This window comes from Opitutaceae bacterium TAV5, assembly GCA_000242935.3.
GTDB lineage: Bacteria > Verrucomicrobiota > Verrucomicrobiia > Opitutales > Opitutaceae > Geminisphaera.
The window spans coordinates 5,844,276-5,901,946 of sequence record CP007053.1 but is presented as its reverse complement, the minus strand read 5'-3'; the positions used below and the strand labels follow the sequence as shown (position 1 = coordinate 5,901,946).

Below are 57,671 nucleotides of genomic sequence, written 5' to 3'. Positions count from 1 at the left end.
TTTGCATTATTAGTGTCCATTGGTGTGCATGAGTGGTTAACCTGATCGGGAAAACAATTTTCAGGAATGCTCTCAAAAAAGACCGGCGGGTCAGGGCTCCGTTTCCGGCGTAGCCCTTTCCGCGGCAGTGGCCGCAGTTGGTCGCGTCGCTTTCAGTTTTTCCCGCGCCGGTTGCGGCAGCCGCAGGGTCAGCGTCACGCGCCGGTTGGATTCGGCGGACGGATCGGTCTTCGGCAACGGGCGGGTGTCGGCATAGCCGATGACGCGTTCGATCAGCGCCGGGCTCACCACCTGCGAGGTCAGCTCCCGGCGCGCCGCGTTCGCGCGGTCGGCCGACAATTCCCATGCCGAATAACCGTTCGCCGCGCCCTCCGGTTCCTGCCCGCTGCGGGTGTGCCCTTCCAGCGTCACATAAAAACCGTCGCGGTCGATCAGCCATGCGAGGTTTTCCATGACAAAGCGCCCCCACTCGGTGAACCGGGCTCCCTGCGGTTCGAACAGCGGACGCTCGTTGCGATCGTAAAGCGTGATGCGCAGGCCCTCGTCCGTCACCTGGATGGCGATCGGGTTGTCGTCGCGCTTCTCGTCCAGCTTGAGCAGCCGGAAAAGTTCGCGGGCGATCGTGTTGAGGTATTCGAGATCGATGAACTTGCTGTCGGTCCGCCCCGTGCCGGGATCGTCCCGTTCGCCGGTGGCGTCGCGGTTCGGCGGACGCTGCCGGTCAAACGGCATCACGCCGGACGCATCGTTGAGCAGCGGTTTTGTCGGCGACTGGAAATACTTCGCGGTGGAGATGAGGATCTGGTCGTTCTGCGCCGAGATCCACAGCACCATGAACAGCGCCATCATCGCCGTGACAAAATCGGCGTACGCCACCTTCCACGCCCCGCTGCCGCCAAACTTACCGGCCATGACACACCTCCTCCGGAGAATTTTTTTCCAGCCGCGAAAGAGTCCGGGGCGACTGCGCCGCGACAGAAGAAATGGCCACGAAAAACACGAAAAATCTTTGCTCCCGGCGGAATTCTCCCGCGCGCTTGTAAGCGCGATGGAGGGTTTCATGCGCGGCTTGTTTTTTTGTGTTTTTTGTGGCCATTCCGGTTCGGGAATTCGCGATTTTCAGGAAAGGCAGCTCCTCAGTTTTTCCCCGGCATCGGCAGGCTCTTGAGCGCGGCCTCGAGTTCCTCCGCGCCCGGCTGCACCGAGCTGTCGAGCGAGCGCCGCGCCACCTCCACCGCCGTGATCGGCGCCAGCCCTTTCGCAAAACCCACGACCGAAATCATGATGCAGCGCAGGCACTGCTGATCGGTGAGATTGTTGAGCCGGATGCGATTGGCCATCGGGTTGACGAAACCATAGGCGAAAAACACACCGAGCAGCGTGCCCGTCAACGCCGCCGCCACCCGCACGCCCACGATCTCCGGCCCGTCGGCGATGGCCACCATCGTGTTGATGATGCCGAGCACCGCCGCCACGATGCCGATGCCCGGCAGCGAGTCCCCCACCAGTTGCAGCAGATGCACGGGATGATCCGCCTCCTCGGCCTTGGCCCGCAGCTCCGCCCCCATCAGCTCCTCGAGCTGGTCGGGCTTGATGCGGCCGTCGATCACCGGGCGCAGCGCGTTCATCAAAAACTCGCGCCGCTCCGCATCGACGGCAAACGCCGGGTACCGTTGAAAAATCCCGCTCTGCTCCGGCGCCGTCACGTGCTCCTCGAGCGCGATCAGCCCGTTGCGCCGGCCGAGCACGAACAGTTCGTAGAGCAGTTTCAGCAGGTCGAAATACTCCATGCGTTTCATCCGCCGTCCGCGAAACGCCTCGCCCACCTTGCGGACCACGTCGCGCATTACATGCGGCGGGCTGGCGATGATGAGCAGCCCGAGCGCCACGCCGATGATCACCACGTATTCCGACAGGTGCAGCAGCACCAGCGGATTGCCGCCCGCCAGCATGAAACCGCCGATCGCGGCGGCGAGGACAACAAAAACTCCGATCAGGATCGTCATGGCAAGAGGAGGGAAAAACAGTGGCGGCTCCCGGCGGGGTCAGCGGTTGCGCGCCCGCAGGATCCAGGCCCGCAACGTCAGCACGGCCTGGGAATGGATCTGGCAAATGCGCGACTCCGTGAGGTGAAAAACGGTGGCGATTTCCGCCAGCCTCATGTTTTCGAAATAATACATGGCGAGGATGCGCCTCTGTATATCGGGCAGTTCCGTGATTCGTTGAGCGACAAGTTGCCATACCTCCTCCTTTTCCATCCGCTCGTGCGCCAGCGTATGGTTGCGGTCGGGGATGATCTCGTGCAGCGACACGCCGTCGCCCTCCTCGCCCGACACCGGCTGGTCGATCGCCACAAACGTCACCGGGCGCGACTCCTCCAGCCAGTGCTCGTAATCGTGCCGCGAGATGCCGAGATGCGCGCTCACCTCGTCCTCCGTCACCGCCCGGCCGTGGCGCTGCTCCAGCTCGTTGATCGCGTCCCGGATCTTGCGCGCCTTGGCCCGCGCCCGGCGCGGACACCAGTCGAGCCGACGCAACTCGTCGAGCACCGCGCCCCGGATGCGCAGCGTCGCATAGGCCGCGAAGGTGTTGCCCTGCTCCGGATCGTAACGCCGGATCGCCGCGAGCAGCCCCGTGACGCCGACGCTGTACAGGTCCTCGACCTCCACGTGGGCCGGCAGGTTCATCTTGATCCGGTCGACGACATTGCGCACCAGCGGCAGGTAACGGCCGATGAGCGTCGATTCGTCGCGCGGGTCATCACCCGGGGCGGTGGCGGCAGCGTTCTGGTAGGCGCGCCAGGCCGTGGAAACGGCAGCGGCGGCCGGGGCGGCGGACACGGCCAACGGCTCTTCGGTGACAGACGCGGGTTCGGTGAGTGCGAGCGACATGGCAGGATCGGTTTTCGGATTTCAGGCTTCAGCGGGAACGCGCCGCCGGCGCCGGCGGCGCGGACGGACGCGGTGGCAGAGGAGGAAACGGCACGCGCGCCGCGCCGGGCGCGGTTCTGGCCGGGGGAACGGACTTCGACGGAGCGGCCGGCGCCGGGGACTCGGCGCGCGCCTTCGCCGCCTCGCGCTTCGCTTGCAGGGCCTCGCGTATCGCTCCGGTCATGACACCGGAAAACCAGCGGCCCAGGAGCGCGCCGGCCAGGCAGCCGAACGCGGCGTCGCGCAGCACGAGGTCCGGAGCGCGCCCGGCCGAGAAACCGGCCAGCAGCACGATCACGAAGCCGACGAATCCGGAAAAAAGGAAAATGGAGCGCATGTTCGGGAGTTTCATCAGAATCCGGCGGAGGAGCCGGGACGGCGCAGCAGCGTGCCGACCACGTTTTCCTCCATGTCGCCCGACAGCCCCGGCCCGGTGGCGAGGAACAGCGGCGCGAGTTCACTTTCGATCAGACATTCCCACAGGCGTCCGCGATGCGGCACCTCGTCGAGGTGCGTGAGCACCAGATGCGTGGCTCCCGCGGTGCGCCCCGCCGCGCAGGCCGCGCGCAGCGAATCCGTCGCACAGGCGGCATTGAGCACGAGCACGCGGCCGGCGATCCGCTCGCGGTCGAGCCACGCCGCCAGTTTCCGGTTCCCCCCGTTCTCCGGGCCGATCGACAACGGCGGCAGGTCCACCTGCAAAAACCCGTCGCCCGGCTCCGGCATGCCCGGTCGCCATGAAAGCAACGGCACCCGCAGCGCTTCGCAAAACACATCGAGGACCGACGGCCGCACCGGCCGGTCCAGCGTCACCCGCCAGACCGTGCCGCCTTTCCGGCGATCGAGCACCTCGCGGGCGATCCACTTGCACAAGGCCGACGTGCAGCCCGAGCCCGCCAGGCCGAAAAACGCCGTCCGCGCCGGCAACGCCCGCTCCGCGCGCCGCAGCAGTTCGGGAAAAATGCCGCACCCGTCGCTCTCGTCCTCCTTCGCCCCCGCCGCTGCCGCCGCCGGCGGAAGTTCCGGCGCCGGTTCCGGTATCGCCGTCCCGGGCGTTTCCTCCGCGAGCGAAGGCGCGACGGACACCGGCATTTCGTCGATCTCCGGCCGTTTCACCTCGCCGATCACCTCGAGTTGCGGACGTCCGAAAAACCGTCCCCAGCCCGAGCCCGGCAGGCTCCGCACCGAAAGCACGCGGGCATCGGCCCCGATCTCCCGGCGGATCGTCCGCACCGCCTCGTCCGCCGAATGCACGACCAGGCGGAAGGAACCCGGAGCGGCGGCGTCCCCGCCGCCGGACGCGCCCTGGCGCGCCCTTCGCGTTGCCGCCGCGACTGCCGGCGCGCCGTTCATTTCCGCTCACCCTCCCGCGCAGCCGGCCTCGCCGCCGTCGCCGCTCCGGACGGAGCCGGCACCCCCGCCGCCGGCATCCCGACCATGCCCGCGCTCTCGACCTCGGTCGCGCCCGGCAATTCCTGAAACGCCAACACCGCGAGCCGGGGAAACGAGGGCTCGACAAAACGTCGCAACGGCAACCGCAGCTCCGCGCTCACGAGCAGCACCGGCGGCTCGCCGGATTCGACCATCGGCTTCGTCCGCGACGAAAGCTCCGCCAGCAGATGCCGGCCCGTCAGCGGATCGAGCGCGAGGCCGACGTCGCTCGCCGAGCGATGCACTTTCGAGAGGAGCAGTTGCTCCATCCGCGGGTCCATCGTCACCGCCCGGATCACGCCGGGGCGGATCTCGTATTCGGTCGTAAAGTACAGCCCGAGGCGGCGCCGGACCAGCTCCGACAGCTCGTCCGGATTTTTTGTCACCGGCGCGTAATCGCCGATGCCTTCGAGGATGACCGGCAGGTTCAGGATCGGCACGCCCTCGCGCAGCAGGTTTTGCAGCACGCGCTGGATGATGCCGAGGTTGACGAGGTCGGGGAGCAGTTCGGAGACCAACGCCGGGTGGGTCTGCTTCACGTGGTCGATCAGCGTCTGCACGTCCTGCCGGCCGAGCAGGTGGTGGGCGACGCCCTTGAGCACTTCCGACAGGTGCGTGACCATGACCGACGCCGCATCGACCACGGTGTAGCCGTTGACTTCGGCGGTCTTGCGCTCCGCCTCGTCGATCCACACGGCGTCGATGCCGAAGACCGGCTCCTTGCAGGGCGTGCCGCGCAGCGCGACCTTGCTGCCGCCCACGTTCATCGCCATCCAGCGGCCCGCCTGCACGACGCCGCGCGCGAGCGTCTTGCCGCGCAGCAGGAACCGGTAGGCGCTGGATTCGAGTTCCAGGTTGTCGCGCACCGAGATCGGCGGCACGACCACGCCGCGCTCGCGCGCCAGCGTCTTGCGCACGCCGGTGATGCGCGCCAGCAGGTCGCCGTTCTGCTTCTGGTCGGCCAGCGGCAGGAGCCCGAAACCCACCTCGATCGCGAACACGTCGAGGTCGATCAGGTTGCGGATGTCTTCGGGGAGATTTCCCTTCCCGGCCGGCGCGCCGCCCTTGCCCGGCTCCGGGCCGCCCGGCGCGGCCTTGCCCGCAAGACGGCCGCCCTTGCCGCCGGCGACGGGAGCGGCTCCTTCCTCGTGCACAAATTTCGGCAGGGTGCGCGCCACATACCACAACAGCCCGCCCAGACCGGCGAACGGCAGCAGCGGCATGCCGGGGATGAGGCCAAAAACGCCGAGCATCCCGCCCACGACCTGGAGCGCGCGCGGATAACGCAGCAATTGCCCGCCGACCTGCGAACCGAGATCTCCGTCGCCCGAGGCGCGGGTGACGAGCAGGGCGGCCGCCACCGAGACGATCAGCGCCGGGATCTGCGTCACGAGGCCGTCGCCGATGGAGAGCAGGGTGAACTTCGTCAGCGAGTCCGCCAGCGAGAGGTCCATCTGGAAAACGCCGATCGCAAAACCGCCGATCACATTGACCAGCGTGATGAGGATGCCGGCGATGGCGTCGCCGCGCACGAACTTGGAGGCGCCGTCCATCGCCCCGTAAAAATCGGCCTCTTTCTGGACCTTGAGCCGGCGGGCGGTGGCGGCGGCCTCGTCGATGATTCCGGCGTTGAGCTCCGCGTCGATGGCCATCTGCTTGCCGGGCAGCGCGTCGAGCGTGAAACGCGCGCTCACCTCGGCGATGCGGCCCGCGCCCTTGGTGATGACCACGAAGTTGATCACCACGAGGATCACGAAGACGACAAAACCGACGATGTAGTTCCCTTGTATGACAAAATGGCCGAAGGAGTCGATGATCGCGCCGGCATGCGCTTCCGTCAGGATCAGGCGCGTCGTGCAGATGTTGAGCGCCAGGCGATAGAGCGTCAGCCCGAGCAGCACCGTGGGGAATCCGGAAAACTCCGCCGGATCGCGCACGTAGATGATCACGAGCAGCACGAGCAGGGACATCGTGAGGCTGATCGCAATCAGCATGTCGAGCACGAACGGCGGCACCGGCACGATCAGCATCAGCACGGTGCCGAAAAGCGCGGCGATGAAAATCAGGTCGGCGCGGCGCAGCAGGCCATTGCCGGCGGTGGCGGGGGGTTCGAGAGCGGTCGGGAGGGCGGCGGGCGTCATGGCGTGTCGGCGGCGGCCTCAGGCGGTGGTTCCCATCCCGGCCCGGCGGGATTTCAGGCGGAAGAAATAGTAGCGGTGCGTGCGATACACCAGGGCGAGGATGCCGGCGACGGCCTGGTAAAGGTGCGACGGGATCGGCTTGCCCACCTCGCCGGTGGCGAAAAGCAGACGGGCCACCGGCCGGTTCTCGACGACGGGCACCTCGTACCCGGCCGCGATGGCCTTGATGCGCATCGCCAGCCGCCGGTCGCCCTTGGCGAGGACAACGGGCGCCTTGTCGACGCCGCGCTCGTACTTGAGCGCCACGGCGTAGTGGATCGGGTTGGTGACGACCACGTCGGCGGTCGGCACGGCGGCGAGCATCTGGCGTTGCGCGAGGCGGCGGGCCATGCGGCGCATGGCGGATTTCACGAGCGCGTCGCCGTCGGCCTGGCGGCGTTCTTCCTTCACCTCCTGGCGCGTCATCATCAGTTCGCGGTAATTTTTGTAGTGCTCGTAGCCGTAGCTGATCGCCGCGATGATCCCCATCGCCAGCAGCAGCCGGGCGAGCAGGGCCATCGTGCTGCGGTGGATGAATTCGCCGAGGTAGACGGTCTCGACCGGCGCGGTGAACAGCGGGTCGGCCAGCAACGTGCGCGCCGCCAGCCACAGGCTGAAGGCGATGACGAGCACCTTCAGGAAATCGATGCCGCCGTGGACGAGGGTGCGTTTCGAAAACACCCGCGCGAATCCCTTGATCGGGTCGAGCCGTTCCGGCTTGAACCCAAAGGCCTTCGGGGTGAGCCGGAAGCCGGTCTGCAATCCGCCCGAGAGCAGCGAGGCCGCGATGCTGGCTGCCAGCAGGGGGGCGAGCGCGCCGGCCATCGTGAGCGCCCCGGTCATCATCGGCACGGGTACGGAGCCGGCCTCGACACGGGTGGTGTGCAGTTGCTGGAAAACGCCGGCCGTGTATTCGGCCACGCTGCGCGCGCCGTCCTCGACGGCCAGCGAGAGTGCGCCGAACGCGGCCGCGAGCATGAAGACGATCCCGATCTCCGGCGACTTCGCGAACTGCCCGCGCTCATGCGCCTCGGAAATCCGTTTTTCCGACGGGAGCTCGGTCTTCTGGTCCTGGTCGTGTTCTGCCATGCAAGGGAAACGCCTCCCTTTGCAGGGTCGATGCCAGGGAGATCAGCAGAACCGCAAGATGCTGACCTGAAACCACAAAAGATTATTTTTAAAAAATGTATCCGCCCGCGTGCGACAACCGGAATCCGCACCCGGCAATTTTTGCCGACAGTCCCCTGTAGGAAGGAATGGCCACAAAAAACACAAAATGTCTTTTCCCCGACGAGGATCTCCCGCGCGCTTATAAGCGCGATGGGGGGTTCCTATGCGCAGCATGTTTTTTCGTGTTTTTTGTGGCCATTCCTTCCGGACCTCACCGCGCCTGGCGCAATCTCGCCCCGGTTCAATTCCGTCCGACTATTTCCAGCATCCGCCACGGCAGCATTTCCATCGCCCGCCAGAGATAGCGGCCGAACAGGCCGCCGGCGCCGGCGAGGACCGACAGGCCGACCAGCGTGCGCACCGGATAGCTGACGATGAACACATTCATCCGCGGCACCGCCCGGCCGAGAATGGAAAACGCCAGCGAGACCACGAAATTCAGCGCGATAAACGGCGCGGCCATCTTCACCCCGAACTCGATCACCGACGCCGTCGAGATCGCCAGCGTCTCCCCCGCCAGCAGGCTGAACCGCGCCGCGCCCGCCGGCGCGAGATCGAAGCTGCGCACAAACGCCGCCAGCACGCCCTCGTGCCCGCCCATCACAAAAAACAGCAGCGCGGCAAAACCCCCGACAAATGCCGGCAGCGGCTCCTGCGCCGGCGTCGGCACGTCGAAACCCGGCGCGGCCATCAACCCGAGTTCATTGGCGATCAGCCGGCCCGCCAGCTCCGCGCCGGCAAACACCGTCCGCCCCACAAACCCGAGCGCCAGTCCCAGCACCGTCTCCCGCACCGCCGCCTCGGCCAGCGCCGGCCAGCCCGGCAGCACCGGCAACGCCGTGTGCGTCACCACGCCCGCCAGCAGCGTGGCCAGCATCACCGCACAGGCCACCCGCAACATCGGCGGCATCGGCTGCCCGCCGGGCATCGGCAGCATCATGACCACGCCCAGCGCACGCAGCCCGGTCAGCGTCCAGACGAGAAGCCATTCGACGGGCATGACGGGATGCGTCCTCCCGCCTCAGCCGGAGGCCACCGTCGCCATGCGCAGGATACACGTGGCGGCAAACTCGGCCAGCGTCCGCAGCAGCCACGGCGCCAGCAGGATGAAGATCAGCCCCAGCGCGAGCAGCTTGGGCGCGAAGGTCAGCGTCTGCTCCTGGATGCTCGTCACCGATTGCGCCAGGCTCGTCAGCAGGCCGACCAGAAGCATCAGCCCGATGAACGGCGACACGATATAGAGGGCGAAAAGGATCACCTGTTTCAGCAGGTCGATGGCGGCTTCGGAGGACATGACCGGAAAGGCGGCGGGACGGCAGGGCTAGACGTTAAAACTCTCCACGAGGCTGCGCACCACGAGGTACCAGCCATCCACCAGCACGAAGAGCAGGAGCTTGAAAGGCAGCGAAACGATCGCCGGCGGCATCATCATCATGCCGAGCGACATCAAGGTCGACGACACCAGCAGGTCCACCACGAGGAAGGGCAGGAACAACAAAAATCCCATCTGGAACGCCGTCTGCAATTCGCTGATCACGAACGCCGGCACGATCACCCGCAACGGCAGGTCTTGCACGCGTGTCGGCGGGAAGCGCCCCAGTTGCAGGAAAAACTCGAGATCGCGGGTGCGCGTCTGCTTCAGCATGAATTCCTTCGCCGGCTCCGCCGCCGCCTTGAGCGCATCCATCGAACGCATCTCGCCCGCCATGTAGGGCTGGAGCGCCACCTCGTTGGCTTTCCGGAACACCGGGCCCATGATAAAAAACGTCAGGAACAGCGACAGGCCGATGACGATCTGGTTGGCCGGCGCGTTGGCCACGCCGAGCGCCGTGCGCACGAGACCCAGCACGATGACCAGCCGGGTGAAACACGTCATCAGCAACACCAGCGAAGGCGCCACCGTCAGCAGCGTCATGACGATGACGATCTGCAGGCCGACGCCGATCTCGCCCGGCTTTTCGCCGCCTTCGAGATTGATCGCCAGCCGCCACGGTTCCGGCGACGAGGCCGCGGGAGGCGAGGACGGAGCCGCCGCCTGGGCGTGAAGCGCCGGCGCGACGAACAACACCAGGACCAGCACGGCAAACGCCAGCAACGCCCCTCCCCCCCGGGCGCGCATCTCAAAAACCGGACAGGCTCCGGAGTGGCACGGGCTTCCAGCCCGTGAGCGTTGCCCCTGCGCCGTGGCATGGGCTTCCAGCCCATGATTCCGGACACATGGCCAGGATGGCCATGTCACGCAAGCCCACGGGCTGGAAGCCCGTGCCACGGCGTCAGGCATGTCCACTTTTCGAGAGGCGCCTTCCACTCTGGCGCGGAGGAGCTTGCTCCGGGAATCTTTACTCATCGTCATCGGGAACGTCCCCTTCCTTCCGCTTCGCTTCTTCCGGCGCCTCGTCCACCGGAGCGATCAGTTGTATCCGTCCTGGCGCTACTCCGATCAGGAACCGGCGGCGTCCGCAGCCCGCCAGCACCAGGTATTGCCGGTTGCCGAGCGAGCGCGTTTCCTCGATCACGATCCGGCGCTCCGTCGCGCGCGCCGCAGCGAACAGGCCGCCGCGCCGTTTCAGGTAAAACCAGCCCGCGCCGGCCGCGCAGAAAAGCGAGACTGCCAGCCAGCGCCAGCCCGCGCCGCCGCCCTCCGGCCGCAGCAGCCCGCGAGGCGACCCGGCCACCGGAGGCTCCCCCCCCTCCCCCGTCCCAGGCGTCGGCGACGCCTCCTGAGACGGGATGAGCAGCGTGCCGCCGGACCGGTCTTCCGGGACCGGTCCGGCGGACGTCACCGGTTGCGCCGTCCCCAATGCGACGCAGCCGATCGCCACCCTGGGCAGCCAGCGGGTTATGCTGGAAAGTATGCGTGCTCCGCTCACGTCTTGTCGCCCGCGATTTCGGTGATCCGGATGCCGAAGTTTTCCTCCACCACAACCACCTCGCCCCAGGCCACGAGTTTGTCGTTCACGTAGAGGCCGACCGGATCGGTCGCGCGCTGGCCGAGTTGCACGACGGCGCCCGGCGACAGCGCCAGCACCTCGCGCATCGACAACTGGCAGGAGCCGAGTTGCACGGTGACCTTCACCTTCACGTCAAGGACGAGGTCGAGGGCTTTTTCGGATGTTTTTTGTTCGGTGGCGGGAGCGGTGGTCATGTGGCGGGTTCCGATACGGAGAGCTTGCGGTTGATTTTCACGGCGACGCGGTCGCCTTCGACGCCGACGGTGCCGGCAAATTTTTCCGTGCCCGCGAGGAGCACGCGCGTGTCGTCGAGAACGCCGACCGGCAACTCGAGCACGTCGCCCGGGCGCAGGCTGGCGATCTCGCGCAACGACGCCTCGAATACCGGCCACTCGGCGCGCACCGGCAGCGTGATGTGTTCGTAAACCGGCTTCCAGACGGCCACGGCGGGAGCGGCGGGCGAGGCCGTCGCATGCTGCTGACGGCGCGCCTGGAGATCGCGGAGCACCGGCTCGATCATGTACCAGGGCACGCCGACCTGCATCTGTTCGGCGCAGTCCCCGAACTTCACGTCCAGCACGAGCACGAGCATCACGGCGTCGCGCGCCGAGGTTTGCAGGAAACAGCCGTTGCTCTCGTGGCCGACGATCTGCGGATGCGGCTCCTGCGCCGATTTCCACTGGCCGCACCACTCCTCCAGCAGGATCAGGAGCACGTCCTCGATCAACGCGATCTCGATCTCCGTCAGGTGCCGGCCGGCGCGCACCGAGTGGCCCCGGCCGCCGAGCATCCGGTCCACCAGCGTCATCGCCAGGGAGGGGCTGATCGACACCAGGCCCACGCCGGGCAGCGGCTCCGCCCGGAACAGGCAGATATGCACGGGAGCCGTCAGCGCTTCGGCGAATTTCTGGTAGGGCTGCGTCGTCAGCCGTGACATCCGGAATGCGCACTCCATGCGCAGGAACAGGGCGAGGCGGGCGCCGAGCGCGCGGACAAAGTCCTCATGCTGCAACCGCAAACGGCGCAACTCCGCTTCGGAGAGGAAGACGGGGCTGCGGAAATCCCAGGCTTCGATGCGCGTGGCGGCATCGTCATCGCCGGTTCGCCTGCCGTCGGCGCGAAATACCGGCGGGCGCTCCCCGGCCCTTCCGCCGCCGCTGCCGGCGGTGTCGGCGTCGACGGTCTGCGCGAGCAGCCGGTCGATTTCGCTCTGGTCGAGAGCGCCGGAAGGCTCCGGCGTGTTTTCCGGTTCGTCGGACATGGCGGCGGTGCTCACTGCACGACAAAATCGGAAAACCAGATCTGCTCGGCGACGCGTTTGCCGATGGCCCCGTTGATCGCGGTGACCAGTTTCTCGCGCAGGAGATTGCGGGCGCCCGCCTCCTCGAGGTCGGCCAGCGAAAGGGACGAGAGCACGTTGAGCGTCACGTCGAGAAGCTGCGGGCGCTTCGCCTCGCACGTCGCGGCCAGCTCCGGATCGGACCCTGTCACGATGAAGGTCACCTTGAGGTAACGCGTGCCCTGGGTGCCGGCGAGATTCACGATGACATTCTCGAAGGTATAGGAACCCGCCGCCCCGGCCGCACCCGGTTCGCCGAACCGGCCCGCGCCGCCATAGCTGCCCCAGCCGGGCGCTTTCACGCCCTCGCCCGCGACCGGGGCGGAGGACGCCGGGGAGGAATCGGGAAACAGCCCGGCGCGCAGTTGCGGCATGACCACGTACTGGACGACCGCCCACGTGACGGCCGGCGTGAGCACGAGCGCGAAGAGGAGCGGGAGCCAGCTTCGGAAAGAAAGGGAACCGCCGGCCCGGGCCGGTTCCCCGGAGCCTTGCGTGTCGGCGGTGATGTCTGTTTTTGCGGCCATGGCGCGGTGAGTGGGCGGTCGGGAGGAGGGATTTCTGCCGGAGCGACGATGCGGGGCGGAGCGGATCAGGAGCGCTTCATGTTCACGATGTCATCGAGGATCGTATCCGAAATCGTGACGATGCGGGCGTTGGCCTGGAAGCTGCGCTGCATGGTGATCATGTTGGTGAGCTCCGCGGTGAGATCGACGTTGGAGAGTTCGAGCGAATAGGTCTTGAGGGTGCCGGTGCCATTGTCGCCCGGGCTGCCGAGGGTGGCGGTGGTCGCGCTGAAATCGTAAAGATTGTTGCCCTCCTTCATGAGCCGCGTCTCGTCGCCGACCTTGGCGATGCCGATCTTGGCGGCGAGCGTGTTCGACACGCCGGCGGCATCCACATAGGTGATCGTGCCGTCGCTGGCGATGCTGGTCGACCGGGCGGTTTCGTAATCCGGCACCTGGATCACGTTGCCGGCGGAATCGAGCACGTTGTGGCCGCTGGCGTTCACCAGAAAGCCGTCCTCGGTGAAGGTGAAGGAGCCGTCGCGGGTGACATAGTCGTGGGTGCCGTCCGTCACCATAAAATAGCCCTCGCCCGAAATGGCGAGGTCGGTGGACACGCCGGTCGTGGAGATGCTGCCCTGGGTGAAGTTGGTGGAGATGCCGGCGAGTTGCACGCCGGTGCCCGTCTGCCGCGAGGAGTCGACGCTGGTGGCGGCGCGCAGCGTGTTGCTGAACGAGTCGCTGTAGCTGGCGCTGGAACTCTTGTAGCCGGTCGTGTTGACGTTGGCGATGTTGTTGCCGATGACTTCGAGCCCCTCGGTGAAACCGGAGAGGGCGCTGACGCTGGAGGTGAGTGTGCCGATGAGTGCCATGATGATTGGAGTTGGTAGTTTGTAGTTGGTAGTTAGGGATTGGTGACAGAGTGCGGGGATCAGGCGCCGGCGGGGGCGGGTTCGGGTTGGGCGACCTCGACGATCGCGTTGTAGTTGTAGTAGTACTCGCCGATCTTGAGATAGACGGCGTCGGTGTCGGCCGCGATCGCCTCGACCGTGCCGGTGATCAGCTCGCCGTCGCTGGCCACCGTCACCTCCTTGCCGATGAGGCTGGACGCACCCTGCATCTGCAGATCGGCGCGCAGGTAACCCATCTGGCTGACCAGCTCTTCGGTCTGGGCGAGCGCGCTGAACTGGGCCATCTGGGCCAGCATTTGCGTGTCGTCGACCGGGTTGAGCGGGTCCTGGTTCTGCAACTGGACGCTGAGCAGGGCGAAAAAATCGGCCTGGCTGAGCGAACTCGAGGTGTTTCGGGCGGTGGAGGACGAATTCCCGGAGGTCGTCGCTTCCGTGTTGTTGTTGGTGGTGGCGGTGACGGTCATGGTGTTTTCTGGTCAGACGATGGCGGCAAGGCGTCCTGTATCCGGGAGCGTGCTACGGACCCGGGTCACGGGGACGGAGGCAGGAGAGACCGGCTCGGGTTCGAAAGACCCCGGAGCATCGCGGTCCGCAAAACGCGGGTCCGGCTGGTGCTGGCGGTGCCCCCCGCCGGATTGCCCGTCGGCCTGGGCCTGGAGTCCCGGGCCTTGCTGGTAGTGCGGTGGGTGCCCGGCATTGCCGGAACCCGGCGACGGCGCGGCGTGGAGAGGAAGAAAAACGGGCTCGGCCAGGGTCACCGCCGCGTCGGTGGAGCGCGCCGAGTACTGCTGCCAGGCCGTGGTGAGAGCGGCGCGCACGTCGTGTGAATCACTGCGGAAGACCGCATGCACCGCGCCTTCGCGCAGCGAGACCTGCACCGTAAGCGGACCTTCGTCGCCGAAGTCGAGGCTCACGCTGACGGCCTTCCCGCCGGAGTCGGCGAGCGCGGCCGCGGTGTCCGCTACCCGCTGCACGGCCTCCACCGCATGCACCGCCCGCGCCGGATCGATCACCGGAGCGGCGGGTGAGGAAGGAACGGCGGCGGATGACAGCGGCGCATTCGCGGCCGACAGGCCGGCCGGCGCCGCCGGTGTGCTGAAGACGTCGGCAGGCATGGACGCAGCGCTTTTCGCAGTTTCGATGCCAACCGCCGCGGATGTCGGGCGGGAGCGTTTGGCAACAACAGGTTGCGTCATGTTATTTCCCTCGTCGGCCTGGAGGGAAACCGCCTCGCTCTGCGCGGTGAAAGCCGGGGAGGCAAATTGTGCCGGGTCGGGAGTTGCGGAGGCCGGAGCGGCCGTGCTGGCGGAAACGGAAGGAGCAATCCCGCGAACGTGGAACGGGTCCGGAAGCGCCGCCGGGATTTCGCCGGTCTGGCCGACGGAGGGGGGTTGCGGCCCGGTCCAGGCATCCTCCGCCAGCGGGATCACCGGAGCGGCGACTTTTTCTGACGAACCGTCGCCGGACGGGACGACAGTCCCGCCGCCGGCTGCGGGCGGGGTCGCGAAGGCAACGGCGGCGGAAGGCGCGGAAGAAATCGGGAATAGGGTGTTGGCCTGAAGGCCGACGTGGGCGCGCTGGCGCGCGTCCGGCGACGGGGACGTCGCCGCTCCGCCGGATTCGCTTGCGGCTGGCGCCGGCTCCGGCGGCGCGACAAACAGGCCGGTCAGGGCAAACGGGAGCTGCGCGGCGAGAGTTGCGGCATCGGGAGCGGTCGTCGTCGCATCGTCGTTGCCGGCGTCAGCAGTCGTGTCGGCGAGGCCGGATGCGTATACGTAGTCGTCATCGCATGACTCCGGTCCGGATGCCCGCGAGCCGGCCGCGGCGGCTGGCGGCGCGACAAGCAGACCGAGCAGCGTGGCGAAGGAGGTGCCGCCGCCGGCGCGGTTTCCGGCATCGCTATCGTCGCCGGCCGCCGACGGGACAGGCGCGGCGGGCGGCGCGAACAATCCGGCGGTCGATGTGGCGGCGGCAGAAGCCGCGGAAAGAGTGGCGGGCGGGAAGTTCATTGCGGGGACGTCTCCTTCTTGACGGCACGGAGCACGCGCAGGCGTTCGGAGAGGGCGGCGGCGCGTTTCGCCTGTTCGGAGTCGGCGGCGGAAGTCCGCGCCATCTCCTCGAAAATCGCGCCGGTGATGTCGGGTTTCATGAGCGAGAGGAGCCGGGCCGTGGTCTCGTCGTCGAGTTTGCCCATGATCGCCACGGCGGCCTTCGGCGTGAGATTGCTGTAGGTCTGCGCGAGCGTGCGGAGGTTTTTCGCCTCCTCGGCGCCCATCTCCGCGAAACGGGTATCGATCTCGCGGCGGAGCGCCTCGAGCTGCGCGCGCATCTTTTCGATCTCGGCCGCCCTCGCTTCGAGCCGGGCCTCGCGCAGGTTGATTTCCTCTTCGCGGCGGGCGAGCAGCGCCTTCCCATCCTTCAGCTCGGCGGAAAGATTTTCGATTCCGATGGTCCAGAAATCCCACGGTTTTTCCGGGCGGGCGGCGGCGCGAAGCGCGGCCTCGCGGGCGGCGACAATCGCGGCATGGGCGGCCCTGGCCTCCGTGACGAGAGGCCGGGCTTTCAGCCAGAACCAGCCGAGCCCGGCGCCGAGGCCCGAGACGATGCCGAGGAGAGCAACGAGGAGTGGAGAGCGGAAGGCGTTCATGAATCCGGAAAAATGCGGGCGCGGGCGAACCGCAGGGAGGCGAACTCGTCGAGGAGCATCTGCTCCACGCGGTCGCACTCGCGGCGATGACGCTGGCGGGCGCGTTGCCTGAGGTTTTCGAGCACTTGCAGGTTGCGGCGGGCTGCGATCCAGCCGGCGCGGGCCTGCGCGAGGGACTCGCGGGCGAGGCGCAGCGCCTCCACGGCGCGTCGCTCCGCTTCGCACGACGTCTGCCACGCCCGCACGAAACCGGGCTGCTCGCCCGCGAGAAAAGCGCGGATGCGCACCGCGCAGAGTTCGTTGGCCGCCTCCACCACGCGAAGGCGCGCGGCCTCCAGCGCCACCTTCGCCTCGGCGTGGGCGCGCAGGACGAGCGCGAGCTTGCCGCGCTGCTGCTGCTCGGCGATGTCGCGCACGGTGAGCACGGATTGCAGGGAAAAACGGAAGCGTTTCATGCGATCACCTCCCCGAGCCGGGCAAACGCCTCGCCGCGCGGCACAATCTCGTCCACGCGCTGGCGGAGGAACAGGCGGAGCGGTTCGTGCAGGGCCACCGCGCGGTCGAGCGCGGCGTTCGCGCCTTTTTGCCAGGCGCCGATGGTAATGAGATCTTCATTACGCCGGTAAAGCGCGAGCAGCTCGCGGGCGCGGGCGGCGGACTCCACTTCCCCGGCCGTGCAGATGTCGTTGGTGAGGCGGCTGACGCTTTCGAGCACGTCGATGGCCGGATAATGGTTGGCATGGGCGAGCGAGCGCGAAAGCACGAGGTGGCCGTCGAGGATGCCGCGCACGGCGTCGGCCACCGGCTCGTTCATGTCGTCGCCCTCGACGAGCACGGTGTAGAGCGCGGTGATGGAGCCGGTCTCGCCGGCGCCGGTGCGCTCGAGCAGGCGGGGCAGGAGCGCGAAGACGGAGGGCGTGTAGCCGCGTGTCGCGGGCGGCTCGCCGATGGCCAGGCCGATCTCGCGCTGCGCCATCGCGAAGCGGGTGACGGAATCCATCAGCAGGAGCACGTTTTTCCCCAAATCGCGCCAGGCTTCGGCGATGGCGGTGGCGGTGAACGCGGCGCGCAGGCGCAGCGGGGCCGGCGTGTCGGAGGTGGCCACCACGACGGTGGCGCGGGCGAGCCCCTCGGGGCCGAGATCCTTTTCCAGAAACTCGCGCACCTCGCGCCCGCGCTCGCCGACCAGGCCGATGACCACGACGTCGGCGGCCGAGCCGCGCGCGATCATGCCGAGCAGCGTGGACTTGCCCACGCCGGAACCGGCGAAGAGCCCGAGCCGCTGGCCGCGGCCGAGCGGCGCGAAAGTGTCGAGCGCGCGCACACCGGTCGGCAGCGCCTCGCGGATGCGCTGGCGGCGCAACGGATGCGGCGGCCGGGAATCGGAGGATTCGGCACGGCGCACGGGCAGCGGCCCGCCCGAGTCGAAAGGGCGGCCCATCGCGTCGAGCACGCGGCCGAGCAAGGCAGGGCCGGCCACGGGCAGCGGCGGACGGTCGCCGGCGGCCACCGGACAACCGGCGTGCAGGCCGGTGGTCTCGCCGAGCGGCATGAGGAGCACGCGTTCGTCGCGGAAACCGACCACCTCGGCCATGACCTCGAAATCGTCGTCGCGGCCCGAGCGCAGCACGCAGATGTCGCCGAGGCCGACATGGGGTCCCTCGGATTCGATGACGAGTCCTGTGACCGCGGTCACGCGACCGAGGCGCCGGACGGCGGGGGCGTGCCGCACCTGGGTGCGGAGCACATCGACATAACTGGCAACGGAAGGGCTCATGAGGACGGGGCGACGAGTTCGCGGCGGAGGGTTTCGAGGCGGGTGGAGGCGCGCGCGTCGGTGAGGCCGAACCGCGAGCGCACGAGACAATCGCCGGGCGCGAGCGTGTCGTCGCGCGTGACCTTGAGGCCGGGGAAATGGTTGCGCCATTCGGGCACGAGTTTTTTGACGATGGCGGCATCGCGCGGGCACACGACGAGTTCGAGTCCCTCGCGTTCCGGGCAAAGCTGGTCGAGCGCCTCGCGGCAGATCCGCTCGACAAATCCCTCGGGCGGCTCGAACCCGGCGAGCAGGCGGCGGCCGACTTCGATGGCGAGCGGCGGCAGCGCGGCGCGCATCTGCGCGAGCAGGATTTCATCCATGCCCGCAAGCCGGGCGAAGAGACCCTGCTGCACGGAGCGCATTTCCTCGCGCAGCGCCGCGAGTTCACGGCCGGCGGCGGCGCGGGCGGCTTCCTCGCCCTCGCGGTATCCGCGGGCGCGGGCGGCGGCGAGTTCGTCGGCGGCGGAAGGACGCGCTCCGGTCGCGGCCGTCGCGGAGGAGGTGGCGCCGTTCGCGGCAGGGACGGGCGCGGCTCCGGCCAGCGGGCGGTCGAAGCGGAGGACAAAGGTGCGAGTGGCGGCGGCGGTGCTCATGGCGGTTTCAGGTGACCATCGCGGCTTCGCCGCCATCGAGGGAGATCGCGCCTTCCTCTTCCATGAGGCGGACGGTCTGGATGATCGCGTCCTGCGCGGCCTCGACATCGCGCAGGCGCACCGGGCCGAGCATGGAGATTTCGTCGCGCAGGCCCTCGCCGGCCCGCTTCGAGAGGGAGGAGTAGATTTTTTCCCGCAACGCCTCGGTGGCGGACTTCATGGCGACCGCCAGTTGCGACGCCTCGACCTCGCGCAGCACGCGCTGGAGGTCCATCGTCGAGAGGCGGCGGATGTCCTCGAAGCTGAACATTTTTCTCCGGATCGCCGCGCCGAGCTGGCTGTTGCGCTCCTCGAGGCGGGTGAGCAGCGCCTTGGACGAATCCTTGTCGATGCCGTTGAGCAGATCGGCCACGGCGCGCACGCCGCCGCTGTGGTGGAAGGACGGCGCGATCTTGCGGTCGAAGTGCCGGCCGAGGTTGCGCACGACCTTGCCCACGAGCGCGAGCGAGGTGCTGTCGATCGTGCCGAGACGTTCGAGGATCTCGTCGCGGCTGTCGGGCTCGATCAGCGAAAAAATCTCCGTGGCCTTGGCCGGTTCCAGATACGAGAGGACAAAGGCGATGGTCTGCGGCTGCTCTTCCTTGACGAGGTTGTAAATCTGCCGACCCTCCATCTCGGCGATGTCCGCGAGAACGTCGCCGGAAGAAAGCGCCGTGCTGGCGCCGACGCGGGTGAGCAGCGTCTGCGCCTTGTATTCGCCCCGGGCGATCTCGAGCGCCCGGCGGGCGAACTCGAGGCCGCCGAGGGTGGAGAGCAGGCCCTCGCCGACGATCGGCGTGAACTCGTCGATGGCATGCTGGCGCACGGCGTCGCTGACCAGCGTGAACTGCCCCATCTCGCGGCAGAGCTGCTCGATCTCGGGGTCCTCGAAATGCTTCAGCACCTCGGCCGCCGCCTCGGGGCCGATGACGATGAGAAACACCGCCAGTTTCTGAAGACGGGAGAGGTTGTGGTAGTCGATGTCGGCCATGGGTCGTTCAGCTCTTTTTCGTCGTCATCCAGTCGCGCAGGGCGGCGCCGATGTTGGCGGGTTTCTGGCGGATCAGCGCATTGAGCATTTCGGGGGTGAGCGGCCCCGGTTTTTCCGCGCCGCCGCCCTCGCCCGCCCCGGCGGCGGCGGGCGCGCCGTCGAGCAGCTCGACCGGCACCGTGTCGGCGCGCTGGCGCCTGAGCATGCGCCAGAAGACGAGGAAAACGAGCAGCGCCACGGCCACCGCCACATAGCGGCTCGCGGCCTCGATCCAGCCCTGCACGCGCGTCTCCGTATGCAGTTGTTCGATACGTTCGTCGACCGGCGCGCTCCGGAAGGGCATCTCCTGCAAGGCGACGAGATCCTCGACCCGCTGGCCGGGCATGGCCGAGGCGCGGAGCCCGAGGGCGTTGATGACGATCTGCCGCAGGGCGTCGAGTTCGGCTTCGGTGCGGGGCGCCGGCTCTCCGTCCGCGGAGGCCGCGGGGCGCGGCGCGACGAAGACGGCGGCGGTGAGGCTGCGGATCGTGCCGGGGGCGCGGGTGGTGTTGGTGAGCGTGCGGTTGATCTCGTAGGAAAGTGTGCGGTTCTTGCGCGTCTGGTCGTTGGTGACGGTGGGACGCGCCTGGTCGGTCGGCGGGGGCGGACCGCCGGTATTGGCCGTCACGCCGACGGTGCCGCCGGCGCGGGCTTCGCTGGAGTTGGTCACGTCCTCGGTCGTGGTCTGCGTGCGCACGACCTGCACGTCGGGATCGTACCGCTCCTCGACGCGCGTCGCGGCCTCGGTGTCGATCGTGGCGGAGACGCGCACGACGGCGTTGCCCGGGCCGACGACCGGCGCGAGCAGCGACTCGACCTTGCGCGCGAAATACTCCTCCACCTGCTGGCGGTAGCGCATCTGGCTGGAGGCGTTGGCGAGCGTCGGGTCGTCCTGCAACTCGGCCGAGAGCACGCGGCCCTTCTGGTCGACGACGGCGACCTGGTCGGGCGAGAGGCCCTGCACGGCGTTGGCCACGAGGTTGCGGATCGAGTTGACCGCCTCGGTGTCGAGCCGGGGCGCGGAGAGTTCCACGAAGACGGAGGCGGTGGGCTTCACGCCTTGGTCGATGAGCAGGAGGCGGTTTTCAGGCTGCACGATCATGACGCGGGCGCGCGCCACGCCGTCGAGCTGCGAGATGGTGCGCGCCAGTTCGCCCTGGAGGGCGCGGGTGTAGTTGGTGCGCTGTACAAAATCGCTGAGGCCGAACTGGCCCTTGTCGAAAATCTCGAAGCCGACACCCTCGCCGCCGGGCAGCCCCTTGCCGGCGAGCTCCATGCGCAGCCGGTGCACCTGGGTGGCGGGCACGTAAACGCCGGCGCCGTCCGGCGTGAGGCGATACGCCACGCCCTGCGCCTGGAGCGTGCTGACGATGGCGGCGGAATCCTTGTCGGCCAGCCGGCCGTAAAGCAGCCGGTAATCGGGCTGGCGCGACCAGACCACGAGCGCCGCGACCGCGCCGGTCACGGCGAGGGTGGCGACGATCAGGGAAATGCGCTGGTTGAGCCCGAGCTGTTTCCAGAGAGCGGTCAGCGACTGAAGGAAGGACGTCATGAGGGAAGGCGGCGGCGAATCGGATAACGTTACATCGGCGGGTGGCGGCGGCGGCTCAGATCGACATGCGCATGAGCTCCTGGTAACCCTCGACCACCTTGTTGCGCACCTCGACCATGAGGCTGAAGGCGACCGAGGCTTCCTGCGCCGCGATCACGCTCTGGTGGAGTTTGTCGCTCTCGCCGAGCAGGACGGCGCGGGTGGCTTCCGTGGCGGCCTGCTGGCGGTCGTTGACGGCGTTGACCGCTTTTTCGAGCAATACGCCGAAATCGATGGCGGCGGCGCCGTTGGCCGCGGAGGCGGGGGAGGCCTGGCCGGCGGTATCGGCCGCGGGAGAGGCCGCCGGGGCCGGCGCCAGCCGGGCAAGGGCGTCGTATTCGGGAAATCCGGGAGCGCGGACCGCTGCGGGCGAGATGATTCCGACGATAGGCATGGGAGGGAAAGACGCGGGCGGACGTGGTGTTGACGGAACGGATACAGGAGGGAAAGGATTACTGGCCGATCTCGATCGCTTTCATCGCGAGTTGCCGGGAGCTTTTCACGACCTCGAGATTGGCCTCGTAGGTGCGGGAGGCGGTGATGAGATCGACCATCTCCCAGGCGAGGTTGACATTGGGCAGCGTCACCATGCCGCCGGCGTCGGCGTCGGGATGCTGCGGATCGTAGATGCGCTGGCCCGGCGTGGGATCGTTGCCCACGCCGCTCACGCGCACCGCGCGCAGGGGCATGCCGTCGAGCCGGCCGGTCCGGTCGAGAAGCTCGGCCTCGAACGACACCGTCTGGCGCTGGTAGGCGCGGCCGTCCGGGCCGCGCGTGGTGTGCGCGTTGGCGATGTTTTGCGCGATGATGTCGAGCCGGGTTTTTTGCGCGTTGAGCGCACTGGAGGAGGCGCTGATGCCGGTGAGGAGCTGCATGAGGGAAAGGGTGCGGAAAGGAAAAGGGGACAGGGCGGCGGTCAGGTAGTGCGCCCGCTGATGGCGAGCTTGAGGTGCTTGATGTGGCGGCCGACGACGTCGGCCAGGAAATTGTACTCGACGTTGTTGCGGCTCATCGCGAGCAGCTCGCCTTCCAGCTCCACCGAGTTGCCGTCGGGCCGGATCGTGCGCACGGAGGCGTCCTCGACCAGACGGGGTTCGAGGTCGGCCAGGCTCGCGCGGCCCGCGTCCGGCCCGGCGCCGGCGGCCTGCGTGAAGCGCGCCCGCAACGCCGTCGCAAAGTCGCCGGAGACATCCACCCGGCGGTAACCCGGCGTCTCGGCGTTGGCGATGTTGGACGCGATGGCCTCGTGACGCAGCACGGCGGCATCCAGAAGCTTCCTCGCCAGCTGGTAATTGTCGGGCTGAAAAACGGGTTCGATCATCGCGCTCCTTCCTTAGCAATGCGGATGCCATGCGGATTATCACATTCACATCATAATGGATATGAGTCTGATAAAAAATAAAACAGGACGAACCCGCTCTGTTCCCGTCGGACGGCGGCGAGGCTGGCGGCAGATTTTGCCGGGTGGCGGAGTCTTTGCGGTTCATTTGCCGCGGAATGCGCCGATATCCGGAAGCGCAGGACGCAAGACACATCGTGATATCCGACACCGAATACCAGTTCATCCGCGAACTCGTTTACCGGCGCAGCCGCATCAACCTGGGACCCGGCAAGCAGGAGCTTGTCTCCGCCCGGCTCGGCAAGCGGCTGCGCGCCACCCGGCTGTCCTCGATCGGCGAGTATTGCCGGCTCCTCCGGGCGCCCGGCGGGGAGGACGAGGTCGGGCACCTGATCGACGCCATCTCCACCAACCACACGTATTTTTTCCGCGAGGAGAGCCACTTCGCCACCCTGCGCGAACTGATCCTGCCCGAGCTCCTCGCGCGACGCGCGCGCGAACACTGGCCGGCGCTGCGCGTGTGGAGCGCCGCCTGTTCGAGCGGCGAGGAGCCCTGGTCCATCGCCATCACGCTCGACCGGCAACTGCACGGAGCCGATGCATGGCCATGGACCGTCCAGGCCAGCGACATCTCCGCGCGCGTCCTCGCGCGGGCCAGGGCCGGCGTCTATCCGCCCGAATCCCTCGCCCGGATGGACCCGGCGCTGGCCAAGGCGTATTTCGAAACCGGTTACGCGGGCGCGGCGGAGGGGCTTTGCCGCGTGCGCCCGGCGCTGGCCGCTCGCGTGCAGTTCGCCCGGAGCAACCTGCTCGCCGGCGCGCCGCCGTTTGCCGGACCGTTTCACGTCATTTTTTGCCGCAACGTCATGATCTACTTCGACCGACCGACCCAGGAGGAGCTGATCGGCCGCCTCACCCGCCAGCTCGTGCCCGGCGGATGGCTGCTGGTCGGACACTCCGAAAGCCTCTCCGGCCTCTCCCATTCGCTCCGGATGATCCGTCCCGCCACCTGGCGCGCTCCCGATGCCGCCGCCCGACACGACCGGTAATGATGCCACACTCTCCCCGCCCCGGAAAACCTGTCCGCGTTCTCGTCGTGGATGATTCCGCCGTCGTCCGCCACCTCGTCAGCGACGCCCTCTCCCGCGATCCCGACATCGAGGTCGCCGGCACCGCGATGGATCCGTACATCGCGCGCGACAAGATCCTGCGGCTGCAACCCGACGTGCTCACGCTCGATCTCGAGATGCCCCGGATGGACGGGCTCACGTTCCTGCGCATTCTCATGGCCGAGCATCCCTTGCCGGTCGTCATCATGAGCTCGCTCACGCAACAGGGTTCGCACCAGGCGCTGGACGCGCTGCGGCTCGGCGCGGTCGATGTGATCGGCAAGCCCGACGGCCCCTTCTCGTTCGGCGAACTGGGCTCGCAACTGGTCGCCAAGGTCAAGGCCGCCGCGCACGCGCGCGTTCGCCGGGGAGACGCGGGCGCGTTGCGCCCCGGCGAATCCATGTTCGGCGCGGCCGGCGTCCCGGCGAAACCGGCAACGCCCCCCGACCCCGGCCGGTGCGCTCTCCCGCCCCCCCTGCCGCCGGGGCCGGGTGCGGCCCCCGCCCCGGTTCCCGCTCCCGGCGGACCGGTCGTTTCCGTCTCCCCGCTTCCGGCTCCATCCCCTCCGCCGGCCGCGCCCCTGCGCTACGCGGGGCCGGCGCCCTCGCCCCGGCGGCTTATCGTGCTCGGAGCCTCGACCGGCGGCACCGAAGCGCTGCGCCAGGTGCTCACCCGGCTGCCCGGCGGCCTGCCGCCCGTCGCCATCGTGCAACACATCCCGGCAACCTTTTCCCGAGCCTTCGCCGAACGCCTCGGCAAACTCTGCGCGTTCGAGGTGCGCGAGGCCGTGGACGGCGACCTGCTGCTGCCCGGCGTGGCGCTCGTCGCGCCGGGCAATCTCCATCTGCTCGTCGAACCCCGCCCGCCGGGCGCCGCTCCCGCGGGCGGCGTCTGGCGCGTGCGCGTCGTCGACGGCCCGCGCGTCTGGCACCAGCGTCCGGCGGTAGACCTGCTTTTCCGCTCGGCCGCCGAATGCGCCGGCCGGCATGCCATCGCCGGGGTGCTCACCGGCATGGGCAAGGACGGCGCCGACGGCCTGCTCCGGCTGCGCCGTGCCGGGGCGGTGACGTTTGCCCAGGACGAGGCGAGTTGCATCGTCTACGGCATGCCGCGTGTGGCCTGGGAAACGGGAGCCGCGCAGCGCCAGGTGGCGCTCGACGACATCCCCGACTTTCTCCTCCGGGCGGTGGCGGACGGGGCGCCCGCCCGCGCGGTCACCTGATTCCACCGATGCCCGGCTCACCCGCACCCGTCAGCCTTTTCCCGCAACGCGTCATCATCGGCGTGGGTGAACTCGCCGTCTCCAACAACCCGGGCGTCACCCTCAGCACCTACGCGCTCGGGTCGTGCGTGGCCGTCGTCGCTTTCGATCCGGCGGCGCGCGGCGGCGGCATCCTGCACATCATGCTGCCGGAGTCATCGCTCGCCCCCGACAAGGCGGCGCAGCAGCCCGCGATGTTTGCCGACAGCGGCATCCCCGCGCTGTTCAACGCCCTCGCCGGCATCCGCACCGAACGCCGACGGCTGCGGCTCTTCGTCGCCGGCGGCGCGAGCGTTTCGGGAGGCCCGGATGTCTTTCGTATCGGTGAACGTAATACTGTCGCGGTGCTGCGCATGCTGGCCGTCTACGGCTGCCCGATCATCGGCAACGACTCCGGCGGCGTGGTCAACCGCACCCTCCACCTCGACCTCGCCACCGGCCGCCTCACCCTCCGGCGGCCGGACCGGACCACCTGCGTGGAAATGGGTTGATCCGGTTTGGCGGAGCGGCGGCGTCCCCGCCGCCGCTCCAATACCTCGGGGCTTGCCCCGAGGTTCTTTATTAATTCCGAAGGTTTCGGGGCCGTTGGTATCAGAACACGATTCGCCCCGTATACAGCTTGTCGCGCAGCAGCCGCGTCGCCCGCCCGAACACTTCCGGCAGCGCCGCCTCCAGAACGCCGGCGGTAAAGCCCCACTCCTCCAGCAGCGGCGCGTTGAGCCGCACCAGAAACGCATCCTCCCCCTGCCCTGCCCCGAAGCTCGCCGCCAGGTAATTTGCCGCGTGCAGGTGCACCGCCAGCGGCAGGTAGCGGGCGTCCATGGACGCCTCGGGCGGGTTGTTCTCCGCCGCCGCCACAAACATCTCCGGGAAACGCCACCGGCGCAGCAGCCCGGCCGTCACCGTCGCGTGGTTGTAGCCGAGCACGGCCGTCTCGGCCTCCGGCCAGAGGCAATCGTGTTTTTTCCGGTAACGGCGGATCGCGGGAAACTCCCCGCCGCAACTCCACGCCAGGGCCAGCTTGCCAAGTCCCTGCACCAGCCCCGCCGCGTAGGCAACCTCGGGCTTTACCCACCCGCTCCGCCCGGCCAGCACTTCCGCGGCCACGGCGGTGACGAGCGTCGCCCGGCAAAAATCGCCCGGCTCCCATCCGTATCCGCCAGTCTCGTACATCGCCCAGCAGCCCGCCACGGAAAGCGCCGCCAGCCGGTAGATTTCCTTCTGGCCGAGCCGGAGCACCGCCTCGTGCAACGACTCCACGCGCATGTCCGACGCGGCGAAATGGGCGGAGTTGGCCAGCCGCAGCACCGAGCCGGCCAGCACCGGGTCCACCCGGATCACCGCCTCCATCTCGTCGATGGTGGTGTCCGCCTGCTCCAGCGCGTCCAGCAACCGCGGCAGCAAGGTCGGCGCGCTCGGCAGTTGCAGGGCGCGCTCGCAAACGTCATCGAGAGAAGGGGGCGTCGATCGCGGCATGGTCGAAAAAAGGAGGGCGTTGCTCCGGAAGGGGTGACCGGCGGAATCACGCCGCGCAGAGCGAGGCGGGGTCGAGGATGAGGGCGATGTTGCCGTCGCCGAGGATCGCGCCGCCCGCCACGCCGGGAAGGTTTTGCAGGAAACTGCCGAGATTTTTCACGACCACTTCCTGCTTGTTCACGAGTTCGTCCACGAGCAGCGCCCGGGCGCGGCCAGCATCCTCCAGGATGACCACGATGCCCGCAGCCGGATCCTCCACTGCATCGCGGATCGCAAAACGCCGGTGCAGGCGGTGGAGCGGCAGGATTTTCCCGCGATGATCGAGCACCTCGCCCTGGCCCTGGATCGTGGCCAGCGCCGCGCGCGCCGGCCGCAACGCCATCTGCACCGCGAGGCTCGGCAGGATGAAATGATCCTCGCCCACGCGCACCAGCAGGCCGTCGATGATCGCCGTGGTCAGCGGCAGACGGATGGCGAACCGCGAACCGCCGCCGACTTCCGAGACGATCTGGATCTGGCCGCCGAGTTTTTCGATGTTGCGCCTCACCACATCCATGCCCACGCCGCGCCCGGAGACGGCCGAGACTTTTTCGGCGGTCGAAAAACCGGGGAGAAAAATCAGGTCGATGATCTTCTCCCTCGCCAGCGAATCGCCCTCGCCGACGAGGCCTTGCCGGCGCGCCTTCGCCAGCACTTTTTCCGGGTCGATGCCGCGCCCGTCGTCCGCCAGCTCGATCACCAGATGGCTCCCCTCGTGAAACGCCTTCAGCGAGAGCCGCCCCGCCTCGTCCTTGCCGGCGGCCGCGCGCTCCGCCGCCGGTTCCAGCCCGTGGTCGATCGCGTTGCGCACCATGTGCACGAGCGGGTCCACGATCTCCTCCACCACCGAGCGGTCGATCTCCGTGTCCTCGCCGGCCGTAATGAAGTGCACCCGTTTGTCGCATTCGCGCGAGAGGTCGCGCACGAGACGCCCGATCCGCTGGAACATCGGTTTGATCGGCACCATGCGCAGCGCCATCGCCGTGTGTTGCAGGTCCTTGGTGATGCGGCCGAGCTGCGCGAGGTTGCGCGCCAGCGGCGAACCGTCGCCGCCGGGTCCGCGCGAGGACTCCTGCAACTGGCTCTGCACGATCACCAGTTCACCGACCACGTCCATGAGCGAGTCGAGTTTTTCGGTGTTCACCCGCACCGTCGAGGCCATGGCCGCGCCGTTCGCCGCGCCGGAACCGTTCGCCTGCGCGCTGCCGGATGCGGACGGGGTGGAGGCCGCCAGATCGTTCGCCGGCGGCCGTTGCTCCGCCGGCTCCGGCTCCGGCGCCGGCCGCGCGTCCGCGGCCGGAGAGTCGCCGCCCGCAGCCAGCCGGCGCACGGCATCGATCAGGTGCGAGACGCGCACCGCCTCTCCGGGTTCGCGCCCGTCCTCGAGCGCCGCCGTGATCTGCCCCACCATCGCCTGCACGGCATCGCGGCTGCGCAGGATTTCCGTGATGATCTCCGGCGTGAGCCTCAGCTTCCCGGTGCGCGCCCGGTCGAGCAGCGACTCGACTTCGTGCGTCAGCGTGTGCATCGGCGCCAGATGCAGGAAACCGGAGACGCCCTTGAGGGTGTGAAACGAGCGGAACAGGCTGTCGAGCGCGTCGCGGTCTCCCGGCGTCGCGTCGAGCGTGAGCAACGCCGCCTCGATCTGCAAAAGATGATCGAGCGCCTCGGCGTGAAACTCCGAGAGCAGCTCGCGGTTCTCCGCCAGGTTGAGTTCGAGCAACCGGTCCTCCCCTGCCGCGGCGGCGACCTTCCCGTCGTCATCGCCGCCCGCCGCCGCCGCGATCGCTCCGGGCAGCCACTCCGCGATGCGTCGCACTTCCGCCAGGGTCGCCTCGTCGAACGGCAGCCCGCCATCCAGTCGCGCGCCGAGCAACGCCTGCAGCGCTTTCAGCGGATTTTCCAGCCGCGAGACCCCCGCGACCGACTCCCGCATTTCGCCGACGAGGCTGAAGACGGGGATCAGGCCTTCATCGTTCCCCGCCCTCGCGAGCACGGATTCGCCGGCCAGCCGGCTGCAGAGATCGTCGAGAGAGGCAAGCGTATCGGAAGACAAGGACATGGGTGGTGCAAAAAGGCCGCGCCGGCGGCAGCCTTTTCCTCGTCACGACACCGGAAAACTTGAGGGAATCTTTCGCCGCGCGCCTTATTGCGCGGCCGCCATGCCCGGACCGCCACCGGCATCGCGCGCCCCCCACACCCCGTCATCCTCGAACCGGGTGACATTCAGGATCTCGCCGCTCCAGGGAAACCGCCCGATCATTCGCTCTTTCAGCACCCATTGCTCGGCGAGCAGCCTCGGGTTCTTTTCGATCCGCCCTTTCACCAGAACGCTGGTTCCGAAACTCGGATCGTACACCATGGTCGAGCCGCCGTATTCAAAAACACACAGCGCGTGCCCGAGCACATTTTTCGAGGGACGGGCATCCCAGAACACCGCCAGCACCTCCGCCCAGCGGACGCCCTCCATCGCATCCCTGACCTTCAGCGCATCCTTGTAGCGCACGGCGTCGATCATGCACCCGTTGGCCGCTCCGATGTTGCGCATGGCCACCGGACCGGACGAACAGGCGGCCAGCAACAGCGTCAGCGCAAACAGGACAATCGGGACAGGCATTCTCATCACAGGGTAAAGACGGACGGTCGTTTTATTTTCCGGATACACTGTTCGGCTCCGCAGCCGTTTACTTGAGCGGCTTCATCGCGCGGGGTGAAATAGGCAATTCGGGCTAAAGGTCTCCCCGGATAATCCGATATCGCAGGTGACCTCCCTTTTCACCCGCCATCCGGATCAACCATGAGCAACACCACCCAGACCCGCACCTCCGCGCATGCCGGAAAATACCTCACCGTGGTGCTCGACAACGAGGCCTACGGCATCGCCGTGCTGAAGGTGAGGGAAATCATCCGCATGCAGAAGATCACCCCGGTGCCGCAGATGCCTGGCTACGTCAAGGGCATCATCAATCTGCGCGGCCGGGTGATTCCTGTCATCGACCTGCGGCTGAAATTCGGACTCCGCGCCGAGCTCGCCGAGCGCACCTGCATCGTGGTCGTCCAGGTAAAATTCGCCGGTGGCGCTCCTGTGCAAATGGGGCTCATCGTCGACAGTGTCGAGGAAGTCGTCAGTCTGGGCGCCCAGGAAATCGAGCCCACACCCGACTTCGGAGTCCGCATCGATACGAGCTATCTGCTCGGCCTCGCCAAGATCAAGGGAGTCGTCAAAACCCTCCTCGACATCGACCGTGTCGTCGCGCCCGACACCATCGAGCGCCTCGCCGCCGTCGGCTGATCACGATCTGCCGCGATCCGCCACCGGCGGCGTTTCCCCGGTCAAAGCTCCGAACCCAGGCCGCGAATTTCGCCGGCTCCCTCCATGCGATGCCTTCCGTCCCGCACGGCGAACAACCCTGCCAGGCGCGGCAGCCAGGGGGCATTCGCCGCAGGCGTGTATTGCGGCGAGTTGAGCTCCACGCCGTTGCGCGTCGGCAGATGTGCGCCGACAAGGAACGCATGGATCGCCGAAAACCCGGGATTCGTCAGGTCCTGCAACGACAGCTCCATCCCGTTCGCCAGCGCCCAGGCCGCCGAAACGAGCGTGAAGCTGTGCCCCTTGCAGGTCTTCAGCGCGAATCCGTTCCAGCCCTGTTGTTTCGCCACCGGCAACAGCTCCAGGCCGGTGAGCCCCTCGTCGAGGAACACCGGCTTGCGCTCGCCCGCCGCGCGCCAGTCGAACGGATGGGCCGCAATGTCGCGCGCGGTCGGCTGTTCCAGGTAATCGAGCGCCGAATACGCCTCCGGATCGAGCGCCTCCAGCCGGTCCAGATAATCGAGCACGGCGGCCGCGTCGGGGTTCCCCTCGTTGCTGTCAACGGAAAGCACCGGCGAGGCGATTCCCCAACTCCGCGCCGCCCGAAAAACCTCCGCGGTGCGCGCGGCATCCGCGGCGTTGTCCTTCGCCAGCACCTTGATCTTGAAACAGCGGATACCGCCTCGCTCCACCGCCGGTCGCACCGCCGTTTCCAGGTCGTCCCTGGCGCTCACCACCCACCACGCATCCAGCGACGACACCGGCGGCCGCAGCGCGCGGCGAATCGCCCCGCACGCCGATTCTCCGGGAAACCATGCGTCGGCCGACGGGATCGCCGCCGGCTCGTCGTAGAAACGGAACGCGGACACCCCGAGCGCCTGCCCGGCCGCGTCGTGAATCGCCGCGTCGAACGGGCTCGCACAGACCGCGCGCGCCAGCAACGGCATCTCCGGACACAAATCCGGCGCCGAGATCGTGTGATGCAACCGCAGCCCGAGTTCCAGCGGATGCTCCGCCTCGCCGCCGCAGGCGTCGCCCAGCGATGCCACCAGGCGCTCGCAGAGCCGGCGCATGGCGGCATCCTTCGCCGCCCGGTCCGGCGACACGCCCGGCCACGCCCACAGGTCGCTCAGGTAGATCGATCCGCGCCCGGTCGCCTCGCGCGAGCCGACGCGCACCCGCACGCTCACCCGCGCCTCCGTCGCCTGCGTGATCAGGCCCGAGCTGATTTGCAGGGGTTTCAGGAAGGGTTGTTCGACAAATGCGACGCCTGCTTCGAGAAGTCCGGTTTTCATGATTCGCTTGCCGCCCGCTGCTGCGCCTCCAGCGCCAGGCGCGAGGTTTTCAGGATGTTTTCCGTCGTGAGTTTTTCGATGCCCCCTGCCCCCTTCCCCTCGATTTCGTCGAGGAAATTTTGCAGGCAGTCGCGCTCGCCGTCGGGCGCGGACGAGGCAGTGACGTCCCGCGCGGATTCGTCCGCATCCGTCACCAGCGTGAGCGTCCCGGCTCCGTAACTGGCCTCCGCCATGCCGGCCGTGCCATGCACCGTGATTCGCCAGTACTGGCTCTGCGAATACCCGGCCCGGTCGGGAGCGAGGTAGGATACGTCGGCGAAACACGCCGCGCCGTTCTCCAGCACGCCGTGCAGTTGCGCGCAGTCCCGGAAATGTGGCGCTTCCGCCGCCTTCGCGTTCCAGTCGCGCGCGGTCAGGATGCGCCGCCACGGCGATCCGGTCAGCCACGGCAGGAGATCGAAAACATGCACACCGATATCGTTGAGCGTGCCGCCGTGCCCGCCCGGCTCGAAATACCAGCCCGGCCTCGATCCGTAACGCAACGGATGCTGCGCGAGGACGGTCACCGTCTGCACCTTCCCGAGCGTTCCCCGCCGCACGAAACCGCGCAGCCGGCGCAGGACGGGGGCCTCCGTCAGGTCGAGCTGGCAGCCGACCGAAAGTCCCTTTTCCCGGACCAGCCCCGCGATCGTCTCCAGTTCCTCCATTCGAGTGCACAGCGGCTTGTCGGAGATGACATGGCAACCCGCCCGCAAGGCGGCAATCGCCAGCGCGCCGCGCCGTCCATACGTATCGCCGATCGCCACGACCGTGCCGCCACCCTCCGCCAGCATTGTCCCGAAATCCTCGTGCGTCAGGTCGATCCGGCCCTCCGTCGCCAGTTGCCGGCGGGTGGCCCCGTCGCCCTCCCAGGCGCCGGCGATCGCGCAGTCCGGATGAGCGGAAACCCGGTCGTACAAACCGGAGATGTGCGGGTGCCGAAACCCCGCGAACAGGAAACGATGGTTCTTCATGCGAAAAAAGTCACCCGCTCCGCCCGGCCCGACGCCGTCGAGCGGTAAGCCGCCTCGATGATCGCCACGGCGGCCCCGGCCTCCCGCCCGTCGATCACGCCCTCCCGGGAACTTCCCTGGATCGCCTCGCAAAACGCCGCGATCTGCTGCCGGTGACCTTCGCAGGAAATCGCCTTCGGGTCCGCCGAGCCGCCCCGGATTTCGCCGCCGGCCTCGCCGGACCGGATGCGTTCGTCTTCCGGCCGCTCGTCGGCGAAACGCCAGCACTCGATCCGGTCGTTGACCAGAATCGCCGTGCCGCGTTCGCCGGAAATTTCCAGCGAAAGATCCAGTCCCGGATAACACGTGGTGGCCGCCTCGATCGTGCCGAGCGCGCCGTTTTCGAAGCGCAGTCCCGCCGCCAGCGTATCCTCGACCTCGATACCCGCATGCACCAGCCGGTCCGAAAAGGCCCAGACCTCGCGGACCGGCCCGCCGAGCCATTGCAGCAAATCCACGGCGTGGATTCCCTGGTTCATGAGCGCCCCGCCCCCGTCCAGCGCCCGGGTGCCGCGCCAGGGAGAGCCTGCGTAATAGGCCGGTTCCCGCCACCACTTGATCCGCGCGCTCAGGAACGTGAGTTTCCCGAACCGCCCGGCCTCGATCGCCCGGCGGATCTGCCGCGCGCCCGCCCCGCAGCGCAGCGGCAGAAGCCCGGCGAGCAGCACGCCGGAGCGTCGGGCTTCGGCAATCATGCCGGCCACGCGCTCCGTGGTGATTTCCAGCGGCTTTTCGCAGAGCACGTGTTTCCCCGCCCGCAGCGACGGCAACGCTCCCTCCGCATGCAACCCGCTCGGGCTGGCGATCAGCACCGCCTCCACGCCGGTCTCCGCTGCCAGCAACTCGCCGAGCGTCGCGCACACCCGCGCTCCCGCCGGCTCCGCCAGTTCCCGCGCCCGCTTCACGTCGGGGGAATGGATCGCCGCCAGCCTCGCCGCCGGAATACGCGCCAGCGCCTCCACATGGACGCCGGCTATCCCGCCGCTGCCGATCAGCCCGAACCGTACCGTTTTATCAGATACCGACTGGTGTTTCATCGAAAGATCGTCTTGCTCAGGCTGAACCATACCGCGCTTTTCTGTAGCCTTGCGCAAACCGCGCGCCGTCGTAGCGCGTGCTCCCGGAAATCCCGGACAGCAACACCTCGCGACCGCCCGACTCCCGCGACTGCAAGGCGGCGATGGCCGCAAGCTCGGGCTCGATCAACGCCTCAAACGGGCAAGGCGGGATGTCCGTTTTTCCCGAAAACCATGGCATGACGCGCTCGAGAAACGCCCGGTAGAGGTCTCCTGTCGCCGGTTGCAGGGAAACGACGCTCCGTTCGGTCACGATCGTCCCGTAAAACGGCAGCCAGCCTCCCGGCTGTTCACCCATCACCACCCAGGCCACACGCCCATCCTGCCAGCGCAGTTCCACCCGCTGCTGCGCGCCATCGCCCAGGTGGCGCGCGCTGCGCACGCCCGGCCCCATTGCCGCGCAGGCGAAGGTGTAGGCGTGAATGCCATAGTTGAAGTCATCGACCGCGCAGCCGCTCAGCACCGTGTGCGGCTCGCCCCGCTCCGTGACCGGCCGGGCCTGCCAGGCCGTCAGTTCCCGCGCATAACGCAACGACGATCCGCCAAAAATCCTCGCTCCGCCGCGCACCCAGTCGCCCAGCCGGCGCAGGTCGGCGACGTTGCCCGCCATCGGCTTGTCGATCAGCACCGCCTTGCCGGCCTCGACAAACACACGCGCCTTTTCGACATGCGTGTCCCAGTCGCAGCCGTGCAGGATCACCGCATCGACCTCGCCCGCCATTTCCCCGAGCGACCCGAATACCCGCCCGATGCCATGCTCCGCCGCGAACGTTTGCGCGTAGCCCGCCGGGTGCACCGCGCCGCCATCCCACACGCCGGCAATCTCACAGCCCAGCTCGCGCTCGACCGGAATCCACGCCGCCGGATGACTCGTATCAAGATCAACAATGCCAATTCGAGGTTTCATCATTTTCCCGTTTCAAAAATTTCCCGATGCCGGAGCATGCCCGATCTCGTAGTGACGACGCCGGAAGCCGCGCAACAGGGGAATCCAAAACCGGTCCAGTTTTGGCGTATTCGCAGGCGAAGCGGTTGCTCGCCCTGCCCGAAACGTGACCGGGAGCAGGAATCCGGAGGGGAATTTTCTGTTATCCATGGAACGAGATTTTCGAATCCCGGAAGAGTAACCTTTCGGTTACATCCGGACAACTTCATTCCGGAGGTATATAGGCTTTCTGCGTGCCGGATCCCCGGACCTTCTCTCCGGTGCTTCCCCGCACCCTCGCCTGCCCCTTCCCCGGCAATCCCTCCGGGAGGATCTTGAAATACATTTTTTAACCGCAGATGAGGTGGGAGCGATATAGGGTTTAATGAGGTATATTCAATATCTGAATATCCGTCTGGCGGTGACAAATATCCTTTGCATCACGCATGGAGAGGAGTCATTTCGCACCCAACAAAAAATTTCAGGATTCTTTTCCACTCCCTCCGCTTCATTCACGCCGCTTTACCCTGGTTTAACGTGCGTTTGTCTGACCCAGTCCCGCCGCTCTTCGGTGAGGACATCGTTTCGGCTCCGCCCAATTTCCGGAACCTGCTTTTGTCTTTAGTCCCAACATTCAACTAACCCGCAAGAAACAGCAATTCGATCTCAGGTTGCTGTCCATCTGTCGCGGCTAACACCTGTCCTTTTACGGCCATGAAAACTCCTCTGCCCTGCCTGTGCGCCGCGCTGGCGCTTCTCGCGACTGCGTCTGTAACCGTCACCCGTGCCGATCCCGTTACGCTCACCGGTGATCATGTTATCAACCCCGGCCCGGATGACACCGGTTCGCTCACCGTCTCGGGACAACTCCACGTCGAAAGCAACCACGCCGACCTCGGTACAACCGGAGATGGCCAGATAGCCCTGTTGCTCACCTATCAGGAAAACGGCGCAACCCGGCAGGTGGTTGTTTACGCTGCCCGGTCTGCGGTCGAATACCTCTGGAAAGAAGGTTCTACCGATGCGAGCACTGCCACGCCGAAGATGACCCTCGGAGCGGACAACACGCTGACCCTCCACGATACCACGGGCGCGTCCACGATCACGCTGACCCCCGCAACGGGCGAAATCAGCGCACCGGGAGGATTCCGTTTGTCCGATGGCACCCTGATTGCCAACCAGTCCTCTCTGCGCAGCACCGCGCTCTATAACGCCTCCGATCAGATCGTGGCGCAGGTTGGCGAGGATGGACGCGTCACCTTCGCCAACGGCCTCATCGTTGGGTCCAACCCGGACGCCGCGCTCACCGCAAACAGTACCGCTTACCTGAATACCGTCCTGCAAAACCTCGGTTTTCAGGAAAACCCTGTCGAACCCACACACGTCGATGGAATAATTACCGGATCACAAAATTCAGGGAGCATTTCGATTGTTTATGATACGGCAGGAAACCAATACCTAGCGGGAACATTTTCCGGTTCCTCGGTCAAAATCGGCAATTCCACGATTTACGGCAGTTCCACGACTACGAACCAATTTGTTCTCAAACGCACTCCGGCAGGAACGGTTTCATGGAATAAGGTCTGGTATGTCTCCGGAGCCCCGCAAGGCATTGTGACAGATGCTTCCGGCAATATTTACGTGGTCGGGTATTTGTCCTCGACGGCAGGCAAAAGCATCAGCCTTGCCGGGGTTTCCGTCACTGCGCAGGGCGGCAACGATGGCTATGTTCTGAAACTCAACAATGCCGGAGCCGCCCAGTGGGTGAAGGTAATCGGCGGCACCGGCTCCGAGTCTGCCAAAAGTGTGACGGTAGATGCCTCCGGCAATGTATTTGTTATCGGATCTCTTAACGGCACGGCGGGACAGGCGATCGGTCTTGCCGGAGTTTCTGTCACCGCGCAGGGGAGCAACGATGGCTTTGTGCTCAAACTGAACAGTGCCGGAGTCGGCCAATGGGCAAAAGTGATGGGTTCTACCAACTCCGATTATGCCGAAAAAGTGGTTTTGGACAGCAGTGGCAACGTGTACGTTTCCGGCTATGTCAACCAGACAGCAAACCAGACAGTGAACCTTGCCGGAATCAGCGTTACCGCTCAGGGCGGTAACGATGGCTATGTCCTTAAACTGAACAGTGCCGGAGCCGGGCAATGGGCAAAAATCCTCGGCCACAGCAATTCCGATTATGTCAGAGGCTTGGCCGTCGATGGCTCTGGCAATGTTTATGTGGCCGGAGAACTTAATCGTACTGCGAACCAGACCGTGAACCTCGCCGGGATCACTGTCACCGCGCAGGGCAATCTGGACGGCTATGTCCTTAAACTGAACAGTGCCGGAGCTGGGCAATGGGCAAAAATTCTCGGCCACAGCAGTTCTGATTACCTCAAAGGCTTGGCCGTCGATGGCTCCGGCAATGTTTATGTGGTCGGAAATTTTAGTCGTACCGCAGGCCAGACGGTGAATCTCGCCGGAATCACTGTCACCGCAAAAGGCAATCAAGATGGCTATGTTCTCAAATTGAATACAGCCGGGGCCGGACAATGGGCACGGATAATTGGCCATACCGATTCAGACTATACCAACGGTTTGGCATTGGATGCCGCTAACAATATTTATATTTTCGGTTATATCTCCGCCAGTGAGGGGACACCGCTGGATATGGCCGGGGTTAATGTCAATGCCATCAGTTATGCCAATGGTTATATCCTGAAACTCGACAACGCCGGAGCATCACTATGGACGAAATTGATACCGGCGGAAATCAATAGGATCACGTTATCACCCTCAAACGAGGAAATTGTTCTCAGCGGGTATTCCACTGAGGAAAATTTCACATTGGGCGATACACTCATCTTGGGTAACTGGATGCCTTTTTTCGTCACGTTACCAATAAGTGAGCCGATTATCGATGTGTTTCAGCCTGCCGCAGCAAGTATTGCATGGGGCAATGCAATGGCACCCGGCTCAAACGCCATTGCAATGGGTGACAATGCTTTTGCCATCGGCCCAAACACCATCAGTTTGGGTTATAATAGCACGGCCACAGGTTCATCCAGCATTGCCATCGGGGAATATAACAGAACAACAAACTATAATGCCACAGCAGTAGGAGGAGCGTATAATACGGCATCTGGAAGTAGCTCTTTTATTGGCGGTGGCTGGGGGAACACGGCATCCGGCTACGGATCAGTAATCCTGGGAGGTGAAGGCAATTCTGCCAACGGCGATTATTCGCTCGCGGGCGGCTTATGGAGTTCGGCATCCGGTCCGGTATCTGTCGCACTGGGTGAATCCGGCAGTGCATCCGGTTCCGCTTCCACAGCTATTGGCAGCGGAAATTCTGCCAGCGGAGACTACACAGCTGCGTTTGGCTACTACAACCAGGCGCAGGCCATCAACCTGTTTGCCATCGGACGGCTTAACGTTGCCCAGGGCTCCAGGACTGCATGGGTGCCAAGCGACGATCTCTTTGTCATCGGCAACGGTGATTGGGACGAATGGACCTACAGCAATGCCTTTGCGGTTCACAAGAATGGTACAACCCGTTCGGCAGGTCCCTTTGAAGCCAAAGGCGGCATCCGCATTCCTCCGGGCGGGGATGTCTCGATGGGAACATTCACGCAGGGCAACGACCCGAGCACTCTCAATGCCGGACTCCGTTATCAGGGTGAATAACTCTTTATCATCAATTATCTTCTGACTGTCCATGCACTCCTAATATCCCATTTTCGCCATGACCTCACCATCCCGCAGGCGCTGCTGTCTGGTATTAACCCTGCTCCTTGTCGGATTGATATCAGTCCTCGGTTTTCAGGCATTGAATCTTTTGAAGGCGCAGCCTGCATGGTGGATGCAGCAGGGGGTGCTTGATCCGGCAGCCGCGCCGGACGACTATGCGGCGGCAAACATCGGCCAACTCAAACACATTACCACGCAAGCGGCGGCGGAAATGAACGCCCACCTTCCGGGTGGCGCAGGTCCGGCAATCAACGCTCTTGTGACCTCATGGCAACAGCCACCAGCCACAGGAGTTACCCGCGATGACTATGCCGCCGTCAATCTCGGCCAACTGAAAGCTGTTGCCCAGTTGTTTTATAACCGGCTCGCCACAGCCGGAATCGTCGTCGGTCCTGTCGTCGAAGGCAGTTCCTATCCTTGGCCCACCGACCAGTCAGGAGCGGACAACTACGCACTCGTCAACGTTGGTCAACTCAAGCACGTCTTCAGCTTCACCGTGCCATCGGGGCCACCCGGTTTTGTCGACACCGACGGCAACGGCATCGATGACAACTGGGAACTGGCCCACTTCGGGCAGATCGGCATCGATCCGACTGCCGACCCCGACGGCGACGGCCTGTCCAACCTCGCCGAATATCTCGCCGACACCGATCCGACTCTCGCCGCCCAGACAGTACCTCCTGCCGCGCTGGCCCTCACCGTCTATTCACCCTGATGTAGCGGAGTGATCCCCTGCGTCCCGCTCTTTTCACCGATCCGGTTACTTAACGAACAATGAATTCTCTCCTCAAAACTATTTTGGCAGTCCTTTTTGTAGTAAATTTCTTGTTTTCTGTTTCTCCATCGATTGCAGAGTGTAAACTCGAACAAATCGAGCCAAGCGAGATTAAAATAAAGGTAAAGGCTGTAGGCGAGGCAGCTTGTATGGCAGGTTTCACCACAAGTGAACTTGGTCTTCCATTGGACGGTCTTTTTTATCGAAAAAAAGACTACATCCTGAATTACTATAATGACTTTATTTATGTTTATTCCAATCCAGAGTACCCAGGGTATAGAGAGGACGTCAATAATTCCTCATCACGATCGCACTCGGAATCCTGCATGTTTAATCAAGAAAACCTAATCGAATGTGTGTCAGAGGAGGAAGGGTTTGTCGATGGTGTTTACTGGGCATTGAGCGAGCAGTCCGCCCATAAGTATTACCATTATGGGTGGTATAGACGACGTAATGGTGAAACCAAGTCGCACCTGATAGTCGGAGTTGCATTCAATGATCCAGATTATTATCCAGACGAGGAAGATGAATATGATTTTTTTGAAAACTCATCAGATTTTTTCCCCCTGCAGGGATATACAATCGAATATCAAGATGTTTTTGCTACTCAAAAGATGATCAGACTTTCCTATGACAAAAACAACGATCCTTCTTATAGTCCGAATGCCAATGTTACGTGGGAATGTGAGGGAGCACAAATCGAGATCACCCGCCTGTCCCAACCCGACACATGGGAGGACGCATTGGCGCGAGTGCCGGACGAGGAATACCCTTGGGTGGAACTCGAAAATCTGGGTGATGCGCACTGGTGGCTGGGTTGTCCGCCGGAACCGGGGGACCCCTGCATCGATGAAGGAGGTCAGGTGTGTAACATCCGTGCCCTGCTGAAGAGCTGTCCGGGCAAGTACAAGGCAATCATGTCAGTGGTGTCGCGCTCCAGAAAACCCCTGACACCGGAAGAAGAACAAAACGGGCGTCCGTGGAGCGAGCCGACCGAGTTGACCACAGAAATAGAGCTTACGGAGGGTAACTGTGAATCCGGGGTATGGGCGGATTTCAACCTGCCGCTGCAGCCCTGCATGGAATACCGCCCCGGACCGAAAGGCATCGTCTTCGAGCACATTCCGGAGCCGGGAGTTGCCGGCGAAGCCGCCTGCGGGACACCGAAAACCGGCAGCATGCACATGGAGCTCTCTCTTGGAGCGACCTGGGACGGTGCCAATGCCGGCTATATCAAGCTCCTTGCCGAACAAATGAATGAAGCGGCGTTTTCTCCCGGCTCTCTCATCTACCAGCTGCTCGGCAGCGACGGTTCGGTGAAACTCGTCAGGGACGATGAAGACGTGGTCCGCCAGGTACATGCCCCCGACGCGGACATCCTGATCGAGGACTTGGCCGGTGGCGGTTTCGCCATCCGGTTTTATGCCCCCGGTTCAGACTTCGCCACCCTCACCTCTTCCTGGCATTTTGTGCCGGCCACGGCCGGCGATTTTTTGCAGATGCAGATCAGGCGCATGGCCGGTGGTGGCAACCAGGTCTACACGTTTGGAGAAAACAACGGAGTCTGGTCGCTCAACCGCGACGGACTGGCTACGGAGACTCTGGAGAAAACGACAGAGAACGGCCTTCCCGTAGAAATCCGCACGCTCAAGGAGATCAACGGCACCGTCGTTTCCAGGGAAAAGACCACCTATGAAACCGGCCCCAACGGTTTCCAGCGCAAAATCGAGTCGGTGCTCAACCCCGACAGTGCCACCGACGCGCAGACCACCCGCTGGCATTATTTTCCCGGCACCGACCGGCTCGACTACGTCGAGTATCCTGACGGACGTTGGGAGCGCTACACCTACACCCCGGAAGGTGAGTATCATCAGGAAATCATGCCCTGGCTGGATTCCCTGCGAACGGATGCCGACCTGTCCAGTCACCATTATTTTGAAACCACCCGCGAACAGATCACAGTCAACGGGCAACCTGTAAAACTCGTTACCCGCACGGAGCGGATCGCCGGTCAGGAAGTGGGCCGCCGCTACGCACTCACGTGGCTGGAGCCTGTACCTGTCGCGCTCGGCGATACCGCCACCACCCGCACAGTCAAACAGGTATGGGAAGTGGACGCCGCCACGCCCGGCGCGGCGTGGGATGCTCCCGGCAATCTCGTGACAAAAATCGACTATGATCTGACCAACAACAAACGCTGGCGCACCCTTCGCCCTGACGGGATTGTCACACTCGAAACGGAACAACCCTCCGTCGCCGGTGGCTACCTCGCCATTACGCAGACCGGCACCGTGGACGACACCGGCTGGGGCGTGGCCGATGGCACGATTATCTACACCGAGACCAACGGACGCGGACTCGTCATTCGTGAAGAAGTCCGCGACATCAAGAGCCGCGAAATCATTTCCCTGCGCAAGGCCAGCGCCTATGAAAACGACGACGCCCAACGCGGTCGTCCCGTTGCCTACACCCATCTCGACGGAACCACCGAAGAACTTGAATACGCCTGCTGCGGGCAACTGCTGCGCTACAAGGATCGCGACGGCATCGAAACCCTCTATACTTACGATTCGCTTGGCCGGCTCGTGAATGAAATGCGCAACGGGATTCAGATGCAGACAACCCTCGACGCCGCCGGCCGGGCCGTGAAAACCACTCGCATCGGCACCGACGGCAGTTCGATTGTCCAGTCGATGACCGCCTACGATCTTGCCGGCCGCACGATCTGGACCGAAGACGCGCTCGGCAACCGAACCACGTATACCTATGACAAGACGCCTGCCGGCGGTGAAATCAGCATCATCACCACACCGGACGGAGCCCCCACCACCACGACCAGCCATCGCGATGGCCGGACGCTTTCCGTTACCGGCACCACCGCGCGCCCGGAAAAGATGCTGTACGGCGTTACTTCCGCCGGCCTGCGCTGGACGCAGGAAATCGCCACAGGCTCCGAAGGCGAGGAAACCGAATGGACCAGAACCTTGACCAATCCGCTCGGCCAGACCGTCCGCCGCGAATATCCCGACGGCGCCGCCGAAACGTTTGGCTACAATGCGAAAGGCCAACTCGTCCGGCAGACCGATGCCGACGGCGTGCAGACGCTGTTTGCTTGGAACGACAAGGGGGAACAAACCGTCACCGCACTCGACATCAACCGGAACGGCTCGATTGATTATACTGGACCAGACCGTATCCAGCGGACGGTGACGGAAATAGCGACCCGGGGTGAAGCGCCGGCGTCAACAACCCCCGTCCGCAGGACTGTATCGGAATCCTGGATGACAGAGACCGATACTCCGACCGTGATCACGACTGTCGATACCACGCTCGACGGCCAGCAAACGTGGACGACGACCAACGGACTCACCACCCACACCACCCTCACGCAGGACGGAGCGGGCAACCGCACCGAAACCGTCACCGCTCCCGACGGCACACAAACAATCCGCATGTATTCCCAAGGCCGCCTTGCCGGAGAAACCCGCAAGGATGCCAATGGCGACATTCTCTCGGAAGTCACGTATGCGTACGACCCGCACGGCCGGCTTTCCTCGCAGACTATGACCGGAGTTGGAACGACTACGTATTCGTATTCTGACGACGATCAGGTGGCCAGTGTGACTGCACCCGATCCCGGCGACGGCGCGCAGACTACCCGCTACACCTACAACAATCGCGGCTGGCAGTCGAAGGTCACGTATCCCGACGGAACCGAAACCGAGACGACGTACTACCCGACCGGGCAGGTAAAGCGTACCTGGGGCGCACGCACGTATCCGTCCGAATACACGTACGACGCGCAGGGCCGGCTCCGTACGCTGACCACCTGGAAGGACTTTGCCGGCACTGCCGGCGAGGCCGTCACGACCTGGAATTACGACCCGCAACGCGGCTGGCTGCTCAACAAGCGTTATGCCGACAACCAAGGACCGACCTATACATACACGCCAGCCGGACGGCTCGCCACGCGTGCTTGGGCACGCGGCGTCGTCACCACTTACGGCTACACCGATGCCGGTGGCCTGGCTTCCGTGACCTACAGCGACAGCACACCGACCGTCACTTACACATACACCCGTTCCGGACAGATCCTCACCACGAGCGACGCGGCAGGCCTGCTCACCCGCACGTACGACGACAACCGGCGGCTCACCTCCGAAACATACTCGGGAACCGGCCTGCTCTCGGGTAAATCGCTTACGCGCACTTGGGACGCCCTGCAACGCCCGTCCGGCTACACCGCAACGGATATTCCGGCTGTAATTTATACTTACGACGCCGGCTCACACCTCGCCACCCTCGCGCAGGGGACTCATTCCGCCACCTATACGTATCATCCCCACCTTGGGGCAGTCACCACCACGACAATCCGCAACAACGGCACCGAACGCGTCCGGCAAGAGCGCACGTTCGACGCGCTCGGGCGCATCACCCGCGTGGACACGCTCGGCAACGGCTCCATCCTCCACGCCCGCCGTGATTACACGTATAACGCTGCCAACCAGCGCACGCAGGTTACGCATGAAGATAGCCGCTCTTGGAATTACGGATACGATGCGCTCGGACAGCTAACTTCCGCCGAAAAACGCCTCGCCGACGCATCCTCGCTCCCCGGCTATGCCTTCGGTTACACCTTCGATGTCATTGGCAACCGCACGCAGACCGTGACCAACGGACGCGTCGCTAGCTACACGAGTAATACCCTCAACCAGTACGAACAGCGAGACGTGCCTGCCTTCATAGATGTTCGTGGCTCCGCCAATGTCGACACCACCGTGCTGGCGAATGACCACCTGACCACGCGCACCGAGGCTGATTTCTTTCACGCGCTGGCAGTGGATAATATGACCAATGCCGCACAAGTTTCGCTCAAAGTGCAGGCCGTAAAAAAATCCCCCGAACAGGTTGCCACCGAACTGCGCGATGCCTTTCTGGCCAAGGATCCGGAAGCACTCACCTATGACGCTGACGGCAATCTGACCGAAGACGGACTCTGGGATTATACATGGGATGCCGAAAACCGTCTTGTGGCGATGGAAACCCGCTTGGCAATCGCCAGCCTTTATCCGAATCTGAAACAACGACTGGAATTTGCTTACGACGACCAAGCCCGACGCATCCGTAAGGTAGCCCAAACTTGGAATCAGGCTTCCGGCCTCTGGTCTCCGGCCTCCGATATTCGTTTCCTCTACGATGGTTGGAATCTGCTTGCCGAATACGACGCTCTGAATGGCGGAAGCGTTACCCGCTCATACACATGGGGCTTGGACTTGAGTGAAACCATTCAGGAAGCCGGAGGTGTAGGAGGCCTACTCTGGACTACTGCCATACCAGATACATACGCCCCTGGATATGATGCCAACGGAAATATCGTCATATGGATTGATGTCGCAAGCGGCTCCCCCGCGGGTCAATATGAATATTGCGCTTTTGGCTCACGCATGGTGGCCACCGGTACCAATGGTGAGTTACCATTTGGCTTCTCCACCAAATATCACGATACCGAAACCGCTCTTCTTTACTATGGATACCGATACTATAGTCCGAATTTCGGACGATGGATAAATCGAGATATTATAGAAGAAGACGGCGGCATCAATTTATATGGTTTTCCCGATCCTGTGAACACCATCGATCCGCACGGTTCGGTTAGAATAACGATTAAGAAGATAGACGTAGACGGAAATGACCTAAGGTTAGGCGGGCCTGCTGGACGAGGTAGAACCTATGGATGGACAGAAGTTCCACTTGACAAGACACACCACAAAATCGACTTTTATAATGATGACAAGAAATGTGAATGTGGAGATCGAAACAAATTGAATTTTATCTTCGAAATCTCAAGTTACCGCGCAAAGCGCGGGGTAATTGTCGGAGGGCACAAGGTAAGTGCTGGTGGCCGATCTGCCATCTTGGCTCACGAAGATAAAAGAATCAAGGTTTGGACACATTTTTACAAAGGGATGTATGGATTGGTTGAAAAAGAATATAATAAGATGAAAGGGATAGGTATCGGAGATGCCTGCCAAAAAGACTGGGAGCAAAAGTTTAGAAAATCAATGGAACGTGGCGATCGTATGATCATGCATTACAAGGAAATTGCAGTGCAGGTACAGGCAAAGATCGGCCAAGAAAATATCATCACCGGTAACTTCAATGGTGAACTAAGGATGGTTGGTATTGATAACATACAGGATATAAGTGGAGATCTAATTCCAGTTGTATGGATTGATTAAAATAATGAAAAACATACTATTCATCGCACTTTCTTTTTTAGCCGCCGGGTGCAAACATGACGCCTATATGGAGTATTCACCTAAGACCCAAGGAATAACCGAAGAACAGATAGAGAAATTAATGGCGGCATTAGGTCCAGTTCACTATAATAACCATGAAGAAAACAATGCTTATTACACGGGTTATAGATATGGGCTTGAACTGGGACCAGATGCAATAGGTGCATTGATTATCAGTCCAGAGAACTATTCTAAAACCGAAGTAGATGCTTGGCGGACAGGTTTGCAAGAGGGCGCACAGAAGTCTCTTGAGATCATGAGGCAAACCCGAGAAGGGGGCTTGCTTGATGTCTTTGAGGACCAAGCGGAAGGCCCATCCGACAGGGTCAAACCTGAATGGCGCTAAGTTAGGGCAAGGCAAAGAGCGGGGGAAGGGCAGTATTAGTTTTATAATCACTTGATTATTAGATTGATATGCTAAAATCGTCTGATAATCATCAACTTGATGAGGATCAACACGTTATATCTTCCCGGGTTTTCGCATCGTTTGTGCGGTGGGCGGTTGGGCAGGCAGGCCGAAAGGCTGTCGGGCAAGGCGCTGAAGCTGGACGGGCTGGCGGCGGTGGCGGGCCGGTTCGTGCCGGCGAAGCTGTTTGACGGGGCCGGTGAACGGGAACGGGTGTTCACGCCGTGGGTCACCTTTTGCGCGTTTCTGGGGCAGGTGATGCAGCGGGGAGCCAGTTGCCGGGATGCGGTGCGGCGGGTGCAGGCGTGGTATCTGGCCGCGGGAGGCGCGGCAGGGGTGGACGACTCGAGCGCAGGGTATTGCCAGGCTCGCCGCCGGCTCCCTGTCCAGGTTCTGCGAGCGGCCTTCGGGCAGCTGGCGCGGCATGGCGACACACGGGCGCGACAGGCGGACCGGTGGCAGGGCCGGACGGTCAAGGTGCTGGATGGCTGCGGCCTGTCCATGCCCGACACCGCGGCCAACCGGAAGGTTTTCCCGTATGCGGGGTGTCAGCGCAAGGGCTGCGGGTTCCCCACCGGCCAGTTCCTGGGCCTGTTCTCGCTGTGCACCGGGCACCTGGTCAGGTTCGTGGTCTCCTCGTGGAAGGCCCACGAGGCGCCGCTGGCGCGTCAGGTGATCGGCTGGGTTCATCCGGGCGAGGTGTTGCTGACGGATCGTGGATTTTGCAACTGGGCGCTGATCGCCCTGTTCCGGCGCAAGGGTGTCGATGTGGTCATGCGCCTGCACCAGGGACGCAAAACCGGGACCGGTCCGGTCTGCTGGCCCAAACCGCAACGACAGGGGCCATGGGAAAAATCCCTGTGGAAAGAACTGCCGGCCGGCCTGCCCCTGCGCGTGGTGCGTTTCCGTGTCCGGGTACCCGGCTTCCGCACCGACCACATCGCCGTGGTCACCACGCTGCTTGATGAAGCGATGTATCCGGATGCGGCCATCGCCGGCCTGTTCCGCCTGCGCTGGCAGGTCGAACTGAACTTCCGCAGCATCAAGACCACCCTGGGGCTGGATGTGCTGCGCACGCAGACCCCGGCCATGATCGAAAAGGAGATCCTCATGCAGGCCATCGTCTACAACCTGATCCGCCTGCTCATGCTCGAGGCAGCCCGCCAGCACGATGTGCCTCCCTCCCGTATCTCGTTCAAGGGCACCGTCAGCACCCTGCGCGCCTTCGCCCCTCTCTTCGCCGCCTGCTCCCCGCAGGCTTCCACTCGCCTCGGGGACCTCCTGCTCGCCCTGGCATCCGATCCGCTCCCCTTCCGCCCCGATCGCTCCGAACCTCGATGCCTCAAACGACGCCCGAAAGGCTACCAGTTCATGACCCGTCCCAGACATCAGATGTGCGTATCCATATCCAGACGACAAAAATAATCGGAAAATGACCTTAACTTAGCGCCATTCGGGTCAAACCTTAATATCTTAAATCTTATTTTTCATGTAATTTGGATATGCTTGTTAATAAACGGCATGTCAGTTTTATTCGTTTTTCAAGGTTTCTGATTTCCACCCCACGGGTAACCCGACGGCTACTCCGGCGCCACATAGTTTTTCGGGCCGCCGAGCCGCATGAATTTGCCGTAGGCGTAAAACGACGCCGCCAGCGCGACCAGGGTCAGGCAACCGCCGATCAGGAACGTATGCCGGTAAACCAAGCCGGCCCAATCGATGACCATCCCCGTCAGCGGGCTCAGCGTCATCGTCACCAGCGACATGAAAATGCCGCCAGCCGAGGCGAACTGGGCAAACCGGGAATGCGGATACAGGCGCTGCCCGAGAGAGGCCACACTCGTCACGTAGATGCCCGACGTCACCGCGTGCATCACAAAGGCCACGGCGAAGCGTTCCGGCGTAGTGGCGAAAACCCAGCTCCATGCCGTCACGAACAGGTAGGCGAGCAGCGCGACGATGCTCATGCGGATCGGATGAAAAATGTCGGCCAGCCAGCCGAGAAAATACGAAAGGCAGAGCGAGATTCCGAAAGTCAGCGCGAGGCATTTGCCGTAAAACTCCATGCTCATGTCCAGACTTCGGGCGTAGGGAATCGAAAAGGCGTTTACCGGGAGAAACGACATCGTTCCCATCGTGAGCATCACGAAAATCGAGATGTAGTAGGAACTGGTAAAGCACTCGCGGAAGTAGGTGCGCACCGCGGCGAAAAAACCGCGACCGACCACCGGACGTCCGTTGCCCGCCACCGGCCCGCCATCGTCTTCCGGAGGCGGCGGATAGTCGCCTTCCCTCACCTTGAAGCAGACCCACATGAAAGCCGCCCCGTAAAACACACCGACACTGCCGAGGATCAGCGTAAAGTGCGCGGGCACATGCCCCATGATCCAGTAGTTGAAAATGATGCCGTCGATCAGGCTCACCGCCCGGAAAAGGCCGTAAAAACGGCCGAGCAACGGCTTGGGCACGACGTCATTGATCAGTCCCCCAAACACCGCCTGTCCCGCAATGGTCGCGAACTCGAAGGCCGCCCAGAACACGCCAAAGCAAAGCACCGCCACCACCATCTCGCTCTGGTCGGGGAAGAGGCCGTGCACCCGTTTCGCGATGAAGGGCGTCACCGCCAGCCCGATCATGCCGAAGGCTCCGATGGGCGTGGTGACGAGCAGGAAGGGAATCCGCCGCCCGCGCTTGCTGCGGTAGCGGTCGGATTTCATGCTGATGACCGGACCGAGAATCAGGCCCACCGCCGCCGGGAATGAACTCACGAGCAGGCCGAACAGCACATTCGAAACGCCCAGATTCTTGAGGTACCAGTGCGCCATCGGCCCGACCGAGCGATCGCGCATCGACCAGGCAAAATCCCCGAACAGCAGCCAGAGAAACAACGCGACCAGCCCCGCGGACGTGTAGGTCAGCGTGCCGGCCGTCCAGGTTTTCGGAGCGGCCGGAGCGGCGGCATTCCTGCCGCTGCCGTGAACCGGACAAGGACTGTCGACTTTCATAGGTATCCGGAAATTCGGGAAGCTGTCCGGCAAGGCAGCGGCAGGAATGCCGCCGCTCCGGTCTTGATCTCAATACTCCAGCAGCACGGCCAGCGCCTCGACGTCGGGTTGCTGGAGCATCGCATAGGCATTCTTCGCATCCGGGAAGGCGAAGCGGTGCGTCACGAGTTTCGACAGGTCGAGACGACCGTCGCCCATGAGAGAGAGCATCGTTTCCACGTTCCGGCGGACCGTGTGCGGCACGTAAACCGCCGGATAATCCGCCCCCGATTCGTAACGGGAATCCCGATACCCGGGACCCGCCTTCGCGGAACTGACAAGCTGGATATTACCCATGTTCGACGCCATCAGAACCGTGATCTTCGCCCCGCCGGGAAACACGATCCGTCCGTGCGGCACGCCGTCGGGCGCCACACTCATGCACGGCTTCAGTTTCTCGATGACTTCCGTCGCGTCGCCGCCGAAACAGATGCTCGCGTGTTCCACCCCGTGCGGCCGGGCCCATGCGGCGAGTTGTTTCCAGCCTCCGTCATCGAGCGGAAACGTCGTCGTTCCCGCGGGCAGCAGGCCGAGACGGAACGCATTGGAGTCCATCACGCAGACCCGCGCTCCCGACAGCCGGTAGATGCGCGCCGCCATCTGCCCCATCATGCCCGCGCCGAAAACCACCACGTTTTCGCCGACGCGCACCGCGGACTTGTGCGCGCCTTCGAGGGCAAAGCAAAACATCGCCGCCAGCGACGCCGCCTGCGGGCACACGCCTTCGGGCAGCGGCACCACGAGGTTTTGTGCGACGACCGTGCGCGTCGCATGAAACGCTCCCGCTCCGATCGCCACCACGCGGTCGCCCACGGCGAGGTCGCGCACCGCCTCGCCCACGCGGGTCACAACGCCGCACTGGCTGTAGCCCATGCGGGCCGGCGGATGGCTGCCGACGCCGGCCCGGGACAGTTCGCGGAGCGCGTGCAGCTCGGTGCCTGCGCTGATGAAGCTGAACAGCGGCGAAATCTCGACTTCATGCCCGTGCATTTCGTCAAGCGGACGACGGGAGAGCGCCAGCCCGTGGCCGGCGATGACTTCGACCGCCGTGATTTCGGGGACGTCGTCGAGATAACGCGAATGCGCCGTTGCCGGAGCGGATGTCGTTTCAGTGGGAGGTTTCATAAGAGACGTTGCGATTTTCAGGTTTGCGAATTGCGGAATGAGGGCGCGGGGAGCGCGTCAGATTTTTCGGGCGTTGTGATTCACCCTGCGGGAGCGCGCCAGGTAGTCGTCCAGGAGTTCGATGCGGAACTCACGGGCCATGTCGGCCGCGCCGAGGGTTTCACTGTTGCTCGTGATCAGCACCGAGCCGAGCTGCCCCGGATCGGTAATGGTCACGTCGCGACCGTAACGGGCTTTCAGGGCGCGGAGTTTTTCCTGATTGAAATCCAGATGCGCGACCACGCAGTCGGGGTTCAGGGTCGCCGTCAGTTGCGGGCAATAATGGGTCGATGCGGCAAGGCGCATGCCGAGCGGCGACCAGAGTTCGCTGTTGATGCCCGCCATGCCCATGCAGCCGAGAAAGTGGGCGCGGGTTTCGTAAGCCCAGACGGGTTGCAGGAAACCTCCGTGATAGTGCGAGGGAAAAACAATCAGGTCGGGCCGCAGGCGACGATAACTCTCGAGGAGCTCGGGGAAATTGAGATCGAAACAGATGGCAAAACCCACGCGTCCGAAATCGCACTCTGCCACACAGGCCCCGGCGCCGGGAACCAGGCCGCGTCCGGTTTCCGTGACAACGAGCCAGTTTTTTGCATAGCGGGCGACCTCGCGGCCATCGCGGCCGATGAGGATGGCGACGTTTTGCCAGACGTCATCTGTTCCCGGATACGTTCCGGAAGCGGGGACAGGCGCCGCGGTCGCATGGACGATGTAGCAGCGGTTTTCCCGGGCCAGTCGCGACAGCAGCCTCGTCATGTGCGTCAACATGACCGGACGGATTTTTTCCAACAGGGCGGGCGGAGTGTGGGCGAAGCGGTCGCACATCTCCGGCAACACGATCAGGTCGGGACGGTCGGGGAGAACGCCGGCGATTTCCCGCTCCCAATGCGCGGCCATGACTTCCGCCAGCCGGCCGCAGTCTTCGGACAAGGCAGGCGGAAACTCCGGAGAGGGTCCGCCCACCGCGCTGACCGTTACGCGGCGGCCGGGTTTGCGAACGGGCGCAGGCGGAGGGGCGATCGCGACGGCTTCATCGAGGCGGGACGGATTCATCGGGCGGAGGCCTCCACCAGGTTTTCGCCGGCCGGGAAATCGCGGGCCGTGGTTTCCCCCGGAAGCGTGACGCGCACAGGAACCGTCGAGCGGAGGCGCCAGGCGCGCGGCCGGCCTTCGATGGCGCGGAGGGTAACGGTGGCCGGCAGCGTTATCCGGTCGCCGGGCCGGGTGACGAGAATGTCGACGGATTGGCCGGGGCGCAGGTCGTTGGTCCGGGTAAACGTGACGTCGCGCGCATCGATCTCGCGGACGAGCGACAACACGGGCTTTTTTCCGGTGTCCGCCCCCTGCCCTTTCGCAACGACCCCCCGTCCGCGGTACGAAAGGTTGCCCGCCTTGCCCGCGAGCGTGTGATTCCAGTAAAGGCGAGCCTTGCCGGTCGTGGCGTCGATCTCCTCGATTTTCAGGGAGGCAATGACCAACGACTGGTCGCGAAAGGTGAGCACGGTGTGACCGGGTACGGCGTCGGGCGACACCTCTTCGATGCGATAGTAGTCGTTATGAGGATACCCGAGATCGCCTCCGGTGGCACTGTCGGCCAGCAGGGTCGATCCCGCGAGCCCGTCGGGCAGCACGGTGTCGATGACGAGGCGGGAAGCGTCGCGTCCGGGTTGCACGGAAAGGACGGTCGCATGGATCGCGGACGTTGCGGTTTCGATCTTCCAGCCCGCCGCATCGAGCCGCCGGCCTTCCTGCAGGGCGAGACTCACCAGGCGGCCCTCCCGGTCGATCCGGACGAAGGCGTTGCGGCCATCGAACCGGAGGCCGGCCGGTGCGACAGCCTCGAGCGATTGCAAACGGGGGGATGCGAAAAGATAATCGGTCTGGCCGGCCGTCAGTTCCGCGCGAATACCGACGGCGTCGCCGGAAGCCGTCGTGAACGGAAGCGGAGCGACCGCAGCCAGCGACCAGGAATCGGGGCGGGCGATTTCCACGACATTGACAAAACGGCTGCGCAGGGGACCGGAGCCGGCGTTTCGGGCGCGGGTCCGGCGGGCGATGATCATGTTGAAATGGTTTTCCGGAGTCATGCTCGGGCCGAGGGCGGTCACGGCCGTCATGCCGTCGTAGTTGAGAAGATGGGCGCGCATGGCGTGGCTCCGGTCGGGGAGCGGCCACACGGCGCGCCAGTCGCGGGTGGTGTCCTCGGCCTGCACGTTCCAGATCATTCCGTAGCCGTTGCCGGGCGCGGGATTCCATTTGGAAACGGGCAGCCGTTTTTCGCCGGGCAGCGGGGTGACGAGACCGTTTTCGCCATTCAGACGCTCTCCCCAGCTTTGGCCGGGCTGGTTCCACGCGGCGGCGCGGTTTTTCTCGTTGTCGAGCGAGGCCAGCGTCCAGGCGCCGGGCCGGGACACAGGCGCAATGCCTTCCACATGGAACGCGGCTCCGGTCGCACGGGCGGCGGTCTTTTCGATGTAATGGGAATTCCATGCATAGTCGTGAGTGTTGCCTCCGGCGACATGGAAGACATCCACGAAATAATACCGATCCGCGTCGACATCCACGAGCCAGGCGGCGCGCCGGTAATCGTCGAGGCGGGCGCGGGTGTAGAGTTGCGGATTGCGCATCTCGACGAGTTGCGCCGGGCCCTCGGTGTCGGCGAGGAACGCCGTGACGCTGGCGGCGGGCGCCGGGATGTTCGGCGCAAATCCCTTGTAGAGGTAAGGCGCCGGGAAGTCTTCGTTGACGACAACGGCGTTGTGCGAGATCGAACGTGTGCCCCAGCCGAGATTGTCGGGCGTGCCTGCCCAGCGGTAGCCGTAGTCTCCGAAGAGCACCATGCCATGGCCGTAAGGGACGAGCGTCATCTGGTCGTCGTGACCGTGCCAGGAATTGATGCCGCCGCGCAGAAAGAGCGCGCGGGCGTTTTCTTTCGCGCCGCTGCGGAGGATGGCGATGCCTTTCCCGGCCATGAGGTCGGAGACCTCGCCGGCAGGAGTTTCGGTTTTCGCCTCTGCGGACGTCGCCGCCGTCGCCGGCTCCATCCACAGCGCGAGACCGTAGACAAGAAGATCCTCGAGCAGGAGCGGCGAGGCATCCTGCGCGGCCGCCCGGGGATAAAGCGCCTCGATTTCCCGCTTCCAGTCGGCGCGGGTCGTCTGGCGGTAAAGGATGCGCAGGTACATGGCCCGATGTTTGGCCAGCCAGTTGTTGTCGCGATCGAGGAGAACCGCACGATCCATCGACATGTCGCCGTATTGGGGATACCGGCCAAGAACCGGCAGACGCCAGAGCATGCGCACGGCGGTGTTGAACCAGCGCGGATCGTCGCCGGGTTTCAGGCCGCCGGTGTAGTCGCCGACCGCGGGCAGGCCGGCGGCGATCGCAGGCGGATAGTTTTCCGGATCGTAATTGGCGAGCGGAGCCACCAGCCGGCTTCCGTAGTCGCGGCCGAGTCGTCCGTAACTCCCGGATACCTCCATGTAGTCGCCATCGCGATTGATGGTGTTGTCGAAAAAACCGGCCATGCCGTCGAGTCCTTCCCGCAGCATGTCGGGATTCCCGAAAAGCACGCCCTGGGTAATGAGATTGGCGACGACAATGATGCCATGGTTGGTGAGCATGCGAAACCGGGGACCGAGGTAACGGCGCTCGTAGATTTCGAAGTAGTTGCGGGTGATATTTTCGCCCACGGTCAAGGGCGACCCGGAGGTCGCAGCCACGGAAGGCGCGGCGGCAAAGGGCGCGTTGGCGAGGAGGTCGAAGGCGTAGGCCGTGCCGATGGCGCGCTGGTTGGCGATATTGCCCATGTAGCAGAAAAACCCCTTGGGTTCGTCAACGGAGGCCGTGTGCGGCCAGTCGGCGACGCTGTTTCCCGTCACCGGAAGCCGGACGCGAAGCGTCGCGAGGCGATCCAGAATAAAGAGGCCGCGCCGCGCGAAGGCCGGATCGCCGGTCAGGAGATATGCCATGGCGAGGTTGTCGACGGCATCGTGGAGCTGCATGACGATCCACGAGTTCCAGACCCCCTTGAAGTAGAACGCCTGCCCGTCCGACTCGCGCACCCAGCCGGCGCCGGAATCGTAATACCGCTCGCCGGGTTTGGCGTTGCCGTAGAGGTCGCCCGTGTGCGGCGATCGGACAATGCCCGGACGATCGAGACTGCACATGTTGCCCGAACGCCCGAAGCGCGGCCATGCCTTTCCGGTTTTCGGATCGCCGGCGGAACCGTAGGCGAAGAGCGCATCGGCCGGCGGAACCAGCGCGGCCACCTCGTCATCGGAACGGGCCGTCCACTCGCGGGCGGTGGCAAGGATGCCATCCACGAGGGCGGCGTTGGCGCCGTGATCACGAACCTGCCGGCGCACCTCGCCGATATCCCCGGCGGTGTAGGCCAGACCGCGGAGAGGCACGACGGGAAGAGCCTCTCCGGCAGCGGATGCTGCAGCCGCGGACGGAGGCCGGATCAGTACGATTCCGGTGGCAAGGAGAAGGAAACGGGAGAAGCCGCAGAAGGTCATGAATATTGCGTACTTTTCAGGCAGATACGATCAATGCCGGCGGGGCAGGGATTATTCAGTTCGTGTAGTTGGCGAGCGCCTTGATCTTGTTCTCGGTGCCCGCAATGCCCCAGATGTAATCCCGGGGAAACGTGGTGACGCTGCCATCGAGCCGCACCGTGCAGATCTTTTTCCCGGTAAAACCGCCGAGATAAGCCGCCTGGGTCTCTGCGATGGGATCGGAAAACAGCGGAGTAGTCCGCAGGTAATCGCGATCGTTGCGATCATTGCACAGCTCGGGAATCGCGGCGGTGTAGGCGGCATAGGACGCGGTCACGCCCTGCTGTGGACGGGAATAGGCACTGTAGCTGATGGCATAGGAGGTCGCATTGTAGGAAAGGAAGCGCCCCGGCTGCCGTTTGCCTGCGGCGGTTTCGGCAGGAGTGAACGGGCCGTAGAACGCATCGGGACCGGGCAGGTAATCGCTCTGCCCCCAGGCGTTGCCCGCGTCACCCCATTTCGCGGTGAGCATTTGCAGCGAATTTCCGTCCGCCGTGAAATAGACGACGTTGCCGGTCGTGTAAACGGGTTCGAGCACACCCTTGAGCAGCTTGAGAACCACATGAGGCATGCGGCCGCGGTTTTCGTTGGCGTAGGTGTGACAGGCAACTCCCAGCGTACGCAGATTGGCGATGTTCTGCGTGCGTCTGGCGGTTTCTCGGACGCCTGACAGGGCAGCCAGAATGATGCCGGCAAGAATGCCGATGATGGCGATAACCGTGAGCAGTTCGATCAAGGTGAAGGCTCGCAAACGCGAGACCGCACGACAATCCGTGTGTCCGGACGGGACGAGCGGAGATGAGAGAGTGTTCATTGTAAAATCGGGGGTTTTACGTGATCGTGAACGGATGAAAATCATGCCGGACGCGGGTACATGGAGGATACGTCCGGCATTTGCGTTTAACTGAAAGCAGAATCGTTCGCGGCGTCGTCCGGAGACAAGGCCGCGACCGGTTGGTCAGGCATTGTCCTCCCCGCGACGGCGAAGACGAATGCCGAGGGCAACCAGGCCCGTTCCGGCACCGGCCAGAAGAGCGATGACCGAGGGCTCGGGCACGACGGAAACCGTCCAGCCGCCGGCCGCGTTGAACCGCGACCAGTCCCAGCTCAGGCCGTCGGCAAGGGCCGGCGCGGAGAGCAGGTCCGTATCGAAGCTGCCGACGATGCTGGAAAGATTTCCAGTGAAGAGCTGGTATGAACCGCCGGCGGAAGGCGCTTCGCCATCGAAAGCAATTCGCAGCCCCACGCCATCGGAAAGCGTCACCGAGGCGTTGGTCCCGAGGTCGATGGAATCGACGGAACCATCGCTGAAAATCGACACTTCGAGAAAGCTCCCGGTCGCCAGGTTGAGCGCGGAATCGAGCGAGAAGGTCGCTGCCCCGCTCCGGCCAGCCAGACCGACCGCCAGAACCGCTTCCTTGCCGCCGGAGTCTCCGATGTTGACCGTGACCGTGTCTCCCAAGCCGTTACCCGCGGCCTCGAAACGGCCGGTGCCATTGATGTTGAGCACCAGGGACGTGGCGGCCCCGGCAAGCGTCTCCCCTTTCAACACACCACCCTCGGCGAGGGTGACGAGACCGCCGTTGTTGTTGATGACGTTGTCCGAAACCAGGGTACCGCCGTTGCCGATGGCGAGAATGTTGCGGCGGTTCGCGGCCGTGCTCGGGCCGTTGTTGATCACAATCTCGGCGTCGGTTTTGACCGTACCGCCGTCGCTGACGGTCAGGCGATTGTTGTAAGAGGTATCAGTCGTATGGCCAACGGTGGTCCTGATGTTGCCCGTCACCTCGAAAACGGAATCCGTTCCGGAAACCTCGATGGAATTGTTGGTCCGATAGGTAGCCGCGCCGACAAGCACCGTCATGGTGGCGTTGTCCACATTATCTCCGACCACAGTCAGCCGGGCTCCGTCCGAAACCGTCACCCGGTTTCCGCTCTGGACATTGGAACCGCTGCTTCCGGTCAGGGGACGCGCGCCCACCACCAGACCCAGCGTATTCACCGCTCCGCTGAATCCGCTGAGGGTCATGTTGGTGCCGGTACCGGAAACGATCAACCGGTTGTTGTTGCCGACACCGTATTGCACATCGGTCGTTCCGCTGACGACCAGTCCCTTCCCCTGAAAAGACGCGCCCCCCTCCACGGTCATCGTATGACTGTTTCCCTGACGGCCGATGGTGATGGTGTTGGCCGCGCTGGCGGCAAGACCGCTTCCGGAGAACGTCAGGGTATTCCCGCTGCTGGTCGCGGTACCGCCTACCTGCAGGAAACTCGACCAGGAAGCCGTTGCCGTGCCGTCCGAAGGTCCTTCGATCCGGAGATGCGAAGACGCCGCCCCCGAGCCCAGCGTCAGACTCACGCCGCTCAGGGAAGCCCCGGCTCCCATGGAGACATTGACCGTCTTTCCCTGATTGACCCGGAACTGGTTGAATGCCGCCACAGCGCTCGCCGCCACGGTCACGTTGGAGACAGTGCCGCTTTGGGCAGTATCGAAAAAGACACGACTGACGTCCGGTGACAAATCCCCCGGGAGTCCGTTCGACCAGTTCCCGGCGGATGTCCATTCTCCGTCCGCCACATTCCAGTAAGTGTCGATATTGGCCGCATGTGCCATTCCGGCAGCGGACAACAGAAACAGGCTGACGCAGGCAAAGCGCGCCCGACGGGCCGCTGTTATGGATAGATACTCTGTCATTTTGTTCTTCATGATATGATGTGTTCCGGGTTCGGGGCTGCGGGTTCTGGATGGAAACAAGGCAGTCGCCAGACTGCCGGCCGGGCGCCGGCGCTGCCGTGTCGAAAAGTCGATCGTGTAAACGGAAATTCTGGTCAGGGTCCGATAATGATATTGGCGAAATCGGCGCTCCGGGATGCGGTATCGGAACGACCCGGGCGGGCGACCATCAGGTTGATCTGTGAAAACGCTTCAGGCCGGTAATCCGGCAGGCCCGCATTGTCGCCTGCCCATACCGTCACCGGTGTGTCGCCGGAAATGTCCTGAACCGTATAGCGGACACGTCCGGTCCCGGGATCCAGTTCCACCTGAAACCGGTACCAGGCCGACGGATCGACCGTCACCTGTCCGGGATCGGAAACGATCCGTGCTCCGGGGCCTCCGCCCAGACCGAAAAAGAAAACCGGACCGTCCTTGCTCCGCAGGATGCCCAGGCTCAACGCCCCCGCCGGATCAAATGCGCCTCCCTTGCTCGCATTGAGCGCCACATTGACCGTGGAGCCGATCTCGTTCGGCGCTCCGGGAGTCGCGTAGCGGATGTCCGCCGACACGCGATAATTGTGTTCCGGCGATACCGGCAACTGCACATTCCGCCAGGCCCGCGCGTTGGCCGTATCATGCCCGCGGGCGACCAGAGTGACGTATTTTTTCCCGCCCTCCGCCCTGACGGTCGCCGTGTTGCCCGACGGCTGGGCATTTGGGCCCGAACCGAATTTCTTCCACTCCCCGTCCTTCGCATAAAGCGAACGACCGGCCGGTTGCTGGCGGAAGTCTTCGGTCAACTCCGCGTGGGCAGTACCCGGCAAACAGCTCGCCAAAACAGCGACCCCGAGGAAAGACACGATGGGTTTCCGGAGAACGGAACGCCTGCGAAGCTGGCCGGGAATGTTTTTCGTCATGATCGGATTCTTGCGTAATCCCCGGTTCACTAC

50 protein-coding genes are annotated in these 57,671 nt (G+C 64.4%); 9 read left to right on the top strand and 41 right to left on the bottom strand.

All coding sequences use genetic code 11. The features are described from left to right. Positions 1-90 precede the first annotated feature (90 nt). From OPIT5_24945 to OPIT5_24815, 27 genes are all read right to left on the bottom strand, one after another. Entirely contained in the window at positions 91-912 is an 822-nt protein-coding gene (locus OPIT5_24945; protein AHF92963.1) for a flagellar motor protein MotB, read from the bottom strand. Then, positions 902-1,096, bottom strand: a complete 195-nt coding sequence (locus OPIT5_24940; GenBank protein AHF92962.1) for a hypothetical protein — start codon at positions 1,094-1,096, stop codon at positions 902-904. The genes OPIT5_24945 and OPIT5_24940 overlap by 11 nt, the downstream gene beginning before the upstream one ends. Positions 1,097-1,136: 40 nt before the next feature. Next, positions 1,137-2,006: a chemotaxis protein MotA gene (locus OPIT5_24935; GenBank protein AHF92961.1), complete on the bottom strand. Its 870-nt coding sequence runs from the start codon at positions 2,004-2,006 to the stop codon at positions 1,137-1,139. Between the two features lie 39 nt (positions 2,007-2,045). After that, positions 2,046-2,891 carry an RNA polymerase subunit sigma-28 gene (locus OPIT5_24930; GenBank protein ID AHF92960.1) on the bottom strand — a complete coding sequence of 282 codons (846 nt, stop codon included), beginning with the start codon at positions 2,889-2,891 and terminating at the stop codon, positions 2,046-2,048. A 28-nt stretch (positions 2,892-2,919) separates the two neighbouring features. Then, on the bottom strand, positions 2,920-3,282 hold the full coding sequence (locus OPIT5_24925) for a hypothetical protein (GenBank protein ID AHF92959.1): 363 nt from the start codon (positions 3,280-3,282) through the stop codon (positions 2,920-2,922). Beyond that, positions 3,282-4,283 (bottom strand): flagellar GTP-binding protein, encoded by a 1,002-nt coding sequence (locus tag OPIT5_24920; GenBank protein ID AHF92958.1) that lies wholly within the window; start codon positions 4,281-4,283, stop codon positions 3,282-3,284. The genes OPIT5_24925 and OPIT5_24920 overlap by 1 nt, the downstream gene beginning before the upstream one ends. Beyond that, positions 4,280-6,442 carry a flagellar biosynthesis protein FlhA gene (locus OPIT5_24915; protein AHF92957.1) on the bottom strand — a complete coding sequence of 721 codons (2,163 nt, stop codon included), beginning with the start codon at positions 6,440-6,442 and terminating at the stop codon, positions 4,280-4,282. The genes OPIT5_24920 and OPIT5_24915 overlap by 4 nt, the downstream gene beginning before the upstream one ends. Positions 6,443-6,520: 78 nt before the next feature. Further along, positions 6,521-7,630 (bottom strand): type III secretion protein, encoded by a 1,110-nt coding sequence (locus OPIT5_24910; GenBank protein ID AHF92956.1) that lies wholly within the window; start codon positions 7,628-7,630, stop codon positions 6,521-6,523. A gap of 322 nt (positions 7,631-7,952) precedes the next feature. Then, complete coding sequence (locus OPIT5_24905; GenBank protein ID AHF92955.1) at positions 7,953-8,711, bottom strand: type III secretion protein; 759 nt, start codon at positions 8,709-8,711, stop codon at positions 7,953-7,955. 21 nt (positions 8,712-8,732) lie between these two features. Further along, positions 8,733-9,005: a flagellar biosynthesis protein FliQ gene (locus OPIT5_24900; GenBank protein AHF92954.1), complete on the bottom strand. Its 273-nt coding sequence runs from the start codon at positions 9,003-9,005 to the stop codon at positions 8,733-8,735. 27 nt (positions 9,006-9,032) lie between these two features. After that, the gene (locus OPIT5_24895) at positions 9,033-9,830 is read right to left on the bottom strand and encodes a flagellar biosynthesis protein FliP (protein ID AHF92953.1); all 798 of its coding nucleotides are present in this window, start codon (positions 9,828-9,830) and stop codon (positions 9,033-9,035) included. A 220-nt stretch (positions 9,831-10,050) separates the two neighbouring features. Further along, a complete protein-coding gene (locus tag OPIT5_24890) occupies positions 10,051-10,386 on the bottom strand; it encodes a hypothetical protein (protein AHF94744.1) in 336 nt (111 codons plus the stop codon). Between the two features lie 191 nt (positions 10,387-10,577). Next, positions 10,578-10,856 (bottom strand): flagellar motor switch protein FliN, encoded by a 279-nt coding sequence (locus OPIT5_24885; protein AHF92952.1) that lies wholly within the window; start codon positions 10,854-10,856, stop codon positions 10,578-10,580. Next, the gene (locus tag OPIT5_24880; protein ID AHF92951.1) at positions 10,853-11,923 is read right to left on the bottom strand and encodes a flagellar motor switch protein FliM; all 1,071 of its coding nucleotides are present in this window, start codon (positions 11,921-11,923) and stop codon (positions 10,853-10,855) included. Before OPIT5_24880 ends, OPIT5_24885 begins: the two co-directional genes overlap by 4 nt. Positions 11,924-11,934: 11 nt before the next feature. After that, entirely contained in the window at positions 11,935-12,528 is a 594-nt protein-coding gene (locus tag OPIT5_24875; protein AHF92950.1) for a flagellar basal body protein FliL, read from the bottom strand. A gap of 65 nt (positions 12,529-12,593) precedes the next feature. Beyond that, positions 12,594-13,379, bottom strand: coding sequence for a flagellar basal body rod protein FlgG (gene flgG / locus OPIT5_24870; GenBank protein AHF92949.1), 786 nt, complete (start codon positions 13,377-13,379; stop codon positions 12,594-12,596). Positions 13,380-13,438: 59 nt separating this feature from the next. After that, entirely contained in the window at positions 13,439-13,882 is a 444-nt protein-coding gene (locus OPIT5_24865; protein AHF92948.1) for a flagellar hook capping protein, read from the bottom strand. A gap of 12 nt (positions 13,883-13,894) precedes the next feature. Next, the gene (locus OPIT5_24860) at positions 13,895-15,427 is read right to left on the bottom strand and encodes a hypothetical protein (GenBank protein AHF92947.1); all 1,533 of its coding nucleotides are present in this window, start codon (positions 15,425-15,427) and stop codon (positions 13,895-13,897) included. Further along, positions 15,424-16,065 carry a hypothetical protein gene (locus OPIT5_24855; GenBank protein ID AHF92946.1) on the bottom strand — a complete coding sequence of 214 codons (642 nt, stop codon included), beginning with the start codon at positions 16,063-16,065 and terminating at the stop codon, positions 15,424-15,426. Before OPIT5_24855 ends, OPIT5_24860 begins: the two co-directional genes overlap by 4 nt. After that, positions 16,062-16,520 carry a flagellar biosynthesis chaperone gene (locus OPIT5_24850; protein ID AHF92945.1) on the bottom strand — a complete coding sequence of 153 codons (459 nt, stop codon included), beginning with the start codon at positions 16,518-16,520 and terminating at the stop codon, positions 16,062-16,064. Before OPIT5_24850 ends, OPIT5_24855 begins: the two co-directional genes overlap by 4 nt. Continuing rightward, complete coding sequence (gene fliI, locus OPIT5_24845; GenBank protein AHF92944.1) at positions 16,517-17,842, bottom strand: ATP synthase; 1,326 nt, start codon at positions 17,840-17,842, stop codon at positions 16,517-16,519. Before fliI ends, OPIT5_24850 begins: the two co-directional genes overlap by 4 nt. Then, positions 17,839-18,477, bottom strand: coding sequence for a flagellar biosynthesis/type III secretory pathway protein (locus tag OPIT5_24840; GenBank protein ID AHF92943.1), 639 nt, complete (start codon positions 18,475-18,477; stop codon positions 17,839-17,841). The genes fliI and OPIT5_24840 overlap by 4 nt, the downstream gene beginning before the upstream one ends. Before the next feature lie 7 nt (positions 18,478-18,484). Next, positions 18,485-19,507 carry a flagellar motor switch protein FliG gene (locus tag OPIT5_24835; GenBank protein AHF92942.1) on the bottom strand — a complete coding sequence of 341 codons (1,023 nt, stop codon included), beginning with the start codon at positions 19,505-19,507 and terminating at the stop codon, positions 18,485-18,487. Positions 19,508-19,514: 7 nt separating this feature from the next. Next, positions 19,515-21,098, bottom strand: coding sequence for a flagellar M-ring protein FliF (locus tag OPIT5_24830; GenBank protein ID AHF92941.1), 1,584 nt, complete (start codon positions 21,096-21,098; stop codon positions 19,515-19,517). Positions 21,099-21,153: 55 nt separating this feature from the next. Beyond that, positions 21,154-21,531, bottom strand: coding sequence for a flagellar hook-basal body protein (locus OPIT5_24825; GenBank protein AHF92940.1), 378 nt, complete (start codon positions 21,529-21,531; stop codon positions 21,154-21,156). 58 nt (positions 21,532-21,589) lie between these two features. Next, the gene (locus OPIT5_24820; GenBank protein AHF92939.1) at positions 21,590-22,012 is read right to left on the bottom strand and encodes a flagellar basal-body rod protein FlgC; all 423 of its coding nucleotides are present in this window, start codon (positions 22,010-22,012) and stop codon (positions 21,590-21,592) included. Positions 22,013-22,053: 41 nt separating this feature from the next. Continuing rightward, positions 22,054-22,458, bottom strand: coding sequence for a flagellar basal-body rod protein FlgB (locus tag OPIT5_24815; protein ID AHF92938.1), 405 nt, complete (start codon positions 22,456-22,458; stop codon positions 22,054-22,056). A 176-nt stretch (positions 22,459-22,634) separates the two neighbouring features. Here OPIT5_24815 and OPIT5_24810 point away from each other — a divergent pair, with 176 nt between their 5' ends. From OPIT5_24810 to OPIT5_24800, 3 genes are read left to right on the top strand one after another with little or no spacing between them, the layout of a single operon-like run. Continuing rightward, a complete protein-coding gene (locus tag OPIT5_24810) occupies positions 22,635-23,525 on the top strand; it encodes a chemotaxis protein CheR (protein AHF92937.1) in 891 nt (296 codons plus the stop codon). Beyond that, positions 23,525-24,808 carry a chemotaxis protein CheB gene (locus OPIT5_24805; protein AHF92936.1) on the top strand — a complete coding sequence of 428 codons (1,284 nt, stop codon included), beginning with the start codon at positions 23,525-23,527 and terminating at the stop codon, positions 24,806-24,808. The genes OPIT5_24810 and OPIT5_24805 overlap by 1 nt, the downstream gene beginning before the upstream one ends. Positions 24,809-24,816: 8 nt before the next feature. After that, positions 24,817-25,338, top strand: coding sequence for a chemotaxis protein CheD (locus OPIT5_24800; GenBank protein AHF92935.1), 522 nt, complete (start codon positions 24,817-24,819; stop codon positions 25,336-25,338). A 100-nt stretch (positions 25,339-25,438) separates the two neighbouring features. On the opposite strand, the gene OPIT5_24795 is transcribed toward OPIT5_24800, so the two are convergent. The 3 genes from OPIT5_24795 to OPIT5_24785 form a co-directional block, all read right to left on the bottom strand. Then, positions 25,439-26,323 (bottom strand): histidine kinase, encoded by an 885-nt coding sequence (locus tag OPIT5_24795; protein AHF92934.1) that lies wholly within the window; start codon positions 26,321-26,323, stop codon positions 25,439-25,441. 46 nt (positions 26,324-26,369) lie between these two features. Next, complete coding sequence (locus OPIT5_24790) at positions 26,370-28,424, bottom strand: chemotaxis protein CheA (protein ID AHF92933.1); 2,055 nt, start codon at positions 28,422-28,424, stop codon at positions 26,370-26,372. A gap of 84 nt (positions 28,425-28,508) precedes the next feature. Next, entirely contained in the window at positions 28,509-28,985 is a 477-nt protein-coding gene (locus OPIT5_24785; GenBank protein AHF92932.1) for a hypothetical protein, read from the bottom strand. 174 nt (positions 28,986-29,159) lie between these two features. Between OPIT5_24785 and OPIT5_24780 the strand changes: the two genes are divergently transcribed. Further along, on the top strand, positions 29,160-29,654 hold the full coding sequence (locus OPIT5_24780) for a chemotaxis protein CheW (GenBank protein AHF92931.1): 495 nt from the start codon (positions 29,160-29,162) through the stop codon (positions 29,652-29,654). Positions 29,655-29,695: 41 nt separating this feature from the next. Here OPIT5_24780 and OPIT5_24775 read toward each other — a convergent pair whose 3' ends face one another. The 4 genes from OPIT5_24775 to OPIT5_24760 are packed head-to-tail and all read right to left on the bottom strand — an operon-like array spanning position 29,696 to position 34,002. Further along, complete coding sequence (locus OPIT5_24775) at positions 29,696-30,967, bottom strand: hypothetical protein (protein ID AHF92930.1); 1,272 nt, start codon at positions 30,965-30,967, stop codon at positions 29,696-29,698. Beyond that, a complete protein-coding gene (locus tag OPIT5_24770; GenBank protein ID AHF92929.1) occupies positions 30,964-31,980 on the bottom strand; it encodes an oxidoreductase in 1,017 nt (338 codons plus the stop codon). The genes OPIT5_24775 and OPIT5_24770 overlap by 4 nt, the downstream gene beginning before the upstream one ends. After that, the gene (locus OPIT5_24765) at positions 31,977-33,056 is read right to left on the bottom strand and encodes an oxidoreductase (protein AHF92928.1); all 1,080 of its coding nucleotides are present in this window, start codon (positions 33,054-33,056) and stop codon (positions 31,977-31,979) included. Before OPIT5_24765 ends, OPIT5_24770 begins: the two co-directional genes overlap by 4 nt. Before the next feature lie 16 nt (positions 33,057-33,072). Continuing rightward, complete coding sequence (locus OPIT5_24760; GenBank protein AHF92927.1) at positions 33,073-34,002, bottom strand: oxidoreductase; 930 nt, start codon at positions 34,000-34,002, stop codon at positions 33,073-33,075. A 732-nt stretch (positions 34,003-34,734) separates the two neighbouring features. On the opposite strand from OPIT5_24760, the gene OPIT5_24755 reads away from it, so the two are divergent. The 5 genes from OPIT5_24755 to OPIT5_24735 all read left to right on the top strand — a co-directional run bounded on the left by OPIT5_24755 (position 34,735) and on the right by OPIT5_24735 (position 46,663). Further along, positions 34,735-37,695: a calcium-binding protein gene (locus OPIT5_24755; protein ID AHF92926.1), complete on the top strand. Its 2,961-nt coding sequence runs from the start codon at positions 34,735-34,737 to the stop codon at positions 37,693-37,695. A 58-nt stretch (positions 37,696-37,753) separates the two neighbouring features. Next, complete coding sequence (locus OPIT5_24750; protein ID AHF92925.1) at positions 37,754-38,473, top strand: sugar-binding protein; 720 nt, start codon at positions 37,754-37,756, stop codon at positions 38,471-38,473. 555 nt (positions 38,474-39,028) lie between these two features. Then, positions 39,029-39,151 (top strand): hypothetical protein, encoded by a 123-nt coding sequence (locus tag OPIT5_24745; protein AHF94743.1) that lies wholly within the window; start codon positions 39,029-39,031, stop codon positions 39,149-39,151. 461 nt (positions 39,152-39,612) lie between these two features. Next, on the top strand, positions 39,613-44,772 hold the full coding sequence (locus OPIT5_24740) for a type IV secretion protein Rhs (GenBank protein ID AHF92924.1): 5,160 nt from the start codon (positions 39,613-39,615) through the stop codon (positions 44,770-44,772). A gap of 505 nt (positions 44,773-45,277) precedes the next feature. Continuing rightward, positions 45,278-46,663: a transposase IS4 gene (locus OPIT5_24735; GenBank protein ID AHF92923.1), complete on the top strand. Its 1,386-nt coding sequence runs from the start codon at positions 45,278-45,280 to the stop codon at positions 46,661-46,663. Between the two features lie 155 nt (positions 46,664-46,818). Here OPIT5_24735 and OPIT5_24730 read toward each other — a convergent pair whose 3' ends face one another. The 7 genes from OPIT5_24730 to OPIT5_24700 all read right to left on the bottom strand — a co-directional run bounded on the left by OPIT5_24730 (position 46,819) and on the right by OPIT5_24700 (position 57,638). Further along, the gene (locus tag OPIT5_24730) at positions 46,819-48,243 is read right to left on the bottom strand and encodes an MFS transporter (GenBank protein AHF92922.1); all 1,425 of its coding nucleotides are present in this window, start codon (positions 48,241-48,243) and stop codon (positions 46,819-46,821) included. A 69-nt stretch (positions 48,244-48,312) separates the two neighbouring features. Beyond that, complete coding sequence (locus tag OPIT5_24725) at positions 48,313-49,407, bottom strand: alcohol dehydrogenase (protein ID AHF92921.1); 1,095 nt, start codon at positions 49,405-49,407, stop codon at positions 48,313-48,315. A 57-nt stretch (positions 49,408-49,464) separates the two neighbouring features. Continuing rightward, complete coding sequence (locus tag OPIT5_24720; GenBank protein AHF92920.1) at positions 49,465-50,499, bottom strand: nitrilase; 1,035 nt, start codon at positions 50,497-50,499, stop codon at positions 49,465-49,467. Beyond that, positions 50,496-53,966: a heparinase gene (locus OPIT5_24715; GenBank protein AHF92919.1), complete on the bottom strand. Its 3,471-nt coding sequence runs from the start codon at positions 53,964-53,966 to the stop codon at positions 50,496-50,498. Before OPIT5_24715 ends, OPIT5_24720 begins: the two co-directional genes overlap by 4 nt. A 55-nt stretch (positions 53,967-54,021) precedes the next feature. Beyond that, entirely contained in the window at positions 54,022-54,819 is a 798-nt protein-coding gene (locus OPIT5_24710; GenBank protein ID AHF92918.1) for an N-terminal cleavage protein, read from the bottom strand. Between the two features lie 144 nt (positions 54,820-54,963). Continuing rightward, on the bottom strand, positions 54,964-56,712 hold the full coding sequence (locus tag OPIT5_24705; protein ID AHF92917.1) for an anchor protein: 1,749 nt from the start codon (positions 56,710-56,712) through the stop codon (positions 54,964-54,966). A 122-nt stretch (positions 56,713-56,834) separates the two neighbouring features. Continuing rightward, the gene (locus OPIT5_24700) at positions 56,835-57,638 is read right to left on the bottom strand and encodes a hypothetical protein (GenBank protein ID AHF92916.1); all 804 of its coding nucleotides are present in this window, start codon (positions 57,636-57,638) and stop codon (positions 56,835-56,837) included. Positions 57,639-57,671 lie beyond the last annotated feature (33 nt).

Excerpts from the sequence above, each read along its gene's own strand:
- OPIT5_24945 (AHF92963.1), bottom strand. The coding sequence starts at position 912 with ATGGCCGGTAAGTTTGGCGGCAGCGGGGCGTGGAAGGTGGCGTACGCC.
- OPIT5_24940 (AHF92962.1), bottom strand. The coding sequence starts at position 1,096 with ATGGCCACAAAAAACACAAAAAAACAAGCCGCGCATGAAACCCTCCAT.
- OPIT5_24935 (AHF92961.1), bottom strand. The coding sequence starts at position 2,006 with ATGACGATCCTGATCGGAGTTTTTGTTGTCCTCGCCGCCGCGATCGGC.
- OPIT5_24930 (AHF92960.1), bottom strand. The coding sequence starts at position 2,891 with ATGTCGCTCGCACTCACCGAACCCGCGTCTGTCACCGAAGAGCCGTTG.
- OPIT5_24925 (AHF92959.1), bottom strand. The coding sequence starts at position 3,282 with ATGAAACTCCCGAACATGCGCTCCATTTTCCTTTTTTCCGGATTCGTC.
- OPIT5_24920 (AHF92958.1), bottom strand. The coding sequence starts at position 4,283 with ATGAACGGCGCGCCGGCAGTCGCGGCGGCAACGCGAAGGGCGCGCCAG.
- OPIT5_24910 (AHF92956.1), bottom strand. The coding sequence starts at position 7,630 with ATGGCAGAACACGACCAGGACCAGAAGACCGAGCTCCCGTCGGAAAAA.
- OPIT5_24905 (AHF92955.1), bottom strand. The coding sequence starts at position 8,711 with ATGCCCGTCGAATGGCTTCTCGTCTGGACGCTGACCGGGCTGCGTGCG.
- OPIT5_24900 (AHF92954.1), bottom strand. The coding sequence starts at position 9,005 with ATGTCCTCCGAAGCCGCCATCGACCTGCTGAAACAGGTGATCCTTTTC.
- OPIT5_24895 (AHF92953.1), bottom strand. The coding sequence starts at position 9,830 with ATGCGCGCCCGGGGGGGAGGGGCGTTGCTGGCGTTTGCCGTGCTGGTC.
- OPIT5_24885 (AHF92952.1), bottom strand. The coding sequence starts at position 10,856 with ATGACCACCGCTCCCGCCACCGAACAAAAAACATCCGAAAAAGCCCTC.
- OPIT5_24880 (AHF92951.1), bottom strand. The coding sequence starts at position 11,923 with ATGTCCGACGAACCGGAAAACACGCCGGAGCCTTCCGGCGCTCTCGAC.
- OPIT5_24875 (AHF92950.1), bottom strand. The coding sequence starts at position 12,528 with ATGGCCGCAAAAACAGACATCACCGCCGACACGCAAGGCTCCGGGGAA.
- flgG (AHF92949.1), bottom strand. The coding sequence starts at position 13,379 with ATGGCACTCATCGGCACACTCACCTCCAGCGTCAGCGCCCTCTCCGGT.
- OPIT5_24865 (AHF92948.1), bottom strand. The coding sequence starts at position 13,882 with ATGACCGTCACCGCCACCACCAACAACAACACGGAAGCGACGACCTCC.
- OPIT5_24860 (AHF92947.1), bottom strand. The coding sequence starts at position 15,427 with ATGAACTTCCCGCCCGCCACTCTTTCCGCGGCTTCTGCCGCCGCCACA.
- OPIT5_24855 (AHF92946.1), bottom strand. The coding sequence starts at position 16,065 with ATGAACGCCTTCCGCTCTCCACTCCTCGTTGCTCTCCTCGGCATCGTC.
- OPIT5_24850 (AHF92945.1), bottom strand. The coding sequence starts at position 16,520 with ATGAAACGCTTCCGTTTTTCCCTGCAATCCGTGCTCACCGTGCGCGAC.
- fliI (AHF92944.1), bottom strand. The coding sequence starts at position 17,842 with ATGAGCCCTTCCGTTGCCAGTTATGTCGATGTGCTCCGCACCCAGGTG.
- OPIT5_24840 (AHF92943.1), bottom strand. The coding sequence starts at position 18,477 with ATGAGCACCGCCGCCGCCACTCGCACCTTTGTCCTCCGCTTCGACCGC.
- OPIT5_24835 (AHF92942.1), bottom strand. The coding sequence starts at position 19,507 with ATGGCCGACATCGACTACCACAACCTCTCCCGTCTTCAGAAACTGGCG.
- OPIT5_24830 (AHF92941.1), bottom strand. The coding sequence starts at position 21,098 with ATGACGTCCTTCCTTCAGTCGCTGACCGCTCTCTGGAAACAGCTCGGG.
- OPIT5_24825 (AHF92940.1), bottom strand. The coding sequence starts at position 21,531 with ATGCCTATCGTCGGAATCATCTCGCCCGCAGCGGTCCGCGCTCCCGGA.
- OPIT5_24820 (AHF92939.1), bottom strand. The coding sequence starts at position 22,012 with ATGCAGCTCCTCACCGGCATCAGCGCCTCCTCCAGTGCGCTCAACGCG.
- OPIT5_24815 (AHF92938.1), bottom strand. The coding sequence starts at position 22,458 with ATGATCGAACCCGTTTTTCAGCCCGACAATTACCAGCTGGCGAGGAAG.
- OPIT5_24810 (AHF92937.1), top strand. The coding sequence starts at position 22,635 with ATGCGCCGATATCCGGAAGCGCAGGACGCAAGACACATCGTGATATCC.
- OPIT5_24805 (AHF92936.1), top strand. The coding sequence starts at position 23,525 with ATGATGCCACACTCTCCCCGCCCCGGAAAACCTGTCCGCGTTCTCGTC.
- OPIT5_24800 (AHF92935.1), top strand. The coding sequence starts at position 24,817 with ATGCCCGGCTCACCCGCACCCGTCAGCCTTTTCCCGCAACGCGTCATC.
- OPIT5_24795 (AHF92934.1), bottom strand. The coding sequence starts at position 26,323 with ATGCCGCGATCGACGCCCCCTTCTCTCGATGACGTTTGCGAGCGCGCC.
- OPIT5_24790 (AHF92933.1), bottom strand. The coding sequence starts at position 28,424 with ATGTCCTTGTCTTCCGATACGCTTGCCTCTCTCGACGATCTCTGCAGC.
- OPIT5_24785 (AHF92932.1), bottom strand. The coding sequence starts at position 28,985 with ATGAGAATGCCTGTCCCGATTGTCCTGTTTGCGCTGACGCTGTTGCTG.
- OPIT5_24780 (AHF92931.1), top strand. The coding sequence starts at position 29,160 with ATGAGCAACACCACCCAGACCCGCACCTCCGCGCATGCCGGAAAATAC.
- OPIT5_24775 (AHF92930.1), bottom strand. The coding sequence starts at position 30,967 with ATGAAAACCGGACTTCTCGAAGCAGGCGTCGCATTTGTCGAACAACCC.
- OPIT5_24770 (AHF92929.1), bottom strand. The coding sequence starts at position 31,980 with ATGAAGAACCATCGTTTCCTGTTCGCGGGGTTTCGGCACCCGCACATC.
- OPIT5_24765 (AHF92928.1), bottom strand. The coding sequence starts at position 33,056 with ATGAAACACCAGTCGGTATCTGATAAAACGGTACGGTTCGGGCTGATC.
- OPIT5_24760 (AHF92927.1), bottom strand. The coding sequence starts at position 34,002 with ATGAAACCTCGAATTGGCATTGTTGATCTTGATACGAGTCATCCGGCG.
- OPIT5_24755 (AHF92926.1), top strand. The coding sequence starts at position 34,735 with ATGAAAACTCCTCTGCCCTGCCTGTGCGCCGCGCTGGCGCTTCTCGCG.
- OPIT5_24750 (AHF92925.1), top strand. The coding sequence starts at position 37,754 with ATGACCTCACCATCCCGCAGGCGCTGCTGTCTGGTATTAACCCTGCTC.
- OPIT5_24745 (AHF94743.1), top strand. The coding sequence starts at position 39,029 with ATGATCCAGATTATTATCCAGACGAGGAAGATGAATATGATTTTTTTG.
- OPIT5_24740 (AHF92924.1), top strand. The coding sequence starts at position 39,613 with ATGGAATACCGCCCCGGACCGAAAGGCATCGTCTTCGAGCACATTCCG.
- OPIT5_24735 (AHF92923.1), top strand. The coding sequence starts at position 45,278 with ATGAGGATCAACACGTTATATCTTCCCGGGTTTTCGCATCGTTTGTGC.
- OPIT5_24730 (AHF92922.1), bottom strand. The coding sequence starts at position 48,243 with ATGAAAGTCGACAGTCCTTGTCCGGTTCACGGCAGCGGCAGGAATGCC.
- OPIT5_24725 (AHF92921.1), bottom strand. The coding sequence starts at position 49,407 with ATGAAACCTCCCACTGAAACGACATCCGCTCCGGCAACGGCGCATTCG.
- OPIT5_24720 (AHF92920.1), bottom strand. The coding sequence starts at position 50,499 with ATGAATCCGTCCCGCCTCGATGAAGCCGTCGCGATCGCCCCTCCGCCT.
- OPIT5_24715 (AHF92919.1), bottom strand. The coding sequence starts at position 53,966 with ATGACCTTCTGCGGCTTCTCCCGTTTCCTTCTCCTTGCCACCGGAATC.
- OPIT5_24710 (AHF92918.1), bottom strand. The coding sequence starts at position 54,819 with ATGAACACTCTCTCATCTCCGCTCGTCCCGTCCGGACACACGGATTGT.
- OPIT5_24705 (AHF92917.1), bottom strand. The coding sequence starts at position 56,712 with ATGAAGAACAAAATGACAGAGTATCTATCCATAACAGCGGCCCGTCGG.
- OPIT5_24700 (AHF92916.1), bottom strand. The coding sequence starts at position 57,638 with ATGACGAAAAACATTCCCGGCCAGCTTCGCAGGCGTTCCGTTCTCCGG.